53 protein-coding genes, 5 pseudogenes and 2 riboswitches are annotated in these 55,910 nt (G+C 59.1%); of the genes and pseudogenes, 42 read left to right on the top strand and 16 right to left on the bottom strand.

All coding sequences use genetic code 11. The features are described from left to right. Positions 1-246: 246 nt before the first annotated feature. The 3 genes from ACP7E0_RS30515 to ACP7E0_RS30505 all read right to left on the bottom strand — a co-directional run bounded on the left by ACP7E0_RS30515 (position 247) and on the right by ACP7E0_RS30505 (position 3,688). A complete protein-coding gene (locus tag ACP7E0_RS30515; protein WP_426130578.1) occupies positions 247-1,104 on the bottom strand; it encodes a hypothetical protein in 858 nt (285 codons plus the stop codon). A gap of 627 nt (positions 1,105-1,731) precedes the next feature. After that, positions 1,732-2,499 carry a metallophosphoesterase gene (locus ACP7E0_RS30510; RefSeq protein WP_426130576.1) on the bottom strand — a complete coding sequence of 256 codons (768 nt, stop codon included), beginning with the start codon at positions 2,497-2,499 and terminating at the stop codon, positions 1,732-1,734. A 646-nt stretch (positions 2,500-3,145) separates the two neighbouring features. Continuing rightward, positions 3,146-3,688: a hypothetical protein gene (locus ACP7E0_RS30505; protein WP_426130574.1), complete on the bottom strand. Its 543-nt coding sequence runs from the start codon at positions 3,686-3,688 to the stop codon at positions 3,146-3,148. A gap of 433 nt (positions 3,689-4,121) precedes the next feature. Here ACP7E0_RS30505 and ACP7E0_RS30500 point away from each other — a divergent pair, with 433 nt between their 5' ends. The 7 genes from ACP7E0_RS30500 (at position 4,122) to ACP7E0_RS30470 (ending at position 11,974) form a co-directional block, all read left to right on the top strand. Continuing rightward, positions 4,122-5,336 (top strand): ROK family transcriptional regulator, encoded by a 1,215-nt coding sequence (locus ACP7E0_RS30500; RefSeq protein WP_426130572.1) that lies wholly within the window; start codon positions 4,122-4,124, stop codon positions 5,334-5,336. Continuing rightward, positions 5,333-6,592, top strand: coding sequence for a M20 family metallopeptidase (locus ACP7E0_RS30495; RefSeq protein WP_426130570.1), 1,260 nt, complete (start codon positions 5,333-5,335; stop codon positions 6,590-6,592). The genes ACP7E0_RS30500 and ACP7E0_RS30495 overlap by 4 nt, the downstream gene beginning before the upstream one ends. A gap of 40 nt (positions 6,593-6,632) precedes the next feature. Next, positions 6,633-7,688, top strand: a complete 1,056-nt coding sequence (locus ACP7E0_RS30490) for a substrate-binding domain-containing protein (RefSeq protein ID WP_426130568.1) — start codon at positions 6,633-6,635, stop codon at positions 7,686-7,688. 67 nt (positions 7,689-7,755) lie between these two features. Further along, positions 7,756-8,820 carry a substrate-binding domain-containing protein gene (locus tag ACP7E0_RS30485; RefSeq protein ID WP_426130566.1) on the top strand — a complete coding sequence of 355 codons (1,065 nt, stop codon included), beginning with the start codon at positions 7,756-7,758 and terminating at the stop codon, positions 8,818-8,820. Between the two features lie 214 nt (positions 8,821-9,034). Further along, positions 9,035-10,012, top strand: coding sequence for an ABC transporter permease (locus ACP7E0_RS30480; protein ID WP_426130565.1), 978 nt, complete (start codon positions 9,035-9,037; stop codon positions 10,010-10,012). A gap of 14 nt (positions 10,013-10,026) precedes the next feature. Further along, positions 10,027-11,226 (top strand): alanine racemase, encoded by a 1,200-nt coding sequence (locus ACP7E0_RS30475; RefSeq protein ID WP_426130563.1) that lies wholly within the window; start codon positions 10,027-10,029, stop codon positions 11,224-11,226. A gap of 10 nt (positions 11,227-11,236) precedes the next feature. After that, positions 11,237-11,974, top strand: coding sequence for an ATP-binding cassette domain-containing protein (locus ACP7E0_RS30470; RefSeq protein ID WP_426130561.1), 738 nt, complete (start codon positions 11,237-11,239; stop codon positions 11,972-11,974). A gap of 9 nt (positions 11,975-11,983) precedes the next feature. Here the strand turns inward: ACP7E0_RS30470 and ACP7E0_RS30465 are convergent, their stop codons facing one another. Further along, positions 11,984-12,670, bottom strand: coding sequence for a TetR/AcrR family transcriptional regulator C-terminal domain-containing protein (locus tag ACP7E0_RS30465; protein WP_426130559.1), 687 nt, complete (start codon positions 12,668-12,670; stop codon positions 11,984-11,986). Positions 12,671-12,871: 201 nt separating this feature from the next. Between ACP7E0_RS30465 and ACP7E0_RS30460 the strand changes: the two genes are divergently transcribed. After that, positions 12,872-14,071 (top strand): multidrug effflux MFS transporter, encoded by a 1,200-nt coding sequence (locus ACP7E0_RS30460; RefSeq protein WP_426130557.1) that lies wholly within the window; start codon positions 12,872-12,874, stop codon positions 14,069-14,071. Positions 14,072-14,131: 60 nt separating this feature from the next. On the opposite strand, the gene ACP7E0_RS30455 is transcribed toward ACP7E0_RS30460, so the two are convergent. Both ACP7E0_RS30455 and ACP7E0_RS30450 read right to left on the bottom strand, forming a co-directional pair. Beyond that, positions 14,132-15,328 (bottom strand): DUF418 domain-containing protein, encoded by a 1,197-nt coding sequence (locus ACP7E0_RS30455; protein ID WP_426130555.1) that lies wholly within the window; start codon positions 15,326-15,328, stop codon positions 14,132-14,134. Positions 15,329-15,333: 5 nt separating this feature from the next. Next, a complete protein-coding gene (locus ACP7E0_RS30450) occupies positions 15,334-15,948 on the bottom strand; it encodes a TetR/AcrR family transcriptional regulator (RefSeq protein ID WP_426130553.1) in 615 nt (204 codons plus the stop codon). Positions 15,949-16,433: 485 nt separating this feature from the next. Continuing rightward, positions 16,434-16,656, top strand: a riboswitch (cobalamin riboswitch). Between the two features lie 263 nt (positions 16,657-16,919). Between ACP7E0_RS30450 and nrdH the strand changes: the two genes are divergently transcribed. The 5 genes and pseudogenes from nrdH (at position 16,920) to ACP7E0_RS30425 (ending at position 21,368) form a co-directional block, all read left to right on the top strand. Further along, positions 16,920-17,141, top strand: coding sequence for a glutaredoxin-like protein NrdH (nrdH, locus tag ACP7E0_RS30445; RefSeq protein WP_113243906.1), 222 nt, complete (start codon positions 16,920-16,922; stop codon positions 17,139-17,141). Between the two features lie 27 nt (positions 17,142-17,168). After that, positions 17,169-17,576, top strand: coding sequence for a class Ib ribonucleoside-diphosphate reductase assembly flavoprotein NrdI (gene nrdI / locus ACP7E0_RS30440; protein ID WP_426130552.1), 408 nt, complete (start codon positions 17,169-17,171; stop codon positions 17,574-17,576). A 59-nt stretch (positions 17,577-17,635) separates the two neighbouring features. Next, positions 17,636-19,762, top strand: a pseudogene (gene nrdE / locus ACP7E0_RS30435) (class 1b ribonucleoside-diphosphate reductase subunit alpha). Between the two features lie 129 nt (positions 19,763-19,891). Next, on the top strand, positions 19,892-20,890 hold the full coding sequence (nrdF, locus tag ACP7E0_RS30430) for a class 1b ribonucleoside-diphosphate reductase subunit beta (RefSeq protein WP_426130629.1): 999 nt from the start codon (positions 19,892-19,894) through the stop codon (positions 20,888-20,890). A gap of 211 nt (positions 20,891-21,101) precedes the next feature. Next, positions 21,102-21,368 (top strand): hypothetical protein, encoded by a 267-nt coding sequence (locus ACP7E0_RS30425; RefSeq protein ID WP_426130550.1) that lies wholly within the window; start codon positions 21,102-21,104, stop codon positions 21,366-21,368. 530 nt (positions 21,369-21,898) lie between these two features. Here ACP7E0_RS30425 and ACP7E0_RS30420 read toward each other — a convergent pair. Next, positions 21,899-22,654, bottom strand: a complete 756-nt coding sequence (locus ACP7E0_RS30420) for an IclR family transcriptional regulator (RefSeq protein WP_426130548.1) — start codon at positions 22,652-22,654, stop codon at positions 21,899-21,901. Between the two features lie 139 nt (positions 22,655-22,793). Between ACP7E0_RS30420 and ACP7E0_RS30415 the strand changes: the two genes are divergently transcribed. From ACP7E0_RS30415 to pcaF, 3 genes are read left to right on the top strand one after another with little or no spacing between them, the layout of a single operon-like run. Next, the gene (locus ACP7E0_RS30415) at positions 22,794-23,642 is read left to right on the top strand and encodes a CoA transferase subunit A (RefSeq protein WP_426130547.1); all 849 of its coding nucleotides are present in this window, start codon (positions 22,794-22,796) and stop codon (positions 23,640-23,642) included. A gap of 10 nt (positions 23,643-23,652) precedes the next feature. Next, complete coding sequence (locus ACP7E0_RS30410; protein WP_426130545.1) at positions 23,653-24,435, top strand: CoA-transferase subunit beta; 783 nt, start codon at positions 23,653-23,655, stop codon at positions 24,433-24,435. Next, positions 24,436-25,641 carry a 3-oxoadipyl-CoA thiolase gene (gene pcaF, locus ACP7E0_RS30405; protein WP_426130544.1) on the top strand — a complete coding sequence of 402 codons (1,206 nt, stop codon included), beginning with the start codon at positions 24,436-24,438 and terminating at the stop codon, positions 25,639-25,641. Positions 25,642-25,734: 93 nt separating this feature from the next. On the opposite strand, the gene ACP7E0_RS30400 is transcribed toward pcaF, so the two are convergent. Genes ACP7E0_RS30400 through ACP7E0_RS30385 form a run of 4 tightly spaced genes read right to left on the bottom strand, consistent with a single transcriptional unit; the run spans position 25,735 to position 29,393 of the window. Then, positions 25,735-27,264 (bottom strand): hypothetical protein, encoded by a 1,530-nt coding sequence (locus ACP7E0_RS30400; RefSeq protein WP_426130542.1) that lies wholly within the window; start codon positions 27,262-27,264, stop codon positions 25,735-25,737. 9 nt (positions 27,265-27,273) lie between these two features. Further along, a complete protein-coding gene (locus ACP7E0_RS30395; protein ID WP_426130540.1) occupies positions 27,274-27,708 on the bottom strand; it encodes a GtrA family protein in 435 nt (144 codons plus the stop codon). Beyond that, complete coding sequence (locus ACP7E0_RS30390) at positions 27,680-28,381, bottom strand: class I SAM-dependent methyltransferase (protein WP_426130539.1); 702 nt, start codon at positions 28,379-28,381, stop codon at positions 27,680-27,682. The genes ACP7E0_RS30395 and ACP7E0_RS30390 overlap by 29 nt, the downstream gene beginning before the upstream one ends. After that, positions 28,374-29,393, bottom strand: coding sequence for a glycosyltransferase family 2 protein (locus ACP7E0_RS30385; RefSeq protein ID WP_426130537.1), 1,020 nt, complete (start codon positions 29,391-29,393; stop codon positions 28,374-28,376). The genes ACP7E0_RS30390 and ACP7E0_RS30385 overlap by 8 nt, the downstream gene beginning before the upstream one ends. A 228-nt stretch (positions 29,394-29,621) precedes the next feature. Between ACP7E0_RS30385 and ACP7E0_RS30380 the strand changes: the two genes are divergently transcribed. From ACP7E0_RS30380 to ACP7E0_RS30350, 7 genes are all read left to right on the top strand, one after another. Beyond that, positions 29,622-29,765: a hypothetical protein gene (locus tag ACP7E0_RS30380; RefSeq protein WP_426130535.1), complete on the top strand. Its 144-nt coding sequence runs from the start codon at positions 29,622-29,624 to the stop codon at positions 29,763-29,765. A 386-nt stretch (positions 29,766-30,151) separates the two neighbouring features. Continuing rightward, on the top strand, positions 30,152-30,595 hold the full coding sequence (locus ACP7E0_RS30375) for a helix-turn-helix domain-containing protein (protein WP_426130534.1): 444 nt from the start codon (positions 30,152-30,154) through the stop codon (positions 30,593-30,595). After that, positions 30,592-32,400, top strand: coding sequence for a peptide antibiotic resistance protein (locus ACP7E0_RS30370; protein WP_426130532.1), 1,809 nt, complete (start codon positions 30,592-30,594; stop codon positions 32,398-32,400). Before ACP7E0_RS30375 ends, ACP7E0_RS30370 begins: the two co-directional genes overlap by 4 nt. A gap of 24 nt (positions 32,401-32,424) precedes the next feature. After that, positions 32,425-32,640 (top strand): hypothetical protein, encoded by a 216-nt coding sequence (locus tag ACP7E0_RS30365; protein WP_426130531.1) that lies wholly within the window; start codon positions 32,425-32,427, stop codon positions 32,638-32,640. Beyond that, a complete protein-coding gene (locus ACP7E0_RS30360; protein WP_426130529.1) occupies positions 32,640-33,824 on the top strand; it encodes a YcaO-like family protein in 1,185 nt (394 codons plus the stop codon). The genes ACP7E0_RS30365 and ACP7E0_RS30360 overlap by 1 nt, the downstream gene beginning before the upstream one ends. A 98-nt stretch (positions 33,825-33,922) precedes the next feature. After that, positions 33,923-34,561 carry a TfuA-like protein gene (locus ACP7E0_RS30355; protein ID WP_426130528.1) on the top strand — a complete coding sequence of 213 codons (639 nt, stop codon included), beginning with the start codon at positions 33,923-33,925 and terminating at the stop codon, positions 34,559-34,561. Between the two features lie 77 nt (positions 34,562-34,638). Further along, on the top strand, positions 34,639-34,887 hold the full coding sequence (locus ACP7E0_RS30350; RefSeq protein ID WP_426130526.1) for a hypothetical protein: 249 nt from the start codon (positions 34,639-34,641) through the stop codon (positions 34,885-34,887). Positions 34,888-35,077: 190 nt separating this feature from the next. Here the strand turns inward: ACP7E0_RS30350 and ACP7E0_RS30345 are convergent. Then, positions 35,078-35,719 (bottom strand): annotated as a pseudogene (locus tag ACP7E0_RS30345) (ornithine cyclodeaminase); the annotation flags it as partial. Between the two features lie 116 nt (positions 35,720-35,835). Beyond that, a complete protein-coding gene (gcvA, locus tag ACP7E0_RS30340) occupies positions 35,836-36,753 on the bottom strand; it encodes a transcriptional regulator GcvA (protein ID WP_426130524.1) in 918 nt (305 codons plus the stop codon). Positions 36,754-36,857: 104 nt separating this feature from the next. Here gcvA and ACP7E0_RS30335 point away from each other — a divergent pair, with 104 nt between their 5' ends. Then, entirely contained in the window at positions 36,858-37,562 is a 705-nt protein-coding gene (locus ACP7E0_RS30335; protein ID WP_426130627.1) for an SDR family oxidoreductase, read from the top strand. 151 nt (positions 37,563-37,713) lie between these two features. Here ACP7E0_RS30335 and ACP7E0_RS30330 read toward each other — a convergent pair whose 3' ends face one another. Next, positions 37,714-38,025, bottom strand: a complete 312-nt coding sequence (locus tag ACP7E0_RS30330) for a zinc-binding dehydrogenase (protein ID WP_426130523.1) — start codon at positions 38,023-38,025, stop codon at positions 37,714-37,716. 4 nt (positions 38,026-38,029) lie between these two features. Continuing rightward, positions 38,030-38,267, top strand: a riboswitch (cobalamin riboswitch). Positions 38,268-38,551: 284 nt separating this feature from the next. Here ACP7E0_RS30330 and ACP7E0_RS30325 point away from each other — a divergent pair. From ACP7E0_RS30325 to ACP7E0_RS30295, 7 genes and pseudogenes are all read left to right on the top strand, one after another. Beyond that, positions 38,552-39,544, top strand: coding sequence for an ABC transporter substrate-binding protein (locus ACP7E0_RS30325; RefSeq protein WP_426130625.1), 993 nt, complete (start codon positions 38,552-38,554; stop codon positions 39,542-39,544). Further along, positions 39,541-40,581 carry a FecCD family ABC transporter permease gene (locus ACP7E0_RS30320; protein ID WP_426130522.1) on the top strand — a complete coding sequence of 347 codons (1,041 nt, stop codon included), beginning with the start codon at positions 39,541-39,543 and terminating at the stop codon, positions 40,579-40,581. Before ACP7E0_RS30325 ends, ACP7E0_RS30320 begins: the two co-directional genes overlap by 4 nt. Beyond that, positions 40,578-41,348 carry an ABC transporter ATP-binding protein gene (locus tag ACP7E0_RS30315; RefSeq protein ID WP_426130521.1) on the top strand — a complete coding sequence of 257 codons (771 nt, stop codon included), beginning with the start codon at positions 40,578-40,580 and terminating at the stop codon, positions 41,346-41,348. Before ACP7E0_RS30320 ends, ACP7E0_RS30315 begins: the two co-directional genes overlap by 4 nt. Continuing rightward, positions 41,345-41,494 (top strand): annotated as a pseudogene (locus ACP7E0_RS30310) (SAM-dependent methyltransferase); the annotation flags it as partial. The gene ACP7E0_RS30315 and the pseudogene ACP7E0_RS30310, both read left to right, overlap by 4 nt. 38 nt (positions 41,495-41,532) lie before the next feature. Continuing rightward, positions 41,533-41,640 (top strand): annotated as a pseudogene (locus ACP7E0_RS30305) (two-component sensor histidine kinase); the annotation flags it as partial. Positions 41,641-41,944: 304 nt separating this feature from the next. Beyond that, complete coding sequence (locus ACP7E0_RS30300; RefSeq protein ID WP_426130519.1) at positions 41,945-42,367, top strand: VOC family protein; 423 nt, start codon at positions 41,945-41,947, stop codon at positions 42,365-42,367. A gap of 58 nt (positions 42,368-42,425) precedes the next feature. Next, positions 42,426-42,695, top strand: coding sequence for an ATP-binding protein (locus tag ACP7E0_RS30295; protein WP_426130517.1), 270 nt, complete (start codon positions 42,426-42,428; stop codon positions 42,693-42,695). Positions 42,696-42,764: 69 nt separating this feature from the next. On the opposite strand, the gene ACP7E0_RS30290 is transcribed toward ACP7E0_RS30295, so the two are convergent. After that, on the bottom strand, positions 42,765-43,580 hold the full coding sequence (locus ACP7E0_RS30290; protein ID WP_426130514.1) for a hypothetical protein: 816 nt from the start codon (positions 43,578-43,580) through the stop codon (positions 42,765-42,767). Between the two features lie 37 nt (positions 43,581-43,617). Beyond that, positions 43,618-44,262: a TetR family transcriptional regulator C-terminal domain-containing protein gene (locus ACP7E0_RS30285; protein WP_426130512.1), complete on the bottom strand. Its 645-nt coding sequence runs from the start codon at positions 44,260-44,262 to the stop codon at positions 43,618-43,620. 259 nt (positions 44,263-44,521) lie between these two features. Here ACP7E0_RS30285 and ACP7E0_RS30280 point away from each other — a divergent pair. The 11 genes and pseudogenes from ACP7E0_RS30280 to ACP7E0_RS30230 all read left to right on the top strand — a co-directional run. Next, positions 44,522-45,538, top strand: a pseudogene (locus tag ACP7E0_RS30280) (methylamine); the annotation flags it as partial. A gap of 6 nt (positions 45,539-45,544) precedes the next feature. Then, the gene (locus tag ACP7E0_RS30275) at positions 45,545-46,624 is read left to right on the top strand and encodes an FAD-dependent oxidoreductase (RefSeq protein WP_426130623.1); all 1,080 of its coding nucleotides are present in this window, start codon (positions 45,545-45,547) and stop codon (positions 46,622-46,624) included. Positions 46,625-46,634: 10 nt separating this feature from the next. Then, on the top strand, positions 46,635-47,906 hold the full coding sequence (locus ACP7E0_RS30270; RefSeq protein ID WP_426130511.1) for an MFS transporter: 1,272 nt from the start codon (positions 46,635-46,637) through the stop codon (positions 47,904-47,906). Beyond that, a complete protein-coding gene (locus tag ACP7E0_RS30265; protein WP_426130509.1) occupies positions 47,903-49,921 on the top strand; it encodes a CocE/NonD family hydrolase in 2,019 nt (672 codons plus the stop codon). Before ACP7E0_RS30270 ends, ACP7E0_RS30265 begins: the two co-directional genes overlap by 4 nt. A gap of 31 nt (positions 49,922-49,952) precedes the next feature. Next, the gene (locus ACP7E0_RS30260; RefSeq protein WP_426130507.1) at positions 49,953-50,897 is read left to right on the top strand and encodes an ABC transporter permease; all 945 of its coding nucleotides are present in this window, start codon (positions 49,953-49,955) and stop codon (positions 50,895-50,897) included. Between the two features lies 1 nt (position 50,898). Then, positions 50,899-51,807, top strand: coding sequence for an ABC transporter permease (locus ACP7E0_RS30255; protein ID WP_426130505.1), 909 nt, complete (start codon positions 50,899-50,901; stop codon positions 51,805-51,807). Then, positions 51,804-52,706 carry an ABC transporter ATP-binding protein gene (locus ACP7E0_RS30250; protein WP_426130503.1) on the top strand — a complete coding sequence of 301 codons (903 nt, stop codon included), beginning with the start codon at positions 51,804-51,806 and terminating at the stop codon, positions 52,704-52,706. Before ACP7E0_RS30255 ends, ACP7E0_RS30250 begins: the two co-directional genes overlap by 4 nt. Continuing rightward, positions 52,703-53,485 (top strand): ABC transporter ATP-binding protein, encoded by a 783-nt coding sequence (locus ACP7E0_RS30245; protein WP_426130501.1) that lies wholly within the window; start codon positions 52,703-52,705, stop codon positions 53,483-53,485. Before ACP7E0_RS30250 ends, ACP7E0_RS30245 begins: the two co-directional genes overlap by 4 nt. Then, positions 53,424-54,161, top strand: coding sequence for an ABC transporter substrate-binding protein (locus tag ACP7E0_RS30240; protein ID WP_426130500.1), 738 nt, complete (start codon positions 53,424-53,426; stop codon positions 54,159-54,161). Before ACP7E0_RS30245 ends, ACP7E0_RS30240 begins: the two co-directional genes overlap by 62 nt. Before the next feature lie 105 nt (positions 54,162-54,266). Beyond that, positions 54,267-55,439, top strand: a complete 1,173-nt coding sequence (locus tag ACP7E0_RS30235) for an aromatic ring-hydroxylating oxygenase subunit alpha (RefSeq protein ID WP_426130498.1) — start codon at positions 54,267-54,269, stop codon at positions 55,437-55,439. A 49-nt stretch (positions 55,440-55,488) separates the two neighbouring features. After that, positions 55,489-55,910, top strand: a 422-nt coding sequence (locus tag ACP7E0_RS30230) for an electron transfer flavoprotein subunit beta/FixA family protein (protein ID WP_426130496.1), incomplete at its 3' end; no start/stop codon positions are given.

Here is a 55,910-nt window from a genome sequence, read left to right as displayed (position 1 = left end):
CGTAACCCTTGTCGTCGTTGAAGAACTTCACTGTACCAGTCGCCATTAACGGTTTTTCTGCATGTGGGTGAGATTGCGGTGCGCGCCGTACAGCGGCGACGCTTCCCCGGGAAGCCCGAGACGATGACGTAGTTGCGCGACGTTTCGGGCGCGTTCCGGCGGCAACCGATACTCAGTCGACAGGGAGGGCTGCGATTGCTGGATCGGAAATCTCCTGCACAGCTACGCCGGGATGGACTTGCGAGCTTAGGACTTAAAGCAGAAGCGGTTCCCGGTATCCGTGTTCAGGACGCAAAATGTGTAGACGCTATCCGTGACCGGGCGCGCCACCTTGCCGTTGATCTGAAGCTTGTCGCCAGTCTTGGTGATAATCGTCTTGTTTCCAGAGGGCCACGTGAATTCGTAACGATCGGTATTTGTCCCGTCTGCGGTCTGACCAGCATTCACTGCGACGCCGCAGGTCTGCCGGTCGAGAAGCTCTGTGGGCGAAAGAACTGTGCACGTGGCGGAAGATGCCCGAGACTCGCTCTGCGAGGTTGTAGGGGAGACCTGCCCGAGCGAAGAGATCGTCGTGTCGGGCTTAAAGGTAGCAAGCCACGGTACGGACTGGCTTCGGTGCTCGAAGTCTTTCAGCTCACATTGCCCTTGGCCGAGAAGGACATTGTACATGCCGTTGTACCCGCATCCCGACAGATAGGTTTTCCTGTCGGCTATCAAGCACCCAGCTTCGGAGTACCCGGCGTCCCCGCTTGTGACCGAATAGATCTTTCCGCCAGGGCCGTCGCTCAACAGCTTTACAACGCTGTCGCCACCATTGTTAGGCCCGAGATCCCGCTGAAGCTTTCGGAAATCAGCGGACGCGCCCATCAATCCGACCTGCCAGTGGAATGAGTTCTCGCACGCGTAATACGCCTGCTCCTGCGTCAATCCCTCGGCTTTCAGGGTGCCGAATATCTCGATCTCAAAACGGCCGGCCTTCTCCACCGTGTCGATGTAGAAGAGGTCGCTTCCGATGTGTTTGAGCATTTGCTGGACAAGGTCCGGCCGCATCATCGTCGAGTTCGACCACGGGACGTGGTTGTTCGCGAGGATCATGATTTTCATCACTTGATTCCAAGGCGGCGTCATGAGCGACGGCCAGCGCGCGTACGCTGATCATCTCGTCCAAGTCGATGTTCAGATAAGGTCGGTGGAAGCCAAGATTGCCAGCGGTGTGTAGCTTCCTGTTGACGAAATTGACTTCTGCGCCTTGGGCGATCCCCATCATGAACATGACCGCGCAGATAGAATAGCACTCGTCTCCTTCGTCGATGACGGTACCGATCCCTTTCGAATAGAAAAACTCGGCGATCTTGACGCCCTCGACCGCGCTGCCGCCGGGACTGTCGAGACAAATGGTGTCCTTGGCCGAACTTTCGTCGTCCGATCCCTTGAACGCCGACGCTCCGATTGTTTGGAGTTTTTGATAGTCGCCTTCCACGATCGCTCCCTCCAGCCTGACGACACAGGTATCCTTGGCCGACATGCTCAAGTCCGCAGCCTGAGCCGTTTGAGCTGAAAGAAGAAGCCCAACGAACACGGCGACAAGTGAAAGAATCGAACAGTTCGCGGATTTGTGCGTCATGGAAGCCCATCTGGCATAGAAGGAAAAATCACCGGACATGCTCTGTCGTCCGTCCGGTTAGCAGGATACCGAAAAATGGACGCCAGGCAAAAGCCATCTTGGCGCGCTCAGAGGCTAGCCATGAGAAGTCCAAACGGCTGAGCCGTGTCTTGGATTCCGCAGATGCCGTCGCGATCGACTGAAAGTATGAAAGACGGAGACGCTTCTTCCGACAATATTGCCGCGCAGAGAGTTCCGCTGTCGTAGGCTCCGCAGTCGAGGTTGATGCGGTTGCGGTAAACTTCAGGGAGCAGGCTCTGGGTGACGGTGTGACCATGCACCACCGTCTTGCCGAGGCGATTTTCATAGGCGACCAGCGATTTGCTGTCCCATCGGAGCGTGTATGGGTCCTGTTGTTCCATCGGTAACCCAGGAACAATTCCGGCTTGAACGAGGATGTATCCGGGAAGCTCAACGAACGCTCGGGCCGTGCGGATCATCTCGATGTGGGATTTGTATTTCGTGCTGAGAATGTCCGCAAGTTCGTCCCGGAGGTATGTGAGTCCGTCCTCGCCTCGGAATCCGTATCCATGGAAACCGTACGACGTGACGGTTGCGAGGCCCCCGTTCCAGCACCAGCTCGTGGACCGTGCGCTTCCGCCGTCGATGAACCGAAGCATAAGGTCTTCATGGTTGCCCATGATGTGCGTCGAGGCCGCGTTTCTTTTAAGCTCGCTTTCCACCATATCGAGGCAGTCTTTCGAGTCGGGTCCGCGGTCGATGATGTCGCCGAGAAAGACGACGCGTGCGCCTGAATGGTGGGCTTGGATATTTTTAAGAAGTCTCTCGAGTAGATCGGCTCGGCCGTGTATGTCGCCGACAGCAATCGTGTTCATCTGTGCCTCCTTTGCATGCGCGAATACTAGCTCGAGGGATGACGGTCGGGTTGAAGCGATGGATCAATTTTTAGACACTGCGATCGATTTTGTAAGCCGCAGTCTGCGGAGGCGGCTCGATGAATTGCGCTTCAGGATCGGCGTCCGTAAGGCGGCAATGCCGCCCGTAGTCGAAGCAACGTCAGCACCGGCGACGCACCTATGGCCGACGACAAAGTCGCCTTCCGCGGGGGGCAGAGGATATCGTGAAAAAGCATGAACGCTGACCAGACAAGTTACGCGATGGCGCGGATTGCAAAACGCGGCCTTTCTATAAGCCCAAACTTTTCAATTCAACTGGCCACTTATCGGCGACACTTAAAGTCCTGTTTCAGCTACAATTTCGAATGTGCACCAACGCATCGGGAAAACGCCGATTTCCACTCGCATGATTCTGATTTCCTAGAAACAGAAGATGAGCACCAACATTACGCTGCGTGAAGTTCCTCACGCTGCGAGCCGAAGAGGTCCGCGAATGATGGCGCCCGCCCGATCGTTGAGGGTGATCGAAGACCATCGGCAGAAGAGTGTCCGTCTTAAAGGCGGAGCCACGCGGAAGGCCGGTGCTTTCGTTCGGCATTATAGAAACCGTGGGATCGTCCAGGGCTTACCGTAAGGTAGGGGAGGTGTGAGGGGTGCTTTCAAGCGTTCTGAAATCTCGAAGTGAATGACTGATAATCTCACAAGCAGCGCGAATTTCCGAGTCCCCCACTATGTCGGCGTCACCTGTTACTATTTCGATGAAGCTGTGACTGCAGGGGGCATCCAACAGAGCGTACACAACGGCTGACTGTGCTTTCAGAAGATCGCCCAGAGTAGGTTCACGGTTGCGTCGTGCGAACTGCCGACAGACAAAAGTCACCATCACCGCCTCGTCTTCCTCCTCTCCGACTCGCTCGACATAAGCTCCGTCAACAAATGTTGCTTGATCCTGAGCGAGGCGATGATCGCCCTCAGGTCCAAAGTGCAGGTAGATTGGCTGGGCAAGCTTGAACTCGATTGGGCCATTTTCTGAGTCACCACGACCGCTAGCTAAAGGCCTTGCTCCGAAGACATCTACAATACGCCTGCCGGCGTCGGACCATCTGGCAGTCAGGCCGTTTACGGCTATCGACAGTTTGATCCTGTGGTCAAACTCAAGATTTGACATGTCGCCATACTCAAGGCGCTGGATACGGTCATGAGGACCTTTGGCTGTCGCCAGGGCTAACTTCTGGCCAGCGATAAATTCCGCGACCCTACTCGCTCTCGCATCGTACTCATTGGCTAGGGCTCTGGACCAGTAGGGGTGAAGGTTGGAAATTGATTGCTCATACAGTTCTCCTTTTGGAGAATTCTGCCGCTGGCCACGCATCAAACAAACTGGAAACGGCGCCTTTTTATCATGCTAAAAATAATGTTTTAAATCAATAATATAAGCTCAAGTTTTTACTCATGGAAAAATCTATTGGATCAAAGGGCTCGCAGGTAGGGAAGTGGAGCCAAACCTTCTGCGCAATATCAATCGGCGTGTCATTTTCCTGTTGACTCATTGAGCGCTTAGATTGATAGTTCGGTGACAGAACGAATTAATTGAGGTGACTGTGAGCGAAACCCTGCGCATCTCCCGGAAGTTTTCCCAAAGGGCCGTGATGGAGGCGATCATCCAGAACGGGCCGATATCCCGCGCCTCGATTTCCAAGCAGACGGGGCTCTCCAAGCAGACCATCTCGGAAATCGTCCGCCAGCTGGAACTGGATGACTGGGTACGCGAGACGGGGCGTACCAGTGGCCATGTCGGACGCACCGCCGTGACCTACGAACTCGTGCCGGATGCGGCCTATATCGCTGCCGTCGATCTCGGCGGCACCAAAATCAGGCTCGCCATCGCAGACCTGGCCTGCCAGGTCTTTGCCGAGGAAGTCGTTGCGACCGACCGGCGCGGCGGCCAGTTCGTCGTCGATCAGATCGCCGAGCTCTGCGCGCAGGCGGCCAGTCATCTCACTATTCCGCGTGAACGCATCCGCATGGCCGTCATCGGTGCACCTGGAGCGCCGGACGCCAAGACTGGCCGCATCGTGCTGGCGCCGAACATTGCCGATTTCGACACGATGAATGTGGCTGCCGCCTTCGAGAAAGCGCTCGGCATCGACGTGATCCTGGAAAACGACGTCAATCTGGCGGTGCTCGGTGAGAACTGGCTGGGCCAGGGGCAGGGCATCGACAATCTCGCCTTCATCGCCGTCGGGACCGGTATCGGCGGCGGCTTGATGGTTGGCGGCCAGCTGGTGCGCGGCGCGATGAATGCTGCCGGCGAACTGGGCTTTCTGCCGTTCGGCGCCGATCCTTTCGATCCAGAATCGCTGCGCACCGGTGCCTTCGAGCGCGTCACTGCCTCGATCGGTATCATGGACCATTACGCGGCAGCGTCCGGGGAGACGGCGACCGTTCCGGCGATTTTTGAGCGGGCAGCGAGTGGCGATATCCATGCCGCCGCAACCCTGGACGAGACGGCGAAATATCTGGCGCGCGGCATCAGCGCGATCGCGGCCATTGCCAATCCGGAAAAGGTGATCATGGGCGGCTCTATCGGCCTGCGCCCGGAACTGATCGAGCGCATTCGCAAATACCTGCCGGCCTGCTTTCCCTATCCCGTTGATATCGAGGCGAGCCAGCTCGGCCCCCGCGCGGCGATCGTTGGTGCTGCGGCGATCGGGCTCAGCCACCTGCACAATGCGCTGTTCGGCGCCGATGCTCCCGACAGCCGCATGTCGTTGCCGCCGGCAGAAACCGTGACCTTCAGGGAGGCCCTGCGATGAGCACGTCGAACGCCCTGACGGAAAGACTGCGCGCCGTACTCGACCGCGAGGACGCAATGGCCCTGTTGCGCGGCGCAATCGGAGCCGAGAGTATTACCGGCAACGAGGCGAATTTTGTCGTCTTTCTCGAAAGCCAGATGCGGGCGCGCAAGATCGGCGGCATCCATGTTTCCGATTTCCTGCCGGGCCGGCCGAACATTCGCGGTGAGCGCAGGGGCGATGGCAGTGGTAAGCGGCTGCTGTTCATCGGCCATACCGACACGGTGCATGTCGACGGCTGGCGGGAGCATTGGGCTGGTACCGAGCGGGAAGACCCATTTGGCGCGCCCGCTATCGACGGGCAGATCTGGGGCCGGGGGGCCGGAGATCTGAAAGCCGGGATCTGCAGTTCGCTGGCGGCGCTGAGCCTGCTCGACAAGGCCGGGATCAAACTGAAAGGCGATGTTGCCTTTGCTTTCGTTGGCGATGAGGAAAGCGGCCAGCCGGGCACCGGCGTATCCGCCGGGATCAAGGCGTATACAGCCGGCATCGAGGCCGGCGCGGTGGCGAAGCCGGATTTTACCGTCTATGTCGAGCCGACTCAGCTGGCTGTTTATCCGGCGCAGATCGGGTTCTTCATTGCCGATATCAAGATCACCGGCAAATCCGCCTATTTCGGCGTACCGGAGCTTGGGCGCGACGCACTGAAGGCGAGCCATGCGGTGATGTCGGCGCTGTGGGCGCATTCCGATGTGATCTCGGCGCGAGCCGAGCACCCGCTGATCGGGCGCGGGTTCCTGTTGATCACTGGACTTTCCGGCGGCGGTTTTATCGCGGTGCCGGAAGAGTGCACGCTGTCGCTGATCCGCAAGCTTTTGCCGGGGGAATCACTCGATGCGGCGGCGGCCGAGCTGGAAGCCGTCATTCGCGGCGCAGTGGCCGATCCGCAAGTCAAAATCGAGATTTCCTATCCGGCAGGGCGCGACCATGCCCTGGGCGGTTCCGCGGCGGAAATCGAACAGGACCTGCCGGAAGTGTCGATGCTTTGTGCGGCTGTCAGCGAGGCGATGGCCGGGCGTGGCAAGATACAGGGCGCGCCATTCTGGTCGGAATCACCGTTCTTCGTCAACCGTCTGGGTGTGCCTGCCGTCTATTGCGCGCCCGGCGATATAAGCAACTGCCACACATTCGAGGAGCATGTCGATGTCGAGGAATATCTCGCCGGGATCGTGGCGTTCGCCACCTTCATGGCGCGCTATTGCGGCATCGTGGAGTGAAAAACTGAACCATCGATAATCTGAAAAAGGGAACAGAAAGATGCTTATCAGGAATTTGTTGAATGCAGCGCTTCTGACCGGCGCAATGATCACCGCAGCCAACGCCCAGACAGTCGGCCCGGCTGGCGAAACCGCGACGCCGAGCGCCGAAATCAAGCTTTCCCAAAGCGACATCGCCAGCCTGAAGGGCAAGGGCTACAAGGCAGCTTTGCTCTGGCACACGTCGTCAGACTTCATCAATGCGGTTTCGGCCGGCGCCAAGGACGAATTCGCCAAGGCGGGCGTCGAGGTTGTGGTGACGACGGATGCAGGATTTGATGCCGCGCGCCAGCGCAGCGATATCGAGACGGCGCTGGCTGCCAAACCAAACATCATCCTCGCCTTGCCGCTCGACCCGACGACATCGGCCGAAGCCTTCCGCCAAGCCGTGACCGACGGGACCAAGCTGGTCTTTCTCTCCAACCTTCCGGCCGGCTACAAGCACGGCACCGATTATGCCGCCATCGTCACCGATGATCTGTTCCAGATGGGCAAGCAGGCGGCCGATGCGCTGGCGAAATCGATCGGCGGCAAGGGCAAGGTTGGCTACATCTTCCACGATGCCAGCTACTACGTCACCAACCAGCGCGATCAGGCCTTCAAGACGACCATCGAGAAGGACTATCCGGATATCAAGATCGTTGCCGAGCAAGGCATTTCCGATCCGGCCCGCGCCGAGGAGCTGGCCAATGCCATGCTGCTGCAGAACCCGGATCTCGACGGCATCTACGTGACCTGGGCCGAACCGGCTGAAGGTGTTCTCTCTGCTCTGCGCGGTGCTGGCAATACCAAGACAAAGGTCGTGACGCTCGATCTGTCGGAACCGGCAGCGCTCGATATGGTCAAGGGCGGCAATGTCGTAGCCCTTGTTGCCGACAAGGCCTATGAGCTTGGCCAGACGATGGCCGCCACCGGCCTGAAAGCGCTGCTTGGCCAGGAGACGCCTGCCTTCATCGTGGCCCCGGCGCTGACCGTGACCAAGGCCGATGTCTCCGAAGGCTGGAAGCAGTCGCTCAACCGCGATGCGCCGCAGTCGGTCCTTGACGCCGCCAAATGATTTGTTGCGCCGGGCCGAGCCGAGAGCCGCCTCGTGCGCACCGACCCAAGATTCTGGAGGAGTGATAATGAACAAGCTGTCGATGATCCCGGCGGGGCTGGTTGCCGCGCTTCTATCCACCCATGCTTTTGCCGCCGATGGCGCGACCACCGGCCCGCATGGCGAACAGCCGGCGTCGGCCGCAAGCTTCACGCTGACGCAGGATGAAGAGACGAAAATCAAGGACGGCAAGTTCACTGCCGCCCTCGTCTGGCACGAGATGAGCGAATACACCAATGCCGTCAACAGCGGCGCGCAGGACGAGTTCAAGCGTCTTGGCGTCGAAGTTGTTGCCCAGACGGATGCCGGCTTCGATGCCGCGCGCCAAAAGGCCGATGTCGAGACCGTGCTTGCCAAGAAGCCGTCGATCATCCTGTCGCTGCCGGTCGATCCGGCAACCGCCGGGCCGATCTACGATCCGGCGCTGAAGGCCGGCGTCAAGCTCGCCTTCGTCGACAACTCGCCGCAGGGCTATGTGCAGGGCAAGGACTATGTGACCATCGCCTCGGACGACCTGTTCCAGATGGGCCATAAGGCCGGTGTTGCCATGGCCGATGCGCTCGGCAAAAAGGGCAAGGTCGGCTATATCTTCCATGATGCCGATTTCTACGTGACCAACCAGCGCGACCAGGCCTTCAAGTCGACGATTGAGCAGGATTATCCCGACATGACGATCACCGCCGAGGCGGGCATGGCCGATCCGGCCCGTGCGGAGGAGATCGCCCAGGCGATGGTGACGCAAAACCCTGATCTTGATGGCATCTACGTGACCTGGGCGGAGCCTGCGCTGAGCGTACTCTCCGCCCTGCGCGCTGCCGGAAACACCCACACCAAGATCGTTACGCTCGATCTCAACGAACCGGCAGCACTCGACATGGTCAAGGGCGGCGCAGTTGCAGCACTCGTGGCCGACGAAGCCTACGCGATCGGCGTCACCGCTGCCCGTGCAGCGGCCGGATCGCTGGTCGGAAAACAGGCCGAACCGTTCCTGGTGGTGGATTCGCTTGCGGTCACCAAGGACACGGTCAAGGATGGCTGGAGGAAGTCGCTCAACAAGGATGTTCCGGCCACCATTGCCGAAGCCATCAAGTAAACATTGACGCTCGACTGCCTAATCCCTTGGATGAGAATCTAAAAATGGAAATTACGCAGAAGAGTCCGGATGTTACAGCGTTTTTTACATGTGATGTGTAACGCGCGGCGTTGTAGCGCCGATTGAAATCGTCGCAGCGGCCGCACAAAAACGCGCCGCTGCCCGGCGGGAGCCAGGAGTTCCCGTCCATACCCCGCTCTTCGGAGGAACCGCTATGTCCAGCGCCCCAAGCAATGCCGCCAACCCGGCGATGAGCATGATCAGCCGCATCAATATCCAGCAATATGTCGTCTATGTCGGCTTTCTGGCGATCTTCCTTTTCTTCGCCATCGTGCTGAAGGACAGCGGGTTCCTGACGGTGCGCAATCTCTCCAACATCGTGCTGCAGACTGCACCGATCACGATCATGGCAATCGGCATGGTCTTCGTGCTGTCGGCCGGCGAGATCGACCTGTCGATCGGTTCGACCGTTGCGGTCGCAGCGCTCGCTGCCGCCGTGACGATTAACGCCTATGGCATGATCGCCGGCATTGCTGCCGGTATCGGGGCAGGGGTTGCCATCGGCCTGGTCAACGGCATTTTGGTCGCCTATGTCCGGCTGCCGTCGTTTCTGGTGACGCTGGCAACGCTTGGATTGTTTGCCGGTGTGGCCCGGTCGCTCACCAACCTGCGCTCCATTCCCGTCACCGACAGCACGTTCACCGGTTTCTTCGGGTCCGGCGCGCTGCTTGGTATTCCCTCGCTGATCTGGTGGACGGTCATTGCCATCGTTGCCGGACACCTGATCTTCCGTGAAACCCGGTTTGGCGCCCATGTGCTGGCAACTGGCGACAATGCCCGCGCTGCCAGCGTCTCCGGCATTCCCGTGCCGCGCATCCGCCTTGCCGTGCTGGTGATCAGCGGTGCGCTCGCAGGGCTCGCCGGTCTGCTCTATGCCGGCCGCCTGCAAGCGGCAAAGTATACGCTGGGCGAAACCGACCTAATGACGGTGATTGCCGCTGTCATCGTCGGTGGCACGCTCTTGAACGGTGGAAAGGGCTCGATCGTCGGTGCGCTCGTCGGTTCGCTGATGATGGGCATGCTGAACAACGGGCTGATCCTGATGGGGCTTTCCGTCTCCGACCAGATGATCGTCCGTGGCCTTATCATTCTCGCTGCAGTGGCCGTATCGCTGCGCGAAAAGCTGCGCTGAAGAAAGGATACCCCATGTTTCTCGACGTTCTGCGCCGCCGCAACCCGAAATTCCTTGAAGCTTCGATCGCGCTGCACCGGCAGGGAAAGATCCCGGCCAATGCCTATGTGCTGGATCTCGATGCTGTCGAGGCCAATGCCCGCGTACTGAAGACCGAGGCTGATCGCCTTGGCTTGAAGATCTTTGCCATGACCAAGCAGGTCGGCCGTGCCAGCTCGTTCTGCGCCGCCGTGCAGCGGGGCGGCATCGATCGGTCCGTGGCCGTCGACATGGCCTGCGCCCGCGCAACCCACCGGGCAGGTCTGCGCGTCGGCCATCTTGGACATCTGCAGCAGGTTGCCCGCCATGAAGCCAAGGCCGCCGCTGCGGCGTTCCAGCCGGACTACTGGACCGTCTTCAACGATGACAAGGCGGGCGAAGCCGCTGAAGGCGCCTGGGCAGCGGGCTATACGCAGAACCTGCTCGCCCGCATCAAGGCTGATGGCGACACCTTCTATCGCGGCCATGAGGGTGGCTTCGACGCTGCCGATGTCGCAGCCGTGGCCGATGCCTTCGACGCGCTCAATGGCGGACGGTTTGCCGGGATCACCACGTTTCCGGCGCTGCTGTTCGACCACAAGAGCCGCAAGGTTTTGCCAACGCACAATCTGGCGACGCTGACCAAGGCTGCCGAGGCGCTGGCGAAGGCCGGACGCACCGGCATTGAAGTCAATGCACCGGGCACGACATCCTCGGTTCTGCTGCAGGGACTGGCTGATGCAGGTGCGACGCAATGTGAACCCGGAAACGGTCTGCACGGTATGACGGCGCTGCATGTCGTCGAGGACCTGCCGGAGCTTCCGGCCGTTTGCTACCTCACCGAGGTCTCGCACCTTTCTGGCGGCAAGGCCTATTGCTTCGGCGGCGGCTTCTACATCGACCCGATCTTTCCGGACTACGATGTCAAGGCGATCGTCTCAGGCGAGCCGACGGTCGCGGCATCGTCGCTGCGCAGTGTCGAAGTGCCGCCGCCATCGGCCATCGACTACTACGCGATGATCGATGCTGGTGGACCGAAAGCACCGAAGCCCGGCGATACCGCCGTCTTCGGTTTCCGCGGACAGGCCTTCGTCACCCGCGCCTATGTCGTCGGCGTCGCTGGAATATCCAAGGGCATGCCGAAAGTCGAAAGCATCGAGAACGGTTTCGGCGAACCTCAATCCTGGCCGGTGTAGGAGAACGACAATGAATAATCAGGCCCCTGTGCTGCAGTTGAAAGACATCCGCAAGAATTTCGACGCGGTCGTCGCCATCGAGAATTTTTCGCTCGATATCTATCCCGGCGAGATCGTCGCCCTCGTTGGCGATAACGGCGCTGGCAAGTCGACGCTGATCAAGATCGTCTCCGGCGTCTATGGCCCGTCCTCCGGCACGATCACCATCGAGGGCGAGACCGTCGCCATGTCCAACGCCACCATGGCCCGCTCGCACGGGATCGAGGTGGTCTATCAGGATCTGGCGCTGGCCGACCAGCAGACGGTCTATATGAACATGTTCCTCGGACGCGAACTCACCAACAGTATTGGCCTACTTGATCGCAGCACGATGATTTCCGAGACGGAAAAGCTGGTGAAAGAACTCGATGTGCGCATTCCGTCGGCGCATGCGACGATCCGCGATCTCTCCGGCGGCCAGCGACAGGGTGTAGCGATCGCCCGTGCCACCCGCTGGGCAAAGAAGCTGATCCTGCTCGACGAGCCGACGGCAGCGCTCGGCGTTGCCGAGACTGCGAAGGTCGAGGAAATCGTGCAATCGCTGAAGTCGCGCAATATCGGCGTGCTCATCATCAGCCACAGCCTCGATCAGGTGTTCAAGCTGTCTGACCGGATCTGCGTCTTAAGGCGCGGTAAGCAGATCGGCATCCGCAGGACCGCGGAGACCAACAAGAACGAGATAGTCTCGATGATTACCGGCGTCAGTTGACACCGGGATTCACGCCGTCTTGACCGCCAGCGTGTTTGCCTGCGCTGGCGCATAGGCCCGCATGAATGTCCGTACGGCATTGCGGGCGGCCGTTTCCAGCTCCGCTTCCGTTGGCGTCACGCCAAACAGCGTGCTCATCTGCAGGTCGGCATTGACCAGTGCCAGGAACTGACGGGCAGCGACGTCGAAATCGTCTATATCCAGCAGGCCCTTGTGGGCAAGCCTTGAGAAAAGCGCTGCCAGTGCCGTGCCGATCTTGCCGGGGCCGTGCTGGCGCCAGCTTTCGAACAGATGCGGATAGCGCTCGCCTTCGGACTGGACCAGCTTGCGCAGGAACTTTCCGTCCTGGTTGCAGATGCAATTGTGGCTAAGGCGAACGGCGAAAGCGACGAGATCGTCTTCGAAATTGTCCGGCTTCTCGGGAAATGTCGACAGCGTGGTGAACAGCATGGCGTTGGCCCGGTCCATCACGTCCTCGACCACGGCGGTGAACAGGTTCTCTTTTTCCCGGTAGTGATTGTAGACGGTCTGGCGCGAGACACAGGCTTCGGCAGCGATCTCGTCGATACTGGCGCCGGTAAAACCTTGACGGCAAAACACTTCTGCGGCGGCTTCCAGAATAGACTTGCGCTTGGCGCATTGCCCGCGCTGGCTGTGCACGGACATTTTCGGAACTGGGTCACGATTGGTTTTCATAGGCCAAACATAAAGTCTCTTGACGTTTTAGACAATGGTGTCTAATTTTACATCTATGTCCAATTATTTTGACACTGACTGCCAAAGGCGCAGAGGTCTCCCAAGCACCGTGACCTTGGCAACGATCACATTGAACCCTTGAGAGCAACGCGGCATGACACCGGTCCGGTCTTGTGCGGCCGTTTTCTGAAAGATGACCCCATGACGTCCTCCTTCTTCCGGACTGCCCTCATCCTCGGCCTGTTGTCGGCCATCGGCCCCTTCGCCATCGACATGTATCTTCCGGCGCTGCCCTCGATCGGGCAAGACCTCGGCGCCGAGAACCATATCGTGCAGCTGAGCCTGCTTGCCTTCTTCATCTCCTTTGCGCTGGCGCAGCTGGTCTACGGCCCCTTGTCCGACATGTGGGGCCGCAAGGCGCCACTGTACATCGGCATCGGCATTTTCGCGTTCGCCAGCATCGGCTGCGCGCTGGCAAGCGATATCGAAACGCTGATTGCCTTCCGCTTCCTGCAGGGGATTGGCGGCGCTGCAGGCATGGTTATCCCGCGCGCCATCGTCCGCGACATGCACACCGGCGTGCAGGCTGCCCGCCTGATGTCGCTCTTGATGCTGGTGTTCAGCATCTCGCCGATCCTGGCGCCACTGACCGGCAGTGCCGTCATCGCGTTCTACGGCTGGCGCGGGGTGTTCTGGGCCGTGATGATCGCCGCCTTGATCGGTCTCATCCTGTTGGCGACGCAACTGCAGGAAACCCGCCTCAAGGAACATCGCGCCGAAAGTGGCCTGCGCAGCGCCATGGCGGCTTACGGGCTGTTGCTGAGGGACAAGAACTTCCTGACGCTGACCTTTATCGGCGGTCTCGGAATTTCCAGCTTCCTCGTCTACCTCGCCAACTCGCCCTTCGTGCTGATCGACTACTACGGGCTGACACCGATTCAATACAGTTTCGCCTTCTCCATCAATGCCGTGTCGTTCTTTACGGTGTCGCAGGCGACGGGCTGGTTCGGGGAACGTTTTGGGCTTGTCCGCGTCATGCGCATCGCGGTGACGGCCTTCGCGCTGACCATGGCAGTGATGGCGATCGTGATGAGCCTCGGCTTCAACCAGCTTCCGGTGATGGCCGCATTCCTGTTCGTCGGTTACGGCTTCCTCGGTCTCGTCATCCCGACAAGTGCGGTGCTGGCGTTGGAAGAGCATGGCGAGATCGCCGGCACGGCGTCGTCGCTGATGGGCACGCTGCATTTCGTCACCGCAGCCGTTGCGATGGTCATCGCGTCGGTGTTCTTTGATGGCACGGCCGTTCCGATGGCGATGGGCATCGCGCTCTGCGCTGTCGGAGCACTGCTGCTCACCCAGGCCACAATCGGTCGCCGTCGCACGGTTGCCGCCGCCGAGTAAGCGGCCGGTCATAGTGATAGGGAACAACAAAGGCCCACCGATGCTCCGGGCCTTTGTTGTTCAGATCGCTTTGGTTTTCCGCCATTTCGGCCAGGCGGCGATGGTGATGGCCCGCAACCCCCATTCCAAGGGGCCATAGGCAAAGCGCGCCATCCACCAACGGCTGAGTGCCAGTTGCAGCATGAAGATTCCCAAGGCGGCAAGCAGGCCGGCAAGCGGCGGCCACTGTCCCATCAGCCGGAAGCCGTAGGCATGGAACAGCGCGGCGCAGATTACGGATTGCAGCAGATAGTTGGACAAAGCCATGCGCCCGGCCGGTGCCAACGCTGCGGCCAAGGTCTCGCCTGCCTTGCGCTGAAACAGCATCATCGCAGCGGCGAGATAGCCGGCGGTGAGGAAAGGGCCGAGCAGAATGCCGAGCGCCAGTCCCAGCACATCCCAGCCGGAGCCGACCAGATAGACAGCGCCATAAGCATAAAGCGCCGAAGCCGGCAGGCCGACGAGCAGGCCGATCCGCAACATCCGCCGGTAGAAGGGCGCATACGTTTTGAAGTCGGCCAACATCCGTCTTTTGCCCGCCGCCATGCCGGCCAGGAACATCGCGAAGGCGCAAGGCGCCTGCATAACACCGATCACGATCCAAATTTCGCTGAGATCGCGCAGATGTTGAGCAATCACCGTTGCCGGCGTCTCGCGATAGGCGGCCATGACCCTGGCGGCATCACGAAACGAGGTCGAGAGGTCGATGGCGGATGGTACCAGTATTTGCGTGAGCCCCAGTGATGCCCAGAGCAGGGCCGTCGCGACGATCAGCCCTTTGGCAAGTCTGAGCACCTTTGCCTCGGGCGTTTGCCGAAAGGCGAGAAGCAGGGCGCCGAGGAAAGCATAGGTGGTAAGGATATCGCCGTGGAACAGGAGAACGGCGTGCAGCAGCCCGATCGTCCACAGCCCAGCCTGACGCCGCAGGATCCGTGGCAGAAACGCCGCTCCGGCTTTTTCCGCCGATTGCATCTGCAGGGTGAAGCTGTAGCCGAACAGGAACGAGAACAGCAGATAGAATTTCATTTCAAAGAGAAAGGCGACGAGAAATCGGACCGCCATGTCCAGTTCCGACGTGAAGAATGGATCAGCCACCGAAGCACCGTAAAAGGGGGACAGGAAGGCGCAGATATTGACGGTCAGGATACCGAACAGGGCGAAACCGCGCACGGAATCGACGTCGAGGATACGCTCCTCGGAAATTGTTTGATGCAGCATCACGTTCAGCATTCTCTGGCGGCGATGCCATGGCGCAGGAAACGGTCGAGCAGCGTGTGCATCATCTTCCGGTTCTGCAGCGGCCGGAATTCCGGGTCGACGGCAATCCGGCTGAAGATGCCGTCGATCAGCGCAGCGATCCAGACGGTCGCAGCTGGGACGTCAAGCGTCGCATCGATCTGGCCGCGGCTTGCGGCCTCTTGCAGCACGGCTTGAAGGGCATCGCGCATCGCCTTGTCGTTGCGCTCGACGCGGCTGCGGATTTCGCCTTCGCGCCCGGCTTCTGCGGCGATTTCGAGCGTCAGGCTGGCGAAGGCTGTATCAGCGGCGAGGTCGAGCACCACGTCCATGAAGGTGACAAGCGCTGCATAATGATCGTTCTCACGACCGATCGCCTCGAAATAGGCGGCTGTCGACACACCCTCTTCATCGACGATCGCGGCGATCATCGCCTGCTTGTTTGGGAAATAGTGAAACAGGTTACCGGGGCTCATCCCGGCAGCAGCGCAGATTTCCGCAGTGCTCGTGCCATGAAAGCCCTTCCGGGCGAAGCATGCCCTTGCGGCATCAATGATTGTCTGGCGGCGTTCAGCATGTTTTTCAGGATCGATTTTTCGCATCAAAGTTGCTCAAATACTTACTAGACAGACTACTCTATCTAACAAATATTCGAGGATGTCAATTGGCTGCTACATGTAGGGTCCGGCCGGTGGGCGTCCCGGCGTAGCCGCACGGTCGCCGAGCTTGCTTCATCCCGCCGTATAGACTTCAAGCATCCGATCCACGTCGGTTCGATCATCGACGTGGTCGCTGAGATTGTTCGGCCGGCAGGCGTTCGGTGACGGTCGCCGTCGAGCTTTGGTCGGAGACATTGTTGGATGGCAGCCGGATTGGTAATGGTGTCGGTCGGACCCGACGGCAGGCCGGTGGGTTACGGGCGTGGCTCATAGCGGAAAGCAGAACGGCTGTCCCGGGCTGCAGCCGCGCTACCACAGCCGATTGCTGTGCCCGCCGTTAACTCCCCGTTATCCACAATACTGCGAAAATTCTGCACTGCACGGCATGTTTCCGACATCTACACATTGACGACATTTTCCCGTAGTATACCATATATAGTGTTCAAGGCTCCTCCGAATCGCAAGGTGCGGAGGCTAAGAGGGAATGCGGTACGCTTGGCCATTGAGGCTAGGCAAAACCGGAGCTGCCCCCGCAACTGTAAGCGACGAGCGTCTGTTTCATTTCAAGTCACTGGAGCATCAGGCTTTGGGAAGACGGAATGGACGCAACGACCCGCAAGCCAGGAGACCTGCCTTAAACAAAACGTCCACGGGCGGGGTGCCCGGAAGGTCGCGTGATGTGCAGCGGAATGACTCCGCTTTGGATTGCGTTCTTCCGATGCCCGCCAAAAAGGCTTCGGGGTGAAGGCATGTCAGTCAATCGAATTCGCAGACCAAGAGTTGCGGGATCGCGAGCGGCAGCGCAGGCCTAACCTCTCGCAAGCATCGCAATACAAGACCCCACGATCGGATCCGTGTGCAGCGGCTCGGAGCCTGTCGTGTGCCAGTAACATCACAGACCCACGAGGAACCTCATGAACATTACCGTCTACAGCAAGCCTTCATGCGTCCAGTGCACAGCGACCTATCGCGCGCTGGATCGTGAAGGCATCGACTATCAGGTCGTTGACATTTCCAAGGACGAGGACGCCTTTGCAAAGGTGATCGGCCTCGGATACCAGCAGGTTCCGGTCGTGATTGCCGGGCAGGACCATTGGGCTGGCTTCCGGCCGGACAAGATCAGCGCACTTTCCTGAGTGAAGCCAAAGCACGGTAGACAAGCGATGGGCCTGATCGTCTACTATTCCAGCCTTTCGGAAAATACCCATCGCTTCGTCGCCAAGCTCGGTCTGAAATCGGCCCGCATTCCTGTCAGCCTAGGCGCGGAAACGCCCGATGTGCGCGAACCCTTCGTCCTCATCCTGCCGACCTATTGCGGCGATGACGGCAAGGGCGCTGTTCCCAAGCAGGTGATCCGCTTTCTCAACAATGCGGACAACCGATCCCTCATCCGGGGCGTGATCGCCGCCGGCAACAGCAATTTCGGCGAGACGTTCGGTCTCGCGGGCAATGTCATCTCGGATAAATGCCGGGTGCCGTACCTGTACAGGTTCGAGCTTCTGGGTACCGACGAGGATGTCGCCAATGTCATCAATGGATTGGAACGATTTTGGACGTCTCAGAGACTTTGACGCGGAATGCGGGCGGAAAACCGTTGAATACTTTTCCTCATTCCGCTGGTGAACGCCCCTTGAAGGCGACAGAAACCGCGATTGATTATCACGCGCTGAACGCGATGCTGAACCTTTATGACGACGAGGGGAAGATCCAGCTGGACAAGGATCGGCTGGCCGCAAAGCAGTATTTCCTCCAGCACGTCAACCAGAACACCGTGTTCTTCCATAATCTCAGAGAGAAACTCGATTATTTGGTGACCGAAGGCTATTACGAGCGCGAGGTTCTCGACCAGTATTCGTTCAACTTCGTGCGCGACCTCTACGATCATGCCTATGCTAAGAAATTCCGTTTCCCGACCTTCCTCGGCGCGTTCAAGTATTACACCAGCTACACGTTGAAAACCTTTGATGGAAAACGCTATCTTGAGCGTTACGAAGACCGTATCTGCATGGTGGCGCTGGCACTCGCCTAGGGCAACGAATCCACGGCCCGCGACATGGTCGACGAGATCATTTCCGGCCGCTTCCAGCCGGCGACGCCGACCTTCCTCAATGCCGGCAAGAAGCAGCGCGGCGAGCTCGTGTCGTGCTTCCTTCTGCGTGTTGAAGACAACATGGAATCAATCGCCCGCGGTATCAATTCAGCACTGCAGCTGTCCAAGCGCGGCGGCGGGGTAGCGCTGTCGCTGACCAATATCCGCGAGGCCGGAGCCCCGATCAAGCAGATCGAAAACCAGTCGTCCGGCATCATCCCCGTGATGAAGCTATTGGAAGACTCATTTTCCTATGCCAACCAGCTCGGCGCCCGCCAAGGAGCAGGGGCCGTTTATCTGAACGCCCATCACCCCGACATCATGCGCTTCCTTGATACCAAGCGTGAAAACGCCGACGAGAAGATCCGCATCAAGACGCTGTCGCTCGGTGTTGTCGTTCCGGACATCACCTTCGAATTGGCGAAGAACAACGAGGACATGTACCTGTTCTCGCCCTATGACGTCGAGCGCGTCTACGGCGTGCCGTTCACCGAAATCTCGGTGACGGAAAAATACCGCGAGATGGCGGACGATGCCCGCATCTCCAAGAAGAAGATCAAGGCGCGCGAATTCTTCCAGGTGCTTGCCGAAATCCAGTTCGAGAGCGGCTATCCGTACATCATGTTCGAGGACACGGTGAACCGGGCAAACCCGATCGCCGGCCGCATTACCATGAGCAATCTCTGCTCGGAAATCCTGCAGGTGAGCGAAGCCAGCGACTATAATGACGACCTATCCTACAAGCATATGGGCAAGGACATTTCCTGCAATCTCGGCTCGCTGAATATCGCAGCGGCGATGGACAGTGCAGATTTCGGCAAGACCATCGAAACGTCGATCCGGGCGTTGACTGCGGTTTCCGACATGAGCCATATCTCCTCGGTGCCGTCGATCGAGAAGGGCAATGATGACAGCCACGCCATCGGTCTCGGCCAGATGAACCTGCATGGCTATCTCGCCCGTGAGCGCATCTATTACGGCTCGGAAGAAGGCGTCGATTTCACCAATATCTATTTCTACACGGTGACCTACCACGCCATCCGCGCATCGAACCGGATCGCTGTCGAGCGCGGATCGAGCTTCAAGGGCTTTGAGAATTCGAAATACGCTTCCGGCGACTATTTCGCCAAATATACGCAACAGGAATGGGTGCCTGCCACCGGGCGCGTGCTTGAACTGTTCGAGACCGCCGGCATCCACATCCCGACGCAGGAAGACTGGCTGGCCCTGAAGAAGAATGTCATGGCGACGGGCCTCTACAACCAGAACCTCCAGGCCGTGCCGCCAACCGGGTCGATCTCCTACATCAACCACTCGACCTCCTCGATCCATCCGATCGTCTCGAAGATCGAGATCCGCAAGGAAGGCAAGATCGGCCGCGTCTACTATCCGGCACCGTTCATGACCAACGACAATCTCGATTACTATCAGGACGCCTACGAGATCGGGCCTGAGAAGATCATCGACACCTATGCGGCAGCAACGCAGCATGTCGATCAGGGCCTGTCACTGACCCTGTTCTTCCGCGATACGGCAACGACGCGCGATATCAACAAGGCACAGATCTATGCCTGGAAGAAGGGGATCAAGACGATCTATTACATCCGCCTTCGCCAGATGGCGTTGTCCGGCACCGAGGTGCAGGGCTGCGTGTCGTGCAGTCTATAAGCATTGCAGGCCCCCTCATACTACCTGTCGGGCATCTTCTCCCCGTAAACGGGGCGAAGGGACCTGCGGCAACCTCCGTCGTCCCCGGGAGAGGGCTAGGGTGAGGGGCATTTCCATCGTGCGAAACACATAAAGACCAAGGATCAAACTCCCATGAACATCGCCATCAAGCCAGTTTCGCGCGTGCGTGCCATTAACTGGAACCGCATCGAAGACGACAAGGACCTTGAAGTCTGGAACCGGCTGACCGGGAATTTCTGGCTGCCGGAAAAGGTGCCGCTTTCCAACGACATTCCGTCCTGGGCGACCTTGCGGCCGGAAGAGCAGCAGTTGACGATCCGCGTCTTCACCGGACTGACCCTGCTGGATACGATCCAGACCAGCATCGGCGCGCCAAAACTGATGGAGGATGCGATCACGCAGCACGAGGAAGCTGTCTATTCCAACATCTCCTTCATGGAAGCGGTGCATGCCCGTTCCTATTCTTCGATCTTCTCGACGCTCTGCTCGACGCCGGATGTTGATGACGCCTATCGCTGGTCGGAGGAAAACGAGCATCTGCAACGCAAATCGGCGCTAATCCTCGAACAGTACCGCAATCCCGATCCGCTGAAGCGAAAGGTCGCCAGCGTCTTCCTCGAAAGCTTCCTGTTCTATTCCGGCTTCTACCTGCCGATGTTCTGGTCGAGCCGGGCCAAGTTGACCAACACCGCTGACATGATCCGCCTGATCATCCGCGACGAGGCGGTGCACGGCTATTATATCGGCTACAAGTTCCAGAAGGGCCTGGAGCGGTTGAATGCGGAAAAGCAGCAGGAGATCAAGGACTTCGCCTACGAACTTCTATTCGAGCTTTATGATAACGAGGCTAAATATACGGAAACCCTTTATGACGGCGTCGGCCTGACCGAGGACGTCAAGAAGTTCCTGCACTATAACGCCAACAAGGCGCTGATGAATCTCGGCTACGAGGCGTTGTTCCCGGCTGAGGCCTGCAAAGTCAATCCGGCGATCCTCTCGGCGCTATCGCCGAACGCCGACGAGAACCACGACTTCTTCTCCGGCTCCGGCTCGTCCTACGTCATCGGCAAGGCCGTGGCGACCGAAGACGATGACTGGGATTTCTGAGCGATTTTCCCTTCGCCGTTTTGGCTCCCTCCTCGAACAGAGCCGATGTTGCGGCCGTACTTGATGTCCTCTCTGACGCAATTGTAACCGGACCGTACTGCCATCCGATCTGAAAAGGGGGATACATATCTGGCTAACCGGTTGACGCTCCACCTCAGCGCAGCGGGTAAAATTCTAGGGTATATATTCGGCCAAACAAGGTACCAGATCGATGCCGACAGACGCGGCGCAGAAGGGTTTGTGGAAGCTGATGTTGAAGTTGCCAGCCCTGCGCGGGCAGCTTCAGCTTCTCACTGTGAGGAATACAAGCTTGCTCAGTCTTTGCGCCGCTTTTCACGATGCAAGCTCTACGCTCAATTCCTTGAGGAAGGATCCGAATGTCGAGAGTGCGATCATCCGGGGATATGAGACACTGTGCAGCGAAATCGAAGGCGAAGTGATCGAGATCAGTCTGCAGGGGCCAGCCAAGCAGCGTTAAGAAATCCGCGTATGCTGCTGTTTCTCTCTTCTTTTATCCTGTTCCGAAGTGCGAAGACATAGCACTTTTGAAACAGTCAAAAGAATTTTCAGCCTTTGTGGACGCAATTATTCCACAAAGAGCGTTTGACCGCTGTTCCGATTCCGAGTGCTAATGTGACCCAAAGTTGAATACTTGGGGGCGGGTATGCGGCGAGCGTAAAGTCGATCAATCATTCTGCGATCACATAGACCAAGTGGAGGCGCAGGTCCGCGTCGATCCCGCGGCTGATATGTTCCCGTCTTCACACGCATGCCGCCGTCATTGGGGTGGCGGCTTCCGCCGGCGCTAGGCTTTCACGCCCGGATCGAGCCGGCCGCTCGGTATTGCCGCCTCAACCTGCACCAGGATATCAGGCGTAGTGTCACCGATACCATGCCATGGACGATACCGGTGAAACGCAGTTGGCGAGGCTTGGCAACGTGCCGATTACGCAGTGAATGATGGCGGTGAGAAGGTTGGCGGAACCCGCCAGCATCGGGTCTGCGAGGTTAACGTAAAACCAGCCGCAGTGCCCTTTGCGTCTCTTTCAGTAAAATCAGATAGCGGGCCACCATCTCGGCAGCTGGCACATGAGCCGCAGGCGCGCCGATATTGATGGCGGCGACCACGCGGCCGCGGTCGTTTTCCACCGGGACGGCGATGGAGCAGAGGCCGAGTTCCAGCTCTTGGTCGATAACGGCGTATCCTTCGAAGCGGACGCGGCGAAGTTCCTCCATCAGCACGTCCGGATCGGTCTTCGTCAATGGCGTATTGGCTTTGAGTTCAGAGCGATCCAGCAGACCACGAGCTTCGGTTTCAGGCAGAGCGGCGAGAAGTACCCGCCCCATCGACGCGCAATAGGCCGGCAGGCGCGAACCCGGCGAGAGATTGATCGACATCACACGCTTCTGCGAAGCGCGGGCGATGTAGACCACCTCGGTCCCGTCCAGCACGGAGGCCGACGCGCTTTGGCCGGATTTTTCCGAGAGCTGGTCAAGATGGGGCTGGATCATCAGCGGCAGCGGTGTCGCCGACAGATAGGCATGGCCGAGCCGCAGCACCTTCGGCGTCAGCGCAAAGAACTTGCCGTCATAGTCGGCGTAACCGAGATCGGCGAGCGTCAGCAGGCAGCGGCGCACCGTTGCCCGGTCGAGCTCCGTCAGCTTGGCCGTCTCGGCGATGGTGAGCTTTGGCCGCGTTTCTCCGAAGGCTTCGATGACTTTTAGGCCGCGCGCAAAGCCGCTGACAAAATCCGATTCCCGCATGCCAAAGCCCCCCCAATTCAAGCTAATATGTGCGTTATACGAACAAATATCAAATACCGCACGAAATATTTGACGGGATACGGATTCGAGCGCTTATTTGCGCCGACCAGACAGGAAGACAGATCAGGAGGAGAATGCCTTGGCGCGATTGATGTCGCTGGCGGAAGCCATTTCCGAAAACGTGCGTGACGGCGATACCGTTGCCATGGAGGGGTTCACCCATCTGATCCCCTATGCCGCCGGTCATGAAGTGATCCGGCAAGGCAAGAAGGACCTTTTCCTGATCCGCATGACGCCGGACATCCTCTATGACCAGCTGATCGGAGCAGGTTCCGCCCGCGGGATGAAATTTTCCTGGGGCGGCAATCCCGGTGTCGGCTCGCTGCACCGCTTTCGCGATGCCGTCGAAAACCAGTGGCCACGGCCGCTTGAGATCGAGGAACATTCCCATGCCGCCATGGCCAATGCCTATGAGGCAGGGGCGGCAAACCTGCCATTTGCCATGCTGCGCGGCTATATCGGCGCCGATCTCACCAAAGTAAACCCGAATATCAAGCAGGTGACATGCCCCTTCACCGGCGAAGTGCTAGCGGCTGTTCCTGCCATCCGCCCGGATGTGACGATCATCCATGCACTCAGAGCCGACCGGAAGGGCAATGTGCTCATCGAAGGCATTCTCGGCGTGCAGAAGGAAGCGGTGCTTGGCGCCAAGCGCTCGATCGTCACAGTCGAGGAGATCGTAGATGAGTTGAACCCGCCATCGCCGAACTCGGTCGTGCTGCCGTCCTGGGCGATGACTGCGGTTGTCGAGGTGCCCGGCGGTGCCTACCCGTCCTATGCGCAAGGCTATTATCCGCGCTCCAACGCCTTCTACATCGCCTGGGACGAGATTGCCCGCGACCGCGATACGTTCCAGGCCTGGATCGAGGAGAACATCATGAAGGCCAAGCCGGAAGACTTTGCCAAACATGCGAAGAAGGCTGCGTGAGGAGACACCGATGAGCGATTTCACCCCCACCGAAATGATGACCATTGCCGCTTCGCGCGCGCTCACTAATGACGATGTCTGCTTCGTCGGCATCGGCGCCCCATCGGCCGCCTGCAACGTCGCGCGCCTCACCCATGCGCCGGATATCACGTTGATCTATGAAAGCGGTACGGTCGGCACCAAGCCGGATGTCTTGCCGCTATCGATCGGCGATGGCGAGCTGTGCGACACAGCCCTTTTCACGGTCTCGGTGCCGGAAATGTTCCGCTACTGGCTGCAGGGCGGACGCATCACCACCGGCTTTCTCGGTGGTGCCCAGATCGACAAGTTTGCCAACCTCAACACCACCGTTGTCGGTTCCTATGACCATCCGAAAGTGCGGCTGCCCGGCGGCGGCGGCGCTCCGGAGATCGCCAGCAATTGCGGCCAGATCTTCATCACCATGGCGCTCTCCAAGCGCGGCTTCGTCGACAAGCTCAACTTCATTACCTCCATGGGGCATGGTGAAGGCGGTAACCATCGCGAACGATTGGGCATGAAGACCAAGGGCCCAACCCGCGTCATCTCCGACCTGTGCATTCTTGAGCCGGATCCGGTCACCAAGGAACTAACCGTCGTGTCGATCCATCAAGGCGTGACCCGCGAGCAGATCGTCGAGAACTGTGGCTGGCCGATCAAGTTTGCCCAAGCCGTAATCGACACACCGGTTCCGACGGAAATCGAGCTTCAAACCCTGCGCGACATCAATGCGCGCACCAAGAAAGCCCATCAGGGCAGCAAGGAGGCTGCGTAAATGGCCGAGGCTTACATCTGTGACTATATTCGCACCCCGATCGGCCGCTTCGGCGGTGCGCTTTCCTCCGTCCGCGCCGATGATCTGGGGGCCATTCCGCTCAAGGCCCTGATGCAGCGCAACGCCGCCGTTGATTGGCAAGCGGTCGATGACGTCATTCTCGGCTGTGCCAACCAGGCGGGCGAGGACAATCGCAACGTCGCGCGCATGTCGCTGCTGCTTGCGGGCTTGCCGCTGGAGGTCTCCGGCACGACGATCAACCGGCTCTGCGGCTCCGGCATGGACGCCGTGATTGCGGCCGCCCGCGCCATTCGTGCAGGCGAGGCGGAGTTGATGATAGCCGGCGGGGTCGAGAACATGTCGCGTGCTCCTTTCGTCATGCCGAAAGCCGAAAGCGCCTTTTCCCGCGCCGCCGAAGTTCACGACACGACGATCGGCTGGCGCTTCATCAATCCTCTGATGAAAAAGCAATACGGTGTCGATTCCATGCCCGAGACCGGCGAGAACGTCGCCGAGGAATTCAAGGTCAATCGCCAGGATCAGGATGCGTTTGCTGTTCGCTCGCAGAACAAGGCGGCAGTGGCCCAGGAAAACGGACGGCTCGCCCAGGAGATTACCTCCGTGACCATCCCGCAGCGCAAGGGCGACCCAATCGTCGTCGGCAGGGATGAACATCCGCGCGCCACGACGATCGAAACGCTTGCCAAGCTCGGCACGCCGTTCAAGAAGGAAGGCGGCACCGTTACCGCAGGCAATGCCTCCGGTGTCAACGATGGTGCAGCGGCCCTGATCATTGCCTCCGAAGCCGCCGTGCGGAAACACGGCCTGACGCCGATTGCGCGTATCATGGGTGGCGCTGCTGCAGGCGTGCCGCCACGCGTCATGGGCATCGGCCCCGTGCCTGCATCGCGAAAGCTGATGGCCAGGCTTAGCATGACGCAGGACCAGTTCGATGTGATCGAGCTCAACGAGGCCTTCGCCAGCCAGGGCCTCGCGGTTCTACGTGAACTCGGCATTGCCGACAACGATGCACGCGTCAATCGCAACGGCGGCGCCATCGCACTCGGCCACCCGCTCGGCATGTCCGGCGCCCGCATCACCGGCACGGCAGCACTCGAACTCAAGCTGACCGGGGGGCGCTATTCGCTTTCGACCATGTGCATCGGGGTCGGGCAGGGGATCGCGATCGCGCTGGAACGCGCCTGAGGAGATCGGCGGCAGGAAGTTTTCCTGCCGGTTGCGTCTTCCGTCTGCCCGGCGTCCGTAGAGCGGTCGCCTATTTCACAGTGGAGACCCGTCTCAATTCTCGTTGACGTAAACGAAGGCAAACTTGTCTTGATAGGCTTTGCGCCAACCGGGAAGTTCGTTGAAGAAGGCAATGCGGCTGTCGTCAGCGGTGAGAAGCGCCCACTTGATGGCGCGTTCATCAATCTCTTTCAGCAGGATGGTCTTTCCGGCGGGTGTGCCCATTTCAGCCGCCCTATTCGAAAAACCATCGAGAAAAAGCTGGTCTGTCCGGCCATCGACGTAGGTCTTGATACCATGAAAAATCAGTGTGCCCCCGAAATTATAGGAGTTCAGCACATTGCCTGAGAGATTATGTGCCCTCGCGAAAGCAAGTGCTCCCGACGCGGACACCGTGTCACTGGGTGTGGCAGCCGAAAAATTGAGAAAGATCATGGCGACAGCAAACCAGCCCGCCACAATCGCACCGCTCATCTGACGAGCGTATTTGACAATGGCCTGTTCCAGAGCATCGTGGGTCTCCGTCATCCATTTTTGCATCGACAGGCCCGGAAACTGTTGCGCAATGTCGGCAGCCAGGACGATCGGTGCTAAAAGCAGCCAGAGGTACTGAAAACGCGAATAGGCTAGAAAAAGATGCAGCGTGAAAACGAAAAAGGCGGCGTAGGTCCAGCGGATGCGGGTACCCGTTACCAACAAAGCAGCGACGACGGTTAGGAGCGCAATCTCGGAAAAATGATCCGTTCTGGCATTGAAAGGGTTCCACTCCATTATCAAGGGGACTGCCTCATTGCCAGAAGCTACCGTGAAGGTCGCAAGGATAGCCTGCAGGCCATATGGGTTGATCATGCTGACCAATGGGCAAAGAAGGCCGAATGCGATCCATTTCGCGAGAAGTTTTGGTTGCGACAAGCGTACGCGGGAAACAAAATCCAACCCTGCGAAGGCCGCGATGACGAAGCCGAATGTAAACGTTGCGTGCAGATTAGCCCAAAGAACGATGAAAGTGAGCAACCAGAACGGCGGTGACTGACGATCCCGCGCGGCGCGAAACAGCACGGCCGTCCACAAAACGATAATCGGCAGGCTAAAGATGAGCGGCCGCGCATTGTAAACCGATCCGGCCAGAACGGTGATCGCCAGGACAGTGGCAATCGTGACCATCGGCTTCAAAGCTGCACTTAGATACCAGGTTAAAATGAATATCATCGACGCAACAGCCGAAATCGTAACAAAGAGCACACCGCTCCAGCCAAAGGCGTTGTAGCCGGTTGCTAGCAGTATCTGCCCAAGCCATTCCTTGGCGATCCACGGCTGACCCGCAAAGGTATAGGAGTAATTATCGACGACCGGGAAGGTCCGGCTTGCCAATATGTCGAGCCCGACTTTGACCTGCCACCAGTTGTCCGGGTCTTTCAAAAGCTCCGCTGAGGCGAAGCAAAGATGGGCCGTGATGATCAGCGCCATGGACAGGCAGAGCACCAGCCGGATCCGCCGGCATTGTTCCGTGGCCGAAAGCACATCATGGCGGCAGCTTGGTTCCTGCGGGATAGCTTTATCTGTATTCATTTCCGTCGTGGACATTACCCGGTCTCACAATACACTGTTGTCTGCATTCCCGCGTCCTGGCTCAGAGACGAAAACGAACCATGAACTCGCGAGATAAAAGAGAGCCGAATAGACACCGATGCCGGCCAGATGCACCCAGGGATTGTTGCTGAGGCCGAAGGAAAGGGCGATCAAAACAACCGTCAGATTGGCGCCATAGGCGACGGCAAAACTCGCTGCGTATCGCAGCACGGCGCCTTTGCGCAAGTGTATCGCATCTGAAAATGTCCAGCGGCGATTGAGAACGAAGCCGAGCATCAAGCCCCCGGCATAGCCAAGTATATTGGACAGGATATCGTCGTAGCCCAGCGTGAGCCCGGTGAGTATGATCGTATATCCGAGCGCGGTATTGAGCAGCCCGACAGCCGCGAACCGCAGGAGACGCCCAGTCTCAAGGGTTCGGTTTGACTGCGTGAACAAAATACTGGGCTCCCATCGGAACTTTGGTGAGGTAACGCTCCAGCGGCCGCAGCTTGGCGAGGAACCGGGGGAAAAACAGGCGATAAACGGTCTTTCTCCGGGAAAGACCGGCAACGGCCATCCGGCTGTTCATCTGGTTCGCGTTGATCAGGACAGCATTCTTATCAAAGCTGCAGTTTCGCACCGCATGCAGCGTCAGAGGATTCCAGGGGTTGTGCTCGAACAGAAAGAAGCTTCCGCCCGGTTTCATCACCCGGCCAATCTCACTCAGGAGGCCGGTATGGAGTTCCTCGGGGATATGATGGAAGACGCAGGCCGTAAAAACGAGATCGAAATGGCCATCGGCATAAGGAATGGTCTGGCCGTCAAAGGGCTGGCAATGCGCCTGGCCCGGAAAGCGGTTGCGGGCAATATCGAGCGACTGCGACGACGGGTCCAAAAGGACGATCTCACTTTCGGGAAAGGCCGCGCGCATGGGGCCGAGCGAGTTTCCAACCCCTGCACCGAAGTCGAGTATCAGCAGCGGGTTCTCACCGCGCTTTGCCAAGACCGCCGCGACATCGGCAATCTTGTATTTCGCAAAAAAGGCCGGCGTTTCTCCGCTCAACCGAATGCTGGCGGCGTGTTCCTGTTCGTATTCCGCAGCAAACTTGTCGAATTCAGCCTCAAGCACGCGACGCTCCTCTGGCCATAGCCTGAAGGCGATGCACGTGAGAACCCGCGTCTTCTACGGCGGGATCGCAGCAGACAATCTCATTGACAATATAAAGCGGCCGCCTTTTTGTCTCCATGTACATGCGGCCAAGATATTCACCAAAGATACCCAGCACGAGCAGTTGAACGCTGCCCAGTATCAGGACAATCGCTGCAAGACTCGTCCAGCCGGGTATGACATTGCCATCGATCCACGACACGATGGTGTAGCCCAAGGCCAACAGACCAATCGCGCCGAAGACCATGCCAAGATGGGACGCAAAGCGTAGTGGTACAATCGAAAAGCTGGTCATCGCATCCATTGCCAGCAGGATCATCTTGCGCAGTGGATAATGCGTTGTGCCGGCGAAACGCGCCTGCCGGTGATAGTGAAAGGCGGTCTGCTTCAAACCGATCCAGGTGACCATGCCGCGGATGAAACGGTAGCGCTCCGGCATGGCGTTGAGATGATCGACCGCACGGCGGCTCATCAGCCGGAAATCTCCGGCATCGGCGGCAATATCGATATCGACCATTCGCCTGAGCAGCCGGTAGAACAGCGTTGCGGATGACCTCTTGAAAAGGCTTTCGCCTTCGCGCATCAGCCTCTGGCCGTAGACGACATCGAATCCCTCGTCCATCCGTGTCATCATCGGCCCGAGGAGTTCCGGCGGGTCCTGCAGATCGGCATCCAGAATAAAAACCCTCTGGCCGCGGCAAAGCTCCAGTCCGGCGCTGAGCGCAACCTGGTGACCATAGTTGCGCGAAAGATCGACGGCAACAACGTGGGGATCATGTGTGGCAAGTTCGATAATGGCCTCACGCGTGCCGTCGGTCGCGCCATCAATCACGAGAACGATCTCATAAGACGTGCCAACGTGTGCGTCACAGGCAGCCGTAACGCGCCGGTGCAGTTCTCCCATACCATCCAGTTCATTGTAGCAGGGGATGACCACTGAAAGTGCGATTGCCTGTTTAGTCGCGATATCCATCCGCTTCGGCATCCTGCCGCTCCCCGATATTCACTTGGGTTGTAGGACACAGCGATTAAAAATCCGTTCGTGCCTTGCCGGGAGCGGCCACAGGCGATCAAGGTGGACCGTCATCGGGCGCTGAAGCGGTGGCGTGTTCATCAATGATCTGCAACCGTTGGCAGGCGATTCGAAACGTTCCGTTAACCATTCAGGAGCAGTCTGGATATTCCAACAGGGGAGTCTAATATGCCTGATGCAATTATGGACTTACTGGAGAGTGCGAAAATCTTGAGTGATGCAAATTCGGACTACACATTGTCCTATCTTATCGGGATGGCCATACTGCAAGCACGGGAAACAGCTCCAAAAAAGCAGAAAAAGGCAGCCTGACCGGCCTCGGCCATTACATGGTCCGCCGGCGTTGTTAGGCGAGGGTGGCGCTCGGTGTTTCAGCCAAACTTTCGATGGGTTAGCACGGTCTTTGAGCGGCAGTGCTGCTGAGATCGGACGGCGGATCGAAGAGACGAACTGTCAAGTCATTCTGCCAAGTCATTGCGGCCGGCAGTGGTGCGGGTTCGACATGCCCGTTTTCGATCCCGCGTCTGTCTCACGGATGTCGGCTTTGTGAGCCGTGCCGAAAAGTATCACGTTTATGCGGTCTTCGCCCATTATCGAGGGTGCTGGATACCAAGCGTGTGTTGCATTTTTCAGAGAAATTGTCATTCTAATTGAGATCAACGCATGATTGAGCCGGAACATCTACTGGAGTATGGCACTTGGTAAAGAACGCACCTCACCAAATCGATATTCATGTCGGCAATCGTTTGAGGTCGCGCCGCCTTGTGCTGGGGTTGAGCCAGGAAAAGCTTGGCGCCCGCCTGGGCATTACCTTCCAGCAGATTCAAAAGTATGAAAAGGGCACGAACCGTATCAGTGCCAGCAAATTGATGGTGGCTGCAGGCGTGCTCAGTGTGCCGGTGAGCTACTTTTTCGAAGATCAGCCGGTCTCCGAGCCGGACGGGCTTGCCCGCGAAGTCGACGAGATGGGGACGTTCCTTCTTTCGCGCGACGGCATCACCCTCAATCACGCCTTCACGTCGATCAAGGACAAGCGGGTCCGTCAAAGCATCGTTACGCTTGCAAAAGCTCTGGCTGACTCGGATGATTTCGTCAGTCACGCCGCCGATCCGGAGCATGATTTGCCTGCAACGCCGCGATGAATCCTATGTTGCTGCAGACGTTCGGTGGGTTACGCCTGCTTGATGCTGCAGGGCGCGAGTGCAAATTTCCTCGAAAGGGGCTCTTGCTGGTGGCGTATCTCGCCATCGGCACATCTGCGGAGATCAGCCGCGACGAAGCAGCCGAATTTCTGTGGGGCAACGACGATCGTGCACTTGCCTTTACCAATCTCAGAAAGCTGATTTCCCGCTTGCGCGCTGCTGATAGTGCGCTTCTGAGGTTTTCGGCATCCCACCTTTCTCTTAATCGTGCCCATCTCGTGTGTGACACGGATATACTGGAGACGACCGGTGCGGCTGCGCCACTGTCGGCTCTTGTCGATCTGATGAGCCGGACATTTCTTCCGGAACTGGACGAGGCTGAAGGATCCGCCAGCCGCTGGTTGAAAGAGCAGCGTCAGAGACAGCTTGAAATTCTGCGTGCCCGGCTGCTTGAAACATCATCGGATGTGTCAACGGCCGTTGAGATTGCTGCGTCACGGCAGGCGGCTTTCTTTCTTCTGGAACGCTTGCCCGACGATCAACAAGTCCGCGACACACTGTCGATGGGCCCACGTCTAACAGTGATCGAACGACCGGTGGAGCGGGAAAATGAACTGGTGCCGCCGGCCAGGTCAGGTGCCGAAAATCCATTGCATCTGTCGAAACTTCCGCGCGTGGCACTTTTGCCGCCTGTTGGAATACATTCCGCAAACTTGGATATTCCGACAGCCAGTGCCCTGATTGACGATGTTGCCATCGCACTTTGTACGCTCCGCGGCCTGTCGATAGTCGCGCCCTATACGGCAGAGCGTATCCGGGCCAGCGACGACAAACTCTTCCTGCTGGAGCAGTACGATATTTCCTATGTGGTGGATACGAAGCTGACCGGCGACGGTCTCTATGTTCAGATCATCTTCGTCCCATCTGACAATGTGATTTACGCGGAGCGTTTTGATATCGCCCGGGGGCTACTTTCATCCCATCGCAAGGCACTGGCGGAGATGGTGACGGACCGGATCCTTTCTGAGTTGAAGCGCAACGAGCGCGCCCTTGTCGATTACGAATTCCATCCCGGCGCCTATCAGCGGTATCTCGCTGGCGTGCAGCAGATGAGCAGGCTGACCCTGCCTTCGGTGCGCGGTGCTCGAAAGGCATTTCGCGAAGCCTTGCAGCACAATGCCGATTTCTCCCACGCATTTAGCGGCATCGCCAAAACCTATTCCATCGAATGGGTTTTGACCGCGCGCGGAGATCCGGATCTGCTTCGCAAAGCAGAGAACAGTGCGCGCTTGGCAATCGAACGTAATCCCGACATCGCCTATGGCTATAAAGAGCTCGGCATGGCCAAGCTTTATCTGGGCAAAATTGACGAAAGCATTGAGGCGCTTGCCCGCGCGGAAGAACTCAGTCCGCATTATGCCGATGCCGTCTATAGTTTCGCCGATACGCTCGTTCACGCGTCGCGTCCCAAGGAAGGCCTTGAAAAGATCGAGCGGGCCATCTCGCTCAACCCGCTTGGACCGGATGAATATTTCTGGTGCGCTGCCGGTGCGAGTTATTTCGTCGGTTCGTTCGACAAGGCTGTTTCGCGAATCCAGAATATGTCCAACCAGGCATCCGCCTACAGGCTGCTGGCCGCGAGCTGCGCCATGCTTGGCGATACCAAGCGCGCCAACCATTATCGCCGAAAGGACAGGGAGGCCAATCCTCAGTTTGACCTGCAGAAATGGCTAGAAGTGGTGCCGATCAAGGAGCACTGGCAAAAAGAAATGTATCGGGAGGGCCTGTTGAAGGCCGGATACTGAGAGTTCAACAAAAGGAGAGGTGAAATGTCGAAGGTGGTTGTTATCGGTTTTCCGGGAGACCCAAAACTCTATATCGCCGACGTGGCCGCTGGGACACTTGCACCGCTCACCAATGTCACGGGATCGCTCGCTGCTGCAAGCCAACTGCGTGCCTCCGGCGGTGTTGTCATCAAGGATGTCGATTTTGCTGTGGCAGTATCGTCCGCCGCTTCCGTATCGGCCGGTCTCTTCGACACCTGATGTTGGAGAAAACGGAATGGCAGGATAGGGCGTGCGGCCCGGCAGAGACTTACGATAGGGTCTCATCCTTCCTTCCAGAATTCGGCATTACCCGTGTGGCGCGCCACACGGGTCTTGACCGGGTCGGTATTCCTGTCTGGTGCGCCTACGCTCCCAATGCGAAATCAATCGTTGTTGCACAGGGAAAAGGCCTGACTGACGAAGACGCACGGATATCTGCGGTCATGGAGGCACTGGAGCGCGTCGTTGCATCCCAACCGTATTGCGATGTTACGTGTGCTTCCGCTGGTTCCCTCAGGGCCAGCGGAAAGCGCGTTGATGCACTCCCCTGCCTGATCGCCACCGGTCAGTCGGCCATCCGTGAGGAAGAGGATATCCCCTGGATTGCCGGCCGTGATCTTCTGACTGGGGAAACGGTCTACGTACCGTTTGAAGCCGCAACTCTCGATCGCACGGTGAGGGCACGCAGATACTGGCAATCATCCGATGGCCTGGCATCGGGAAACACGCTGGACGAAGCGATATTCCACGGCCTGAATGAACGGATCGAGCGGGATGCCTATGTCCTGTGGCAGGTGTCCAGCATCAGGGCCCGGCAGGCGTCGTGTTTTGACCCCAAATCTCTTGGCTGCCGGGAAATATCATCACTGACCGCCCGTATCGAGAAAGCCGGGCTTGTATTGCGCATGTTCGACATGACCAGTGATGTCAGCGTTCCCTCATTCACGGCCCTTGTAGCGCCCAGCGAAGTCTTGTCCTCACAGCGCCCGCGGTTTGTCGATGTGAACTATGGGGCCGGGACACATCCTTCCACTCGAGGGGCCATAATTCGGGCGATAACCGAAGCAGCCCAATCGCGCATGACCTATATCAGCGGCGCTCGGGACGACATCTATTCGTCGGTTTACCGCCAGACGTTGGCCGAGGAGACGCGCAGCCTGCTGAGTGCGGATCAGAGAACGCTTCATTTGCAGAATTTTGCCGATCTGGCGGGGGACAGTCTCAGCGAAACTATCGAGGTGTTCAGGGAAAAGGGGTTGGGGCCGGTCATCGCCGTGTCCCTATCCGATCCCTCCTGGCCATTTGCTGTGGCAAAAGTGTTGGCACCGGCGCTGGAAAACCCGGAAGGTGCCCGCGCACAACGGTACGGCTCCAGAGCGCTCGCCAGGGGATCGTTCGGATGAAAATCCTTCACGTTGGCCCAACGCTGCCGAATGCGCATCAATGGGCAGGCGATATTCTTGTCCGCGACCCGGCTGTGCAGGGGGATATCTTCCAGTCGGTGGAGGATGGCGCCACCGTCATTGGAATTGTGGATGGCGATTTTGAATATACCGCGCCGGTATGGCACAAGGAAATCCTCTTTGCGCTAAGCGCTGGTGTGACTGTACTCGGGGCAGCGAGCATGGGGGCGTTGAGAGCCGCTGAATGCCACGCATTCGGTATGATCGGCGTCGGCAAGATTTTCCACGAATATGCAACGGGAATCCGCGTCGACGATTCCGATGTGGCGCAGTTGCACGGACCGGCCGAGCTGGGTTGGCTGCCACTGAGCGAGCCGTTGGTCAACGTTTCCGCGACAATCGATGCGCTGGCGGAACACCATGTTGTCAGCGGCCAAGAAGCCTGCCAGCTGAATGCGATCGCCACCTCAATCTTTTTCAAAGATCGGACATGGCGGTCAATCATCGCGCTTGCCGACTTTATCGATGCGAGCAGGACGCCTGCCATTAGACAGGCGCTGAGGGCATTTTCGATCAACCAGAAGCGCGCCGATGCGCTCGAATTGTTGAAAGTCATGGCACATTGCAGCGGTGTTCGGGCCGCAGCTGAAACCGGTTGGCGGTTCCAGCGGACTACCCTTTGGAACGAAATGGTGAAACAACACTCCACGGCGAAAGTGCCGGGCGAACTATCTTGAGCTGTGTCACGCTTGTGTCACGCGCGGTTTCCGGTGGTTGCAGTTACTATTGCTGCACGATCATTGCGGAGCTAGAAATGACAGCAGCATTTGCCACTATACCGTTCAGCGGCCGGGACAACTCCGCCGAGGGCGAGATCGAGGAATTCCACGCTATTACGCGGCTTATCGTCTTTGCAAGGGAGAGCGCCGCTCTGCTCGATGCCGATCAAACTGTTTATTGCCTGGACCTGGCACTTGAGCAGATTGAAACGGAACTACGCCATCGCGCCGACAATTCGTCAGAGATGACGCCATATTTTAAGGATGGCATCAACAGGCAGTAAGCCGGAAAGAGCGGACACGATTCCAGGGTCGGGTTTCGCGCGGACAGGTTTTCCATCTAGTGAAAAAATAAAAGGAACCCGAACTGGTTGCGGGTTCCTTTTTTGTCGTGGCATTTGGGTGAAGCGATGAGACGCTCCCTCAGCCTAGATGGATGTGGTGAACAGCGGCGCGCAAGTGTTTCGTCCCGCCCTATATTTTCTCGGATCGCTGCAGCATGCCGAAAAGGTCACGCGGCTCGTCGGGATCGGCGATCATGTCGAGGTCCTGGTACAAGCCCGTTCCAGCCAATTTGCCCCTGACATAACGGAGCGCCGAAAAATCCTCGATGGCAAACCCGACGCTATCGAAAAGTGTGATCTGCCTGGCATCCCGGCGGCCGGTAGCCTGGCCGGTGACCACCTTCCACATCTCCGTGACAGGATATTCCGGCGGCATTTGCTGGATCTCCCCCTCGATACGCGTCTGAGCGGTATATTCGACAAAAGTGTCGGCGCGCTGCAGGATGTCGTGATGTAGCTCGGTCTTGCCGGGGCAATCGCCACCGACGGCGTTGATGTGGATGCCGGCGCCGATCATGTTATCGGTTAGGATCGTGGCGAGCTGCTTGTCGGCCGTGCAGGTGGTAATAATACCGGCGCCCTCAATCGCGGCTTGCGATGAGGTGCAGGCGGTCACCTTCAAACCGGAGTGGGAAAGGTTACGGGTGGTCTTTGCGGTTGCCATCGGATCGATGTCATAGAGTTGCACATGGTCGATGCCGCAGACCGCCTTGAAGGCCAGAGCCTGAAATTCCGCCTGGGCACCATTGCCGATGATCGCCATGGTGCGCGCCTATAGCCGTACCGAACGATGCTTGAGCGGTGGCTTCAATGCAATCTGAAAGCGACGATATCATCCCAATCCGGTATTGTGGCCGTCTTCATCTCCCTCTTCCTTTGTCGGCTGGGTCAAACCGGCAGGTTCCGGCGCGGCGAGGCGTTTTGTGTTAGAAGCCAATCACGCATGCATTTGACGTTGTCAGAATTGCGTGGCATGCGCGGATATACCAGATAGAATCCAAGTTCGTCAGCCATGTTCACATCGAAGGGACTGCACAAGCGGCCGCTCGCAAGATCGTCCTCGATCAAGGGTTCGCTCGCCAACGCAATACCCTGTCCGGCAACAGCGGCATCAATCGCCAGGGAGGCATAAGAAAACTTCACCGACTTCAGGGTGTTTACGTCCGTGGGGACGCCGGCGTGCTCCAGAAATACCGGCCACATGCCATGTGCGTCATGCAAAAGGACATGCTGCGGTAAATCCTGAACTGTCCCGAGTGGTTTTCCTGCTGCTTTGAGGGACGGACTGCATACCGCAAAAAGTTTTACTGGAAACAGCAGGTCACCCTGCAAACCCGCTCCAAAGGGCGGTTTCGTTTGGCGAACGGCGATATCAACACCATCACTTTGAAAGTTTGCCAGATTGTTTGTTGCCAGCACCTGAACTTCAATGTCAGGGTTGGCCTCGGAGAAGCGGCCAAGACGTGGAATGAGCCATTTCGTTGCGAAAGAATGTGTCACACTGATTGTGATGACTGTGTTCTGGGGTTTCAATTCTTGCGTCGCATCGGCAATCATCGATAGTGCACGTTGAACTGGCTTGAGGTAGCGCTGTCCGGCCTCGGTCAAAGCGAGTGTCCGGGGAAGCCGGTCGAACAGCTTAACGCCGAGCGAATCCTCAAGCGCCCGCACCTGCTGGGCGACGGCACCTTGAGTGACGCAAAGCTCTTCTGAAGCGACCCGAAAATTCAAATGCCGCGCAGCGCTCTCAAACATCCGAAGCGCATTGAGAGGTGGGTAACGGTAAGGTCCGCGTGCGCCAAGCATTCAATAGTTTTCCTACAGGCAGGACTATATCTTTCTGCTTAGTCTTCTGCTTCCTCCTGTGTCAACTTACCGGAATCGGCATAGCGCTTTTGAAGGGACATCAAATGGCAAATGAAAAGATCGCGGTCATCACGGCGGGCGGTAGCGGCATGGGGGCTGAAGCCGCCCGTAAGCTCGCTACGGACGGTTACAAAGTGGCAATTCTGTCGTCGTCCGGTAAAGGCGAAAAACTCGCAGCCGAACTGGGAGGCGTCGGCATAACCGGATCCAATCAATCTAATGAAGATTTGAAGAGACTGGTTGATTTGGCCATCTCCAACTGGGGCCGTATTGATGTGCTCGTCAACAGCGCGGGCCACGGTCGCCGCGCACCGATCCTCGATATATCCGATGACGATTGGCACAAGGGCTTGGACACCTACCTGCTCAACGTTGTCCGCGCGGTTCGGCTCGTCACACCGGTCATGCAGAAACAGCAATCCGGCTCCATCATCAACATCTCGACCGCATGGGCGTTCGAGCCATCCGAAATGTTCCCCACATCGGCCGTATTCCGGGCCGGTCTTGCCGCCTACACGAAGATTTTCGCGGACACCTACGCCAAGGACAATATCAGGATCAACAACGTCCTTCCGGGATGGATCGACAGCCTGCCCGCGACGGACGCGCGACGGAATAATGTGCCGATGCAGCGATACGGCAAGAGCGAGGAAATTGCGGCAACGATCGCATTCCTGGCCTCGGATGGGGCAGGGTATATCACCGGGCAGAATATTCGTGTCGACGGTGGCCTCACACGGTCCGTCTAAATCAACCCCATCGACACGAATGGATTTCGGCAAGTCATTCGACAATTCACGAAAATGGCTGTTCTCAACGCTGAGAACAGCCATTTTCACTGATACCGGCCGCAAAAGGCAGAAGGCACCGGAAAGCGTGCGGGCATTGGCAACAGCTGTCTCAGCTCTCCGCGACGCAAAGAAGTATCTTCCCGATCGCGGATCTCTCCTGCAGCAGACGATGAGCCGACGCGCCTTCTGACAGAGGAAAGACCGCAGCGATTTCGACCGAGAGTTTGCCAGAGCCGATCAGGGAAAAGAGCTTTGAAGATCGCTCTATCCTGTCCTCCCGGGTCCTGAGTACGTCCACCAATCGCCGCCGACTATCGGCTTGGATTGGAACCCCAATTGCACGCCTTGATTGCGGACGCTCACCAACAGTCCTGAGAAATGTCCTGGCCGCCAACAAACGAATTCTTGACGGCGAGATCATGCGTCCTCTAAGTGATCGGGACGGTTTCCGGAGGGATGACTCCCGACGGGATTAATAGGGAACACGGTGCGGATGACCTATATGGGGCCAAAACCGTGGCTGCCCCCGCAACTGTAAGCGGATTGCCGATATATCCTTGTGACCTCCTTCGGGATGGTCATGCCACTGTACCGAGGTGCGGGAAGGCAGATATTCGGTGCACATTCGCGAGCCAGGAGACCTGCCGTCAAAACAGTGTCCACCATCCCGGACGGGGTTGTCCGGAGAGGAGCATGAGATGACGATTTTCGACGTTTCCATTGGCGTAGCGCCTTCAATTTCCCTCCCCCGCGTAGCACACCGGCATTGTTAGTTCTCTGCGGCGCATGAGCCGTGACCGCATGTGTCTTGCATGTTTTGCCGTTTGCTCTGCCGCATGCCGGCTACCTTTTCACCTATCGCTGGTCAGGCCCGGACGGGCACTTGCCAGACTCTTAATACGAGGATCTTCATGAATCGCTACGTTTCGCGCGCTGTCTTGTTTTCTATGGCGGCGCTTTCGGCAGCCGCCCTTGCCCCGCAATCCAATGCCGCATCGACCACCTATCCGCTGACGATTACCAATTGCGGCCAACCGGTCACCTTTGAAAAGGCGCCAGGAAAGACGGTTTCCATCGGTCAGGGCATGACCGAAATCCTCTATTCGCTCGGGCTTGCCGACAAAATCGTCGGAACGGCCGTCTGGGTTGGGCCGGTATTGCCGGCCTATGCGGCGGTCAACAAATCGATCAAGCGCTTGGCCGACAATGATCCAAGCTTCGAATCCGTCGCCGGCCAGGAGCCGGATCTGGTCGCAGCCGAGTTCGAATGGCATGTCGGCACGCAAGGATCTGTCGGCAAGCGCGAGCAGTTTGCAGAGCTGGGTATCAAGACCTATGTTTCTCCCGCCGATTGCGTGGCCAAGGTCAACACCGATGGCGGCGACGGCGTGCGCAAGGAACTCTTCACGATGGGCCTGATCTATCATGAAATCAGTGAGTTAGCGCAGATCTTTGATATTCAGGATCGCGGCGATGCATTGATCGCCACCTTGAAAAAGCGCGAGGCTGATGCGGTTGCATCGCTTGGCGGATCGAGCAAAGACCTGCCGATCGCGTTCTGGTTCTCCAGCAAGGAAGTGCAAGGCGATGCCTTTATCGCCGGCAAGAACAGCGCGCCGGCCTATATCCTGAAGACGCTTGGCGCAAAGAATGTCGTCACCACCGAAGAGGAGTGGCCGCTGGTGGGCTGGGAAACGATCGCCCAGGCCAATCCTGCGGTGATCGTCATTGCGACGATGGATCGCCGCCGGTATTCGGCTGACGATCCGAAGGTCAAGATCGACTTCCTCGAAAAGGATCCGGTTACCAGCCAGCTTGACGCCGTCAAGAACAAGCATTTCGTCGAGATGGACGCGCAGTCGATGAACCCGACCATTCGAACGATCGACGGTCTTGAAATTCTTGCTGCCGGCATCAAGTCGTTCGGTCTGGCGAAATGAGCCAAGGTCTGATGACCCGGCAGGGATGGGGAGCGCTTGCCGCGCTCTGCATTCTTTCCATCCTTGTGTTGGGTTTTGCCGTCAGCCTTGCGGTGTCAATCGGTGAAATCTCCATTCCGATCGGTACGACTGTCAAAGCAGTCGGCAACCGCCTGTTCGGAACCGGGTTCGAGCTGAGCCGCATTCATGAGGGCATCATCTGGGACTACCGTCTGAGCCGGGCGCTGGTTGCGGCGAGTTCGGGCGTTGCGCTAGCGCTTTCTGGCGCGATCCTGCAGGCCCTGCTGCGCAATCCGCTGGCGGAGCCATACGTTCTGGGGGTTTCCGCCGGTGCATCGACAGGCGCCGTTGCGGTGATGATCCTCGGTCTTGGTTATGGTGTTTTAACATTGTCTGCCGGGGCGTTTATCGGTGCGGTGATTGCTTTTCTATTCGTGTCTCTGCTCGCCACCGGGGCAGGGGGAGGGGCTGACCGGATCATTCTTGCCGGGGTGGCGGGGTCACAGCTGTTCAACGCACTGACCTCCTATATCGTCACCACGTCAGCCAATGCCGAACAGGCGCGCGGCGTGATGTTCTGGCTGCTTGGCAGTCTTTCCGGTGTGCGCTGGCCCGATGTCTACCTGGCAGGACCGGTGGCGATCATGGGCTTTGTGCTGTGCATGTTCTATGCGCGCGCGCTCGACGCGTTTACGTTCGGCACCGATGCTGCCGCAGCACTCGGCATTCCTGTTGCCCGGGTCCGCATTGTCCTTCTGGGTGTCACGGCACTTTTGACTGCAACCATGGTCAGCATTGTCGGCTCGATCGGCTTTGTCGGCCTCGTCATCCCCCACGCAGCGCGCTTCCTGGTCGGACCGGGTCATATTCGCCTTCTGCCCGCAACAGCAATGATCGGCGCCATCTTCATGGTCGTGGCGGATATCGTTTCGCGGATCATCATCCCGCAGCAAATCTTGCCCATCGGGGTCGTGACTGCCCTGTTCGGCGCCCCCGCATTTGCCTTGATCCTTTGCAAGGCGAGGAGACCCGTATGAGCATTTCGGTCCAAGATGTGCACTGGGCGACGGCCGGCGTCCTTGTCGTCGACGGCATCAGTCTGGACGTCTCTCCGGGTCGCACACTCGGTCTTCTCGGCCCGAACGGGTCTGGGAAATCCAGCCTGCTTCGTTTGATATGCCGGTTGCGGAAGGTTCGCAGCGGCGTGATTTCCCTTGGGGATGTCGATATCGGCTCGATGAGCCGGCTGGATATCGCCAGGCGGATCGCCTTTGTCGAACAGCAGGCGACGACGGAGGCGCAGGTTACCGTTCTTGAAGTTGTCAGGCTTGGCCGCACGCCGCATCGGGGGGCGCTGAGCCCCTGGAGCAGTACCGACGATCATGCTGTCAACGATGCCCTCGCTCATGTCGGAATGGCGCACAAAGCGGGTCAACTGTGGCACACCCTCTCGGGCGGCGAGCGCCAGCGGGTGCACATCGCCCGAGCACTCGCGCAGACACCGAGCGAGCTTCTGCTCGACGAGCCGACCAATCATCTGGATATCCAGCACCAACTCGAAATCCTATCACTGGTGACGAAACTGCCGATCACCAGCATCATCGCGCTGCATGATCTCAATCTGGCATCGATGTTTTGCGATACGATCGCCGTTCTCAGCCGCGGGCAAGTCGTGGCCGCTGGCGCGCCGGAGGATGTCCTGACGGAGGAGTTGATTTCCGAGGTCTTCGGGGTGCGGGCCTTTGTCGAGCGCTCGCCGCATCATGGCCGCCATCATATCCAGTTTCTCGGCAGCAATGCATGACGCAGACCAATTTCAATCTGAAGGAAGAAATCCGCGACTATTGGTCGAGGCGCTCCGAAACATTCGACCTGGCCTTTGGGCACAGGATTCCGCACGGGCCGGAATTCGACGCTTGGCAAAAGCCAATTCGCGATCATCTCGGCAGCAATTGCGCTCACACATCGACGCAAATTGCCACGACGAACTGGCGACCAGTCTTGAGCGGATGGAAGGCCGGCTGCAATTCAACAATATGGCCGTGGCACATGAATTGCGCACACCGTTGACCATTCTCAGAGGATCGATCCAGGGAAGGATGGCGTTTTCGTGAGTGACAGCGCTTCTCTAATCGGCGTGGTTAGGTCAAGCTCTGTTCAAGCTCGTTCCAGGACTGCACGTTTCATACCGTCCGCTCTCGGGCGACATGCCGATCGAGCTGCCGCCCGGTTGCTTGCACTCCACCGAGAAATGTTGCAGCATTATCGCGTCTGAAACAGGTTAGGTCGGTGCGGTTGGCCCGGCCCCCGCGAGAGCGGGTCCTTCCGTCGTTGCGGTGACGGCCCAAGACCTTGAACATTCGATGCAATGTTGCACGGATGAACCAAAGGGCTTGGAATATGCAGCAACAGATTTCTGTCATCACGCTCGGCGTAGCGTCGCTTGTACGATCACGGCAGTTCTACGTCGGCGGCTTCGGTTGGGCTCCCATCTTCGAGAATGACGACATCCTTTTCTACCAGATGAATGGGCTCATGCTGGGAACCTGGCTGAATCCAGGTCTCGACAACGATATGCGGCGGCTAAACCAGCCGGTTCCTTCGCCGTTCTGTCTCGGTCACAACGTTGCGGATCAGTCTGATGTCGATGTGGTCATTCAACGTCTCGTCGAAGCGGGAGGGACGCTTCTCCGTAAGGGCGACGCTCCGCCGCATGGTGGTTTCCGCGGCTATGTCGGCGATCCAGATGGACACGCCTGGGAGATCGCTTGGAACCCATCATGGACGATCGACGAACGTGGCCTCGTGACCTTCGGCGTCTAAGAATATCTCACCTATCCAAGCGGATACCGACACTCGAAAGCGACAGCTTTGGGCAAACTTGCCCAAAGCCATATTCGCCTCCAAAGGGTCGGGAGGCGACGCTCAGCAGCCAAGTGCTACGATAGACCTGTTCTGGCGGGGAGAACCCTCCCGGTCGCGTTCAAGCGGTGGCACAGGTTTTGGTCTTTCCATGATCAAGGCAATTGCGGTCGCCCATGGCGGGAGGCTCGAGATTGGGAGGTCTCCTGCGGGCGGGGCGATTGCATCGCTCACCGTTCCGGCCGCAACGGCGTTGTGCGATAACGAGGCGGTTCATTGCGGGTCTTGAATGCGCCGAGCCTTTGACTGCGACCGGTTCGACACTCAACCATTCCAACAAACCTGGCCTGCCCAAGTCTCATCCGGCTTTGTGCTCATTCCGGCCGGTTTCATCGTGGCTCCCCGCACCAGCCAGAATTCCCAGAGCGTCGGCGACAGCGACGCGGCGATAGGATTCTGAGACGATACCGTCCTTGCGCAACTGTTCGCGCCGCTGCTCGATCGCAAGGCGCTGGTCCTCGGTCACGTCGTCTTTTCGCTCCCGCAGCCAGTCCGTATAGGACGTGTCGGTTTCCTTCACCGGTCGAGCCGCTGTTGATACGGCGGACGAACTGCGCTCGGGGGAGAACGGGCGCAGGGCTTGTCGCGGATTGTACTCCGTGCGTTTGTCGTTGCCCGCGATGACCACATCGGGATTTTCAATACGTCCGCCTGGCGAGTAAACGAAGGCCGAGACGATGCGGTCGAGTGCCGCATCCTCTTCCTTCGGGCGATGAACGACTTGTCTTGGTTGCCGGGCTGGAATGGCGATACGCGTTATGCCGCGGTCGTTGATGGCATCGAGAACTTCGCGATGATCGTCGGAGAGGATGACTTCGCGCCGCGCTGGCCAGAAATCGTAAGGGGCATGGGCGCCGTGACCCTTGCCGACATGGAACGCATAGATCTCCGGATAGACCGCCAGCGTGGTGCGGCGGCTGGGCTTGATATTGTAGAACAACGTCATCGCCAACTGCAGCAAGTGGGTCGCTCCGATACCGCCAAACGGTTCGTCGATCACCAGACCGAACCGGTCATGGGCATGCCAATCGGGAAAAACGTCTGCGATCGGCGCCGGTTTTCCTTCGATCTGAACGTCGAACATTCCGCTTTTCAACAGGCTCACGACATGCATGCGCAACCCTTTCTCCCAAACGACGGCATCAGTTCTATTAATCGGCATAGGCGCCGCGGCGCATGCCTTCGATCCAGTTGCGGCAAAGCGTAATGCCATCTTCCGGGCGGAATGCGGCGGGGTTCAAGCACCAAGCAAGCCACAGCCCGTCGAGCAGAGCGGTAAAGGCAATGGAGGTCAGCCGCAAGTTGCCAATGGAAAAGCCTTCGGCTTTGGCGAGATCTGACAGCAACCCCTCGACGGTGGCGACATAGGACGAATATTCACCTTTCTGCGACGCGCTCATGCGCGGCGAGTGCAAAATGAGCCCCCAGAAAACCACCCAGACGCCGAGCACATCGCGGTCGAACAACAGTGGCGAGAACGAGGCCTCGATGAAGGCGTCCAGCCTCTCGCGGGGCGAGGGCGGGGCGGCATCGACCGCTGCGGTGATAGCCTGCAGCAAGCCTTCCGACATGATGTCGAAGGCGTATGCGACAAGTTCGTTGATCTCACCGAAATGATGGGTGATGAGCCCCTGCGTCACACCGGCTTCAGCCGAGATCTGGCGCACCGATACACCGGCGTTGCCGTGTTTGACGATGCAGCGCAACGCCGCTTCTCCCAACTGGCGACGGCGGTCTTCCGGTGTTTCTCGCCGGAAGCGGGTGGAAGGTTTCTTGGCCGGCTTGCTCTTGATCACAGGTGCTGAGGCTCTCGTTCGGCATAAGGCTTACCATCTCCGCAGAGGTGATTTCAAAGAGTTTCGTCCCGCTCCCAAAATCGATCTGCGAGGCCCCTAGTTGGGGGATGGCAGCAGATCATATCGATAATATAATGTAAATACAATGCATTACAGCAGAAATTATAAGGTCGTATAATTTCTGTTGCGCGATTTTTTTTTCGTGCTTATCCTTTTGCTCAATGAGCTGCAAAAAAGCGGCGGGGAACGAGGTAAGGCCATGACGCGGGAATCCCGTTACGACGTGCTGTTTGAACCTTTGCGGATTGGCCCGGTCACGGCGCCAAACCGCTTCTATCAGGTGCCGCATGCCAGCGGCATGACCAATGCCCTTCCCAGAGTGCGCGCCGCCTTCCGTGAAGCTAAGGCTGAGGGTGGCTGGGGTGTCGTCTGTACCGGTGCCTGTTCCACCGATCCGAGCTCGGACGATGCGCCGCTGCCGATGGCGACGATGTGGGACAACAACGATATCCGCGCCCACGCCCTGATGACTGACGCCGTTCACAAGCACGGCTCGCTTGCCGGCGTTGAGCTCTGGCATGGCGGTGCTGCGGTGATGAACCGCGCCAGCCGGTTGCCGCCGCTCTCGCCGTCGGGCATTCCCTGGATGGCGACCCATATCGGCTTCATGGGCAACCTGCGCCCGAAGATCATGGACAAGTCTGATATCCGTGATGTGCTGAAATGGCAGGCAGAAGCCGCCCGCAAGGCGCGCAGCGCCGGGTTCGACATCGTCTAAGTCTATGCCGGCATGGGCTATCTCGGCTATGAATTCCTGCTGCCGGAATACAATCACCGTACCGACGAATATGGCGGTTCGATCGCCAACCGGGTGCGTTTCGTGCGCGAGTTGATCGAGGTCACCAAGGATGCCGTCGGAGAGCATTGCGGCGTAGCCCTTCGCGTCAGCCTGGAAGAGCTTCGCGGTCGGCCGGGCACCCATCAGCCGTCCGAAGCCCATGAACTGATCGAACTTCTGGCAGACTGTCCCGACTTGTTCGATGTCAAGATGGACTCAAGCCCGACGGACTGTTCCGCCTCACGGTTCACCGGTGAGGGCAGCCACGAGCCGGTGATCGATTTCGTCAAGACGATGACGAAAAGGCCGGTGGTCGGAGTCGGCCGTTTTACCTCGCCCGATACGATGGTGTCGCAGATCCGCCGGGGTATTCTTGATTTCGTCGGCGGTGCACGCCCGTCGATCGCCGATCCTTTCCTGCCTGCCAAGATCAGGGAAGGCCGGATGGAGGAAATCCGCGAATGTATCGGCTGCAATATCTGCATTTCCAGCTGGCATGACGGCGTGCCCGTCCGTTGCACGCAAAACCCGACGGCGGGCGAGGAGTGGCGGCGCGGTTGGCATCCCGAACGGGTCACAACGGCGGCAAGGAGGGAAAGAGTGCTGATCGTCGGCGGTGGCCCGGCCGGACTGGAATGCGCCTTGACGCTCGGGCGCGCCGGTCACGAGGTGACTTTGGCCGATGCGAACAGGGCCTTCGGCGGCCGCCTGACATTTGAAAAGACGTTGCCCGGCCTGTCGGCCTGGAACCGTGTCGCCGAATACCGGCTCGGACGCCTGAACGAGATGACCAATGTCTCGATGTATCTGGAAAGCACTTTGGGCGTCGATGAGATCATCGATCTCGCTCCCGATCGCGTCGTTGTCGCCACCGGTGCCCGCTGGACGAACATGCTCTATTCGACACTGGAAATCCCCGTTGGCACCCTGGAGCATCCTCAAGTCTTTACGCCTGACGATATCGCCGCCGGCCGGATGCATGAAGGTCCGACGCTCGTCTTCGATTTCGACAATTATTACATGGGCGGCGTGCTAACGGAGCATCTTGCCTCCCTCGGCATCGACGTCTCCTATGTCACACCGGCCGGGCAGGCGTCAGCCTGGACGATCATGACCAACGAGTTGCCGCTGGTGCACAAGGCGCTGGCCAGGCGCAATGTACCAGTGACGACCCTGCACATGGTCTCCGCCTTTGACGGAGAGACCGCGACGCTGACCCACCTCTTCAATGGAGAACAGAGCACGGTCGCCTGCAAATCCGTGCTGATCGTTGGCATGCGGACCCCGCGCGGCGAGCTCTATGCTGCTCTGATGGACCGCTTGGACGAACTGACTGCAGCAGGTATCCGCAGCGTCGAGCGCATCGGCGACACGCTGGCGCCAGGCGCCATTGCCCACGCGGTTCATAGTGGCCACAAGCTTGCCCGTGAACTCGGCACCGCCGATACCGGCAAGCCCTATCGCCGCGACACGCCCTTCGTCGATGCCGAGCCGGCCTTTGCGCCGTGCGTTGCCGCGGAATAGAGGCCGGTTGATGAACCAGATCAAGAGCCTGTCACCATGGTCGATCGCATCGCCGCTTGCCGGCGGCGCGCTCCATGCTGCCGGTTCCGGATTGTTCCATACGCTGCTGCCGCTGCGCATCATCGCCAACGGCGACGGCGCCAATATCGTCGGTCTCGTCGTCATGGCGGAGGGGGCTGGTTTTCTCGTCGGCTGCATGGGGTCCATCCAATTGATCCGCTCGGTTGGCGAGGTGCGGGCCTATGCGGCGTTTTCCGCGCTTTCCGCGGCGCTGCTTCTGTCGCTTGGCATCGAGCCGGGTGTGGCCGTGTTCATGGTCATCATGGCAGTGATGGGGTTCGTCAATGCGGGACAATCGGTCATCATCGAAAGCTGGTTGAATGCGATGGTGCCGAATGCGGGGCGCGGGCGTACGCTCACCCTCTATGTTCTTGTTCTCGGCCTGTTCTACGGGCTCGGACAATTACTGGCCCGGGACATTGATCCCGCCGGTAACGGCATGCTGATGATCGCCGCCGCTTTCTATGCGCTGGCGCTGGTTCCCGTCACCGCTGTCTGGGTTGGTGAACCACAGCTGCATGCGCCGGTTGGCGTACATTTCCTCAGGGCTTTCAGGACGTCGCCGCTCGGCACGCTCGCCTGTCTGATGACGGGGCTGATTTCCTCGACCTTTGCCAGCATCGGCTCGCTTTACGGGCTTGAACTCGGTTTCGCCCAGGACCGCATCGTCCTGCTGATGGCTGCGGTGGCACTCGGCGCGCTGTTCCTGCAGTTTCCGCTGGGAGAGCTGTCCGACAAGCTCGACCGGCGCAACATGATGCTGTGGTTATCCCTGGTTCTGGCTGCCGTCTGCGGGCTGTTTCTCGCCATCGATGTTACAACGCCATTCTGGATGCTGTTGATCCTGTTCTCGGTTTTTGGCGGCATATCCGAAATTTTCTACCCGCTTGGCGTCGCCCATGCCAATGACCGCGCCACCTCGTCCGAATTCGTCGCCCTGTCGTCCAATCTGCTGCTGGTCTGGGCGCTCGGCGGTACGATCGGCCCGGCGATCGCCGCCACCGGTGTCGAGCATTTCGGGGCCGCCTCCTTCTTCTGGTACGCCATCGTTCTGTCGCTCGCCTTCGCAGGCTTTGCCCTGTGGCGCACTCTGCGGCAGCCGCAGGTCGACAACCGCGAGGACTTCGTAGCCTATCCGCAGACATCACCCGCCGTTTACGAATGGCTGCCGCGCAAGGATGACGGGTGTTCCCCGCCGGAAACGAAAGGAGAAGCGCCATGACCATAATGGCCGAAAGCTTCCCGCGCGCAGTTCGTTGCCTCGATCCCGTGTTCATCCCGATGAAGGACGGCACCCGGCTTGCCGCCACCATCTGGCTGCCGGAGGATGCCGAAACGGCGCCAGTTGCGGCAATCCTGGAACTCATCCCCTACCGCCGCCGCGATGGTACGGTGTTTCGCGATGTGAAGATGCATCCCTATATCGCCGGTCATGGCTTTGCCTGTTGCCGCGTCGATATTCGCGGGTCCGGCGATAGCGAAGGCATCCTGAGCGACGAGTATACCGAACAGGAATTCGACGACGCCGAGGAGATCATCGCCTGGCTTGCCGTCCAACCCTGGTCGACCGGCGCCGTCGGAATGACCGGCATTTCCTGGGGCGGTTTCAACGCGCTTCAGGTCGCGGCACGTCAGCCGTCCGCACTGAAGGGGGTCATTGCGCTCTGCGGCTCCGATGACCGTTATGCCGATGACGTGCACTATTATGGCGGCTGTCTTCTGACCGAGGACGCCATGTGGTCGTCGTTCATCCTTGGGCTTGGCGCGCTGCCGCCGGACCCGCAGATCGTCGGCGACCATTGGCGTTCCATGTGGCAGGAGCGGCTGGAGGCCACCACCTGCTGGTCGGAGACCTGGATGCAGCACCAGCGCCGGGATGCCTATTGGCAGCGTGGCTCGGTTTGCGAGGATTTTTCCAGGATCATCATCCCGGTCTATGCGATCAGCGGCTGGGACGACACCTATTACAATGCCGTGCCGCGCCTGATGCAGGGGCTGTCCGGCCCACGCAAGGGACTGATCGGTCCCTGGAGCCATGCCTATCCCTTCCTCGGAGATCCAGGGCCAGCCATCGGCTATCTGCAGGAGGCGATCCGCTGGTGGCGTCACTGGCTGGATGGCGTCGATACCGGCATCATGGACGAGCCGGCCTATACGGCATGGATAACGGAGCCGCATGCCCCGGCGCCTTTTTATCCCGATCACCCCGGCCGTTGGGTCGCTGAGCCTTCATGGCCGTCGCCGAACATTTCGCAGCGTCTGCTGCATCTGAATGAAGGTGCGCTGGGAGAGACAGCGGAGCAGGGCACATCCATGCGGCTGTCATCGCCGGTTACGACAGGCCGCGATTTTGGACGGTATGGTGGTTATGGCGGCATTGTGCCTGACATGGCGCTCGACCAGCGCCGCGAAGACGGCCTTGGGCTGTGTTTCGATACGATGCCGCTGAGCGACGATTTCGATATGCTCGGCGCCCCGTTCATCAATATAACCGCCGTTTGCGACAGGACAGACGCCTTTCTGGTCGCGAAAATCTGTGATGTCGCGCCGGACGGCACTTCGACGCTCGTCACATGGGGTGCCCTCAATCTTACCCATCGCAACGGCAGTGCCCAGCCGCAGAAACTCGTGCCCGGCGAAACATTTACCGCCCGCATCGCGCTCAACCATACCGGCCGCCGCTTCCCGAAAGGCCATCGTCTGCGCCTCGTGCTCACCACACAACTCTGGCCGATCCTGTGGCCGTCACCACTGATCCCGACGATCGTCATCGAGCCCGGCACGTGCACGCTATCGCTGCCGGTACGCAACGCGGTTGAGGGCGCGATCGCCCCGGCATTTCAGCCGGCCGAATCCTCCCCGCCCGTTCCGCTTGTCGAACTCGCAATTGAGGAGCATCGTCGTGAGATTGCGATTGACATGGGCAGCGGTCGGCAATCCGTCACCCTGACCAGCGATTTCGGTCGCCAGCACCTGACAGACCGCTCCATCATTACCGCGGCCCGCGTGGTCGATAGCATGCACATCACCGAGAGTGACCCGTTGTCGGCGAGTGTTCATACGGGCTGGGATTTGAGTTTCGCCAGCGGCGATGCCGACGTCACAACCCGCTCCAGCGTGACGCTGACCTCGGATGCAAAGCAGTTCCATTTGACCTGGCGGCTGGAAGCCTACGAGCGGGATACACTCGTCTTTGAAAGGGAGGGCGCCACATGCTTCGACCGCGACCATCTCTGATGCGCCCGTCAGCGAAAACGAGGGCTGGTGCATGACCCTCTTCATCCTCCGCCGTATCGGCCTTGGCCTCGTCATCCTGCTCATCGTTGCGCTTCTGTTGTTCGGGATGATGCACATGATCCCCGGGGACCCGACCGTGGTGGCGCTCGGGCCGCGCTCGACGCCGGAGATGCGGGAAGCCTTTCGACAATTGATGGGCCTCGACCGGCCCGTTTTCGAGCAGTTGGGCCTGTTCCTCGGGCGCCTATCGCAGGGCAATCTCGGCGAGGATGTCTGGAGCCGCCGCCCGGTTCTAACCATGATCCTGGAAGTGCTGCCCTATACGGTGACGCTGGCGGTGGCCAGCTTCATCTGGGCCGTAGCGCTCGGTATCGTCCTTGGCTGTGCCGCCGTCGTGCATCATGGCCGCTGGCCGGACTGGCTGATCGGTGTGCTTTCGGTCGGGCTGGTGGCCGTGCCGTCCTTCGTGGTTTCGCTCTATTCGCTGCTGATCTTCGCCGTGACGCTCAACTGGCTGCCTGCGATCGGCGCGGGCGAACCCGGCGATATCATGGGCCAGGCGCGGGCATTGATACTGCCGTCCTTTGCCATTGGTCTCGGTTGGGTGGGCTACGTCTCGCGAATCGTGCGCGCCGCGATGATCGAGGCAATGGGGGAGGCCTATGTGCGCACCTTGCGCTCGTTTGGGGTGCCGGAACGGCGCATCATCTATCGATATGCGCTGAAGCAGGCATTTCTCGCGGTGCTGTCGGTCATCGCCATCGGCTTCGGCGGGCTGCTGACGGGCTCGGTCTTTGCGGAGATTGTCTTCTCCCGGCCAGGTCTCGGAAAGATGACCTATGACGCGGTGATTTCGCGCAACTATCCCGTCGTCATGGGAACTGTGCTGATGACCTCTGGGCTCTACGTGACTTGCATGATCATCGCCGACGTGGTCACGGCTTTCCTCGACCCGCGCGTCAGGAGCGCTTTGTAACATGGCACTCGCAGCACCGGACATCACGACCCCCGCTGCCAGCACCGAGCCCGGCAGGGTTTTCCGGATTGCCTCTACCCTGCGGCAGGTCGTTTCGACGCCGCTTGGTGCAATCGGCTGCGTGCTGGTGGCCTTGATCGTGCTTACCGCTCTTTTTGCGCCGTGGATTGCGCCCTATTCGCCGACAGCCATCAATGTCAAAGAGCGACTCGCTGATCCCTCTTGGAGCCATCTTCTCGGCACGGACCAGCTCGGCCGTGATCTGTTTTCCCGCGTCATCCTCGGTACCCGCACGGCGATGACCGTGGCGCTTGTATCTTTAGCCGTGGCACTTGCCGCCGCTTTGCCGCTGGGTCTTATCGCCGGTTATGGTCCGCGCTGGCTCGACGCCTGTCTTATCCTCGTCTTCGATAGCATGAGTTCCCTGCCGATGATCATGTTCGGCCTCGCCATGGTCGTGCTTCTGGGCGCCGGCATCTCGACGGTCATTCTCGTCATCGTCATCTATTCGGTCCCAAGCTATGCACGGCTGATCCGCACGCAGACGCTCAGCATCAAGGCGCGCGACTTCATCAAGGCGGAGCAGGCGATGAATGCCGGCCTTGGTCGCATCCTCTTCGTCCATCTGCTGCCCAATGTCATTGGCCCGTTGCTCATCCTTGCCTGTCTCGACCTGTCGACCATCATCACGCTTGAGGCCGGACTGTCGTTCCTGGGGCTTGGCGTAAAGCCGCAGATTCCGAGCTGGGGCAACATCCTGTCAGATGGCTTCGCCGTGATCCGCACCACCCCGCTGCCGGTCATCGCCGGTGGATTGCCGCTGATCCTTGCCACAATCGGGTTCACCTTCTTCGGCGAGGCACTGCGCGATGCGCTCGATCCGAAGCTTGCGCGGGAGAGCCGGCCATGAATCTCGAATTCGGCTTCAACCGCGTGACGGGTGCGGCATTGGCCGAGCCGGTGCTCGATATCGCCGATCTGACGATTTCCTATGGCGGTGGTGCTCCGGCAGTCCGAGGGGTCAACCTCACCGTCCGGCCGGGCGAGGTCGTCGGCGTCATTGGCGAGAGCGGCTCCGGCAAGACCTCGCTAGCCCACGCGGTCCTGCGCCTGCTGCCGCAATCGGTCGTCATTACCGGACAACACCTTTCCCTCTGCGGCACGGACTTGCTCGGTGCGCCCGACAAGACCGTGGCATCGTTGCGGGGTCCGGGTGCGGCCATGATTTTCCAGAACCCGATGACGGCGTTCAGCCCGCTGCATACGCTCGGTCACCAACTGACCGATCTGCTCTGGCGCGATCGAAAGGCAAGCAAGGATGAGAAGCGCGAACGTATTCTTGCTGTCCTCAAGCAGGTCGGCCTTCCCGATCCGGCTGCACGGCTGGAAACCTATCCATTCCAGCTTTCCGGCGGCATGCTTCAGCGCGTCGCGATCGCAGCAGCACTTCTGATGCGGCCGTCGCTGCTTATTGCCGACGAGCCGACGACCGCGCTCGACGTCACCATGGAGGCGCAGATCCTGCATCTGATGCGCGAACTGCGCGCCGAATCCGGCGTCGCCATCCTGATGATTTCGCACCATCTGGGCGTCATCGCCGAAATCTGCGACCGGGTAGCAGTCATGTATGCCGGCCGTATCGTTGAGGAGGGAACGGTCGAGGCGATCTTCGCCGATCCGCGCCATCCCTATACCAAGGCGCTGTTTGCCTGCGAACCATCGCTGATCGAAACGGGCATCGGCCGTATGCCGGTGATCGATCATGAAGCGCTGCGCCGGATTGCGCCTGTTGCGAGGAGCGCGCCATGACTGGGAAAAGCCCTGTGATAGAGGCCGATCATTTGACCGTCAGCGTGCCGGAAGGGCCGCATTATTTCTTCCAGCCGACCTACAAGCTTGATATCCTGATCGACGTATCGATTTCCGTTTGTCCCGGCGAAATCGTCAGCATTGTCGGCGAAAGCGGATCCGGCAAGACCACGTTCGGGCGCGCGCTGATCGGCATGATGCGGCCATCGGGCGGGCAGATCAGTCTGGATGGGGTCGCCCTTCCGGATTTCTCCAAAGGGAGTTTTCGCAAGGTGCGCCGCGAGGCCGCCCTTTTGTTTCAAGACCCTGCATCCTCCTTCAACCCGCGGCAGCGCATTGGCGCGATGATCGCAGAGCCGCGCCGTATAGCAGGCCAAGGCGGCGTACGCCGCGACGATCTGGAGGATCTTGCCGCGCGGGCGGGTCTTGGGGCAAACCTTTTATCGCGTTTCCCGCATGCACTCTCAGGCGGACAGGCACGCCGCGCCGCCGTGGCCCGGGCGCTGTCGGTTGTTCCGCGGCTGATCATCGCGGACGAACCGACCGCCGGACTTGATGTCTCGGTGCAGGGCGGCGTGCTCAACCTGTTTCTGGATATTCGCGACCGGCACGACGCGGCTTTCCTGCTTATCACCCACAATCTCGCCGTCGCCCGGCACGTCTCCGATCGTATCGTTATCATGTATCTCGGCCGTGTCCTTGAAAGCGGCCCGACAAATGAACGGCAACCGCTTTCTCTGGCTGTCGATCAACCTGATCAATCCCAAATTCAAGGATGAGCGGGTGCGCCGCGCCATACAATATGCGCTCGATGTCAGCCAGATCATGGACGGTTCCTATTCCGGGCTCGCAGCGCCTGCGACCGGCGTCGTGCCGCCCGGCATGATCGGCCACCGCGATGCGATCCTCTACGCGCCGGATGCGGAAAAGGCGCAGGCGCTGCTGGAAGAAGCTGGGGTCTCCGATCTCACCCTCGAACTGGCCGCGATGAACGACAAGACCAGCCAGCTGACCTGCCAGATCGTCCAGGCGCTTCTTGGTGCGATCGGCATCGCGGTCGAGATCAAGGCTGTCGACGAAGGCGTCTACTGGACGCTGGGCGATAAGAACGGCGAAACCTGGAAGACGCTCGACATGGTGCTGATGGGCTTTGCCGGTGGTGTCGATCCGTCGGAAAATCTGACCTGGTTCCGTCCGGCGCAGATCGGCATCTACAACTGGTCGCAGTTCGACAGCTCGGAATTCGATGCGCTTTACCAGCAGGGCACCAACGAACCGGACACGGAGAAACGTGGAGCGATCTACAAGAAGATGCAGGACCTGATGGAGGAGTCCGGCGGCTTCGTCTTCCTCACCCACGAGACCTTCGCGGCGGTAACACGCGGTGGCCTGAAGCCATGCATTCTGGCCGATGGTTATCTCGATGTTCCGCGCTTTGCCAAAGGGTCGATTTAGCAGGCAGGCCGACGGCCTCGCATTGGCGTTGCCATTGTTTCCATGTGGGCCGGAGGCACACCGTTCAGTGATCCGGCCACACGATGCAATCGAGGGAGTTCAGATATGAATACTGCCCAGACCGCTCCACCTGCGGCGCTGCAAGCCAGCCTGCCATCCTCCTGGTATCTCGAAGACCGGATTTTCGAGCTTGAGAAGCAGCGGATCTTTCTGAAGGAATGGACCTGCGTCGGCCGCGTCGAGGATATCGAGCTGGCCGGTGGGCATAAGGTTTTCCAGGTTTTCGGACAAAGCGTGTTGGTGGTCAGCAACCGCGACGGCGCGCTCAGAGCCTTCTACAATGTCTGTCGTCATCGCGGCGCCGAGCTTTGCGTCGCGGCTGAGAAGGAAGAGCGTCCCGGCCGGTCGCCGCTCATGGGCGGCGTGGTCGGCAAAAACCTGATCCGCTGCGCCTATCACTCCTGGGCCTATAATTTCGACGGTGCGCTGGTCGCAGCCCCCCATCTCGCCGAAGGCGTCTCCCTCAAGAAAGAGGATTTCTCGCTCTATCCGGTCGGCGTCGACAGCTGGGGTGGATTCCTGTTCCTGCACCTGACGCCCGAAGGCGGGCCGTCGCTCGCAGAGCAGTTGGGGCCGATGCCTGGGCGTATCGCCCGTTATCCTCTCGCCGACCTGCGCGTTGGTGCCGCGCTTCACTATGAAGTTGATGCCAATTGGAAGGTGATCGCCGAGAATTACAACGAATGTTATCACTGCGCCGGCGTGCATCCGGAACTGTGCGCCATCGTGCCGGCATTCCGTGAAAACGGCGGCGCAATGCTCGACTGGGAGAACGGCGTCCCGCATCGGGAGGGAGCCTATACCTTCACGACATCAGGCACGACGAGCCGCCACCCGTTCCCAGGTCTCGACGAGCATGAGTTGACCCGGCACAAGGGTGAATTGGTCTACCCGAACCTGTTCGTCAGTCTGGCCTGCGATCACGCTGCCTGTTTTCTCTTGACACCCAAAGGACCGAACCGGACCGATATCGACTGTCTCTTCCTGTTCGAGCAACAGGAGATCGAAAAGCCGGACTTCGATCCGTCCGATACCGTCGACTTCTGGGATCTGGTCAACCGGCAGGACTGGTCGGCCTGCGAACGGGTCCAGCGCGGCATGGCCAACCAGGTCCATCATTTCGGCTATTACGCGCCGATGGAGGACTGGAGCCTGGACATTCGAAACTATGTCCGCAGCCGCGTCGGTGAAGCCGCCGAAGGCCCAGCTGCGGTTTGAAGCCGCGTGTGAATGCGTGTCTGGCAATGAAATCAATGAAGGGAATGCCATGAAAGTTCTGGTCACCGTCAAGCGTGTCGTCGATTACAACGTGAAGATCCGGGTGAAGCCGGATGGATCGGGTGTCGAGCTTGCCAATGTGAAGATGTCGATGAACCCGTTCGACGAGATTTCGGTCGAGGAGGCGTTGCGGCTGAAGGAAGCCGGCAAGGTCGAGGAAGTGGTCGTCGTCTCCGTCGGCCCGGCCAAGGCCGAAGAGACCTTGCGCACGGCACTCGCCATGGGTGCCGACCGGGCGATCCTGGTCGAGACCGACGATCAAGTCGAGCCGCTCGCCGTTGCCAAGATCTTCAAAGGCGTGGCCGAGGCAGAACAGCCCGGCCTGATCATTGTCGGCAAGCAGGCAATCGACGATGATAGCAACCAGACCGGCCAGATGCTCTCGGCGCTGCTCGGCTGGGCGCAAGGGAC

The organism is Pararhizobium sp. PWRC1-1, assembly GCF_049897905.1.
Lineage (GTDB): Bacteria > Pseudomonadota > Alphaproteobacteria > Rhizobiales > Rhizobiaceae > Pararhizobium.
The sequence above is the reverse complement of the archived record's forward strand: the minus strand, read 5'-3'. Positions and strand labels throughout refer to the sequence as shown.

What these genes read in the sequence shown, in the direction of transcription:
- ACP7E0_RS30515 (WP_426130578.1), bottom strand. Translation starts at nt 1,104, where the DNA reads ATGAAAATCATGATCCTCGCGAACAACCACGTCCCGTGGTCGAACTCG.
- ACP7E0_RS30510 (WP_426130576.1), bottom strand. Translation starts at nt 2,499, where the DNA reads ATGAACACGATTGCTGTCGGCGACATACACGGCCGAGCCGATCTACTC.
- ACP7E0_RS30505 (WP_426130574.1), bottom strand. Translation starts at nt 3,688, where the DNA reads ATGTCAAATCTTGAGTTTGACCACAGGATCAAACTGTCGATAGCCGTA.
- ACP7E0_RS30495 (WP_426130570.1), top strand. Translation starts at nt 5,333, where the DNA reads ATGAGCACGTCGAACGCCCTGACGGAAAGACTGCGCGCCGTACTCGAC.
- ACP7E0_RS30490 (WP_426130568.1), top strand. Translation starts at nt 6,633, where the DNA reads ATGCTTATCAGGAATTTGTTGAATGCAGCGCTTCTGACCGGCGCAATG.
- ACP7E0_RS30485 (WP_426130566.1), top strand. Translation starts at nt 7,756, where the DNA reads ATGAACAAGCTGTCGATGATCCCGGCGGGGCTGGTTGCCGCGCTTCTA.
- ACP7E0_RS30480 (WP_426130565.1), top strand. Translation starts at nt 9,035, where the DNA reads ATGTCCAGCGCCCCAAGCAATGCCGCCAACCCGGCGATGAGCATGATC.
- ACP7E0_RS30475 (WP_426130563.1), top strand. Translation starts at nt 10,027, where the DNA reads ATGTTTCTCGACGTTCTGCGCCGCCGCAACCCGAAATTCCTTGAAGCT.
- ACP7E0_RS30470 (WP_426130561.1), top strand. Translation starts at nt 11,237, where the DNA reads ATGAATAATCAGGCCCCTGTGCTGCAGTTGAAAGACATCCGCAAGAAT.
- ACP7E0_RS30465 (WP_426130559.1), bottom strand. Translation starts at nt 12,670, where the DNA reads ATGAAAACCAATCGTGACCCAGTTCCGAAAATGTCCGTGCACAGCCAG.
- ACP7E0_RS30460 (WP_426130557.1), top strand. Translation starts at nt 12,872, where the DNA reads ATGACGTCCTCCTTCTTCCGGACTGCCCTCATCCTCGGCCTGTTGTCG.
- ACP7E0_RS30455 (WP_426130555.1), bottom strand. Translation starts at nt 15,328, where the DNA reads ATGCTGCATCAAACAATTTCCGAGGAGCGTATCCTCGACGTCGATTCC.
- ACP7E0_RS30450 (WP_426130553.1), bottom strand. Translation starts at nt 15,948, where the DNA reads ATGCGAAAAATCGATCCTGAAAAACATGCTGAACGCCGCCAGACAATC.
- nrdH (WP_113243906.1), top strand. Translation starts at nt 16,920, where the DNA reads ATGAACATTACCGTCTACAGCAAGCCTTCATGCGTCCAGTGCACAGCG.
- nrdI (WP_426130552.1), top strand. Translation starts at nt 17,169, where the DNA reads ATGGGCCTGATCGTCTACTATTCCAGCCTTTCGGAAAATACCCATCGC.
- ACP7E0_RS30425 (WP_426130550.1), top strand. Translation starts at nt 21,102, where the DNA reads ATGCCGACAGACGCGGCGCAGAAGGGTTTGTGGAAGCTGATGTTGAAG.
- ACP7E0_RS30420 (WP_426130548.1), bottom strand. Translation starts at nt 22,654, where the DNA reads ATGCGGGAATCGGATTTTGTCAGCGGCTTTGCGCGCGGCCTAAAAGTC.
- ACP7E0_RS30410 (WP_426130545.1), top strand. Translation starts at nt 23,653, where the DNA reads ATGAGCGATTTCACCCCCACCGAAATGATGACCATTGCCGCTTCGCGC.
- pcaF (WP_426130544.1), top strand. Translation starts at nt 24,436, where the DNA reads ATGGCCGAGGCTTACATCTGTGACTATATTCGCACCCCGATCGGCCGC.
- ACP7E0_RS30400 (WP_426130542.1), bottom strand. Translation starts at nt 27,264, where the DNA reads ATGTCCACGACGGAAATGAATACAGATAAAGCTATCCCGCAGGAACCA.
- ACP7E0_RS30385 (WP_426130537.1), bottom strand. Translation starts at nt 29,393, where the DNA reads ATGGATATCGCGACTAAACAGGCAATCGCACTTTCAGTGGTCATCCCC.
- ACP7E0_RS30380 (WP_426130535.1), top strand. Translation starts at nt 29,622, where the DNA reads ATGCCTGATGCAATTATGGACTTACTGGAGAGTGCGAAAATCTTGAGT.
- ACP7E0_RS30370 (WP_426130532.1), top strand. Translation starts at nt 30,592, where the DNA reads ATGAATCCTATGTTGCTGCAGACGTTCGGTGGGTTACGCCTGCTTGAT.
- ACP7E0_RS30365 (WP_426130531.1), top strand. Translation starts at nt 32,425, where the DNA reads ATGTCGAAGGTGGTTGTTATCGGTTTTCCGGGAGACCCAAAACTCTAT.
- ACP7E0_RS30360 (WP_426130529.1), top strand. Translation starts at nt 32,640, where the DNA reads ATGTTGGAGAAAACGGAATGGCAGGATAGGGCGTGCGGCCCGGCAGAG.
- ACP7E0_RS30350 (WP_426130526.1), top strand. Translation starts at nt 34,639, where the DNA reads ATGACAGCAGCATTTGCCACTATACCGTTCAGCGGCCGGGACAACTCC.
- gcvA (WP_426130524.1), bottom strand. Translation starts at nt 36,753, where the DNA reads ATGCTTGGCGCACGCGGACCTTACCGTTACCCACCTCTCAATGCGCTT.
- ACP7E0_RS30335 (WP_426130627.1), top strand. Translation starts at nt 36,858, where the DNA reads ATGGCAAATGAAAAGATCGCGGTCATCACGGCGGGCGGTAGCGGCATG.
- ACP7E0_RS30330 (WP_426130523.1), bottom strand. Translation starts at nt 38,025, where the DNA reads ATGATCTCGCCGTCAAGAATTCGTTTGTTGGCGGCCAGGACATTTCTC.
- ACP7E0_RS30325 (WP_426130625.1), top strand. Translation starts at nt 38,552, where the DNA reads ATGGCGGCGCTTTCGGCAGCCGCCCTTGCCCCGCAATCCAATGCCGCA.
- ACP7E0_RS30320 (WP_426130522.1), top strand. Translation starts at nt 39,541, where the DNA reads ATGAGCCAAGGTCTGATGACCCGGCAGGGATGGGGAGCGCTTGCCGCG.
- ACP7E0_RS30315 (WP_426130521.1), top strand. Translation starts at nt 40,578, where the DNA reads ATGAGCATTTCGGTCCAAGATGTGCACTGGGCGACGGCCGGCGTCCTT.
- ACP7E0_RS30300 (WP_426130519.1), top strand. Translation starts at nt 41,945, where the DNA reads ATGCAGCAACAGATTTCTGTCATCACGCTCGGCGTAGCGTCGCTTGTA.
- ACP7E0_RS30290 (WP_426130514.1), bottom strand. Translation starts at nt 43,580, where the DNA reads ATGCATGTCGTGAGCCTGTTGAAAAGCGGAATGTTCGACGTTCAGATC.
- ACP7E0_RS30275 (WP_426130623.1), top strand. Translation starts at nt 45,545, where the DNA reads ATGGAGGAAATCCGCGAATGTATCGGCTGCAATATCTGCATTTCCAGC.
- ACP7E0_RS30270 (WP_426130511.1), top strand. Translation starts at nt 46,635, where the DNA reads ATGAACCAGATCAAGAGCCTGTCACCATGGTCGATCGCATCGCCGCTT.
- ACP7E0_RS30265 (WP_426130509.1), top strand. Translation starts at nt 47,903, where the DNA reads ATGACCATAATGGCCGAAAGCTTCCCGCGCGCAGTTCGTTGCCTCGAT.
- ACP7E0_RS30260 (WP_426130507.1), top strand. Translation starts at nt 49,953, where the DNA reads ATGACCCTCTTCATCCTCCGCCGTATCGGCCTTGGCCTCGTCATCCTG.
- ACP7E0_RS30255 (WP_426130505.1), top strand. Translation starts at nt 50,899, where the DNA reads ATGGCACTCGCAGCACCGGACATCACGACCCCCGCTGCCAGCACCGAG.
- ACP7E0_RS30250 (WP_426130503.1), top strand. Translation starts at nt 51,804, where the DNA reads ATGAATCTCGAATTCGGCTTCAACCGCGTGACGGGTGCGGCATTGGCC.
- ACP7E0_RS30245 (WP_426130501.1), top strand. Translation starts at nt 52,703, where the DNA reads ATGACTGGGAAAAGCCCTGTGATAGAGGCCGATCATTTGACCGTCAGC.
- ACP7E0_RS30240 (WP_426130500.1), top strand. Translation starts at nt 53,424, where the DNA reads ATGAACGGCAACCGCTTTCTCTGGCTGTCGATCAACCTGATCAATCCC.
- ACP7E0_RS30235 (WP_426130498.1), top strand. Translation starts at nt 54,267, where the DNA reads ATGAATACTGCCCAGACCGCTCCACCTGCGGCGCTGCAAGCCAGCCTG.